The sequence below is a fragment of the Polaromonas sp. A23 genome, from assembly GCF_002001015.1.
Lineage (GTDB): Bacteria > Pseudomonadota > Gammaproteobacteria > Burkholderiales > Burkholderiaceae_C > Polaromonas.
This window is the reverse complement of sequence record NZ_MUNO01000005.1, coordinates 1-56,756: the sequence shown is the minus strand read 5'-3', so window position 1 is coordinate 56,756 and position 56,756 is coordinate 1. Positions and strand designations below refer to the sequence as shown.

Here is a 56,756-nt window from a genome sequence, read left to right as displayed (position 1 = left end):
GAGGTGGCCCAGGCCCGCGGCCAGATCGGACGGGCCGACAAACATGCAGTCCACACCCGGGGTGGCGGCGATCTCGTCCGCAGCGGCCGTGCCGGCGATGCTTTCGATTTGCACCATCACGCAGATGTGGTCGTTGATGTGCTTGAGGTAATCAGGCACGGTGCCGTATTTGTTGCTGCGCTGGGACACCGACACACCGCGAATGCCCTGCGGCGGGTAACGCGTGGCAGACACTGCGCTGGCCGCCTGCTCGGCGCTTTCAACAAAGGGAATCAGGAAGTTGTAGAAACCGGCGTCAAGCAGGCGCTTGAGCTCGACCGAGTTGTTGCTGGTGGGGCGCACCACAGGCGCACTCTTGCTGTCCTTGAGCGCCATCAGCTGCGGAATGTAGGTGGCCATGTCGTTGGGCGAATGTTCGCCGTCGAGCAGGATCCAGTCGAAGCCGGCCACGCCCAGCACTTCGGTGGTGATGGCGTTGGAGAGCGAAGACCAGCAGCCGATCAGCTTCTTGCCTGCCAGCAGGTCACGCTTGAAGCTGTTGGGAAAAGATTGGTAAGGAGTGGCTTGTGTCATGGGGTGTCGCTTGTAAAAAAGAAGAATGAGGTCAGCAGGCGTCAGCAGGCGAATAGGGGTCAGGTGATCGGTGCGGGGTTGAACAGCACCAGCGCGTTGTGCAGCTTCCAGTGTTCAGCCCAGGTTTTTTTGCGGCCGCTGGCTACTTCCAGCATCAGGTGAAACAGTTCCCAGCCCACGTCGGAAATACTCGCTTCGCCGTCGGCAATGCGGCCGGCGTTGATGTCCATCAGGTCGTGCCAGCGGCGGGCCAGGTCGCTGCGGGTGGCAACCTTGATGACGGGGCATTCGGCCAGGCCGTAGGGTGTGCCGCGGCCGGTGGTGAAAATGTGCAGGTTCATGCCGGCGGCGAGTTGCAGCGTGCCGCAGATAAAGTCGCTGGCCGGGGTGGCGGCGTAGATCAAGCCTTTTTGCCGCACCTTCTCGCCGGGTGCCAACACGCCGCTGATGGGCGAGCTGCCCGACTTGACGATGGAGCCCATGGCTTTTTCGACAATGTTGGAAAGGCCGCCCTTTTTGTTGCCGGGCGTGGTGTTGGCACTGCGGTCAACCTGCCCTTTTTTCAGGTAGGCGTCGTACCAGGCCATCTCGCGAATCATTTCCTCGGCAACCTCGGGTGTGCTGGCGCGGGAGGTGAGCTGGTCGATGCCGTCGCGCACCTCGGTGGTTTCAGAAAACATGACTGTGGCGCCGGCCCGCACCAGCAGGTCGGTCGCAAAACCCACAGCCGGGTTGGCGGTGACGCCGGAAAAAGCATCGCTGCCGCCGCACTGCACACCCACCACCAGCTCGCTGGCGGGCACGGTCTCTCGGCGGCGCGCATTGAGCCGCTCCAGGTGCAGCTCGGCGGTTTTCATGATGGAGTCGATCATCGACATGAAGCCGACATGGTTCTCTGATTGCAGGCACACCACGTCCAGAACGGCGTCCGCATTGCCGCCCACGTCGGCCACGCTGCGTTCATCAACAATCGCAAACGTGCCCGGGGGCAGCAAACGCTCGGGCTGCAGTTTTTCGCAGCCCAGGCTCACCACCATGACCTCACCGCCGAAATTGGGGTTCAGGCTGATGTTGCGCAGCGTGCGTATCGGGATGATGGCGTCAGGCGCGTCAATGGCAACGCCGCAGCCGTAGGTGTGCTCGAGGCCCACCACGTCGTCGACATTGGGAAAGCGCGGCAGCAGCTCGCTCTTGATGCGTTTGACGGCGAAATCAACCACGCCGGCCACACACTGCACGGTGGTAGTGATGGCCAGGATGTTCCGCGTGCCCACAGAGCCGTCGGCGTTGCGGTAGCCCTCGAAGGTGTAGCCTTCCAGCGGCGCAGGCACGGGTGGTTTGACGGTAGCCATAGGCAGCTTGTCCAGCCCGCGCGCGGACGGCATCTCCAGCAGCCGCTCATGCACCCAGCTTCCGGCGCGAATGTTCCGCAGCGCAAAACCAATCGGCACGTTGTAGCGCAGCACCGCACTGCCCTGCGGCAAGTCGACCAACGCCACCTTGTGGCCTTGCGGAACGCGCTCGACCAGCGTCAACCCACCGGCAAACACTGCGCCCGCCGGCAGGCCGCCGTCGTTGGCAACAATGGCGACGTTGTCCGCATCGTGCATGCGGATAAATAGTGGGGTGACGTTGGTGGGTTCCATCAGAAGTCGACGATTTCGACCCAGTTCGGATTTTTACCGGCGGGCTGGCTCTTGCCGGCACCTGGCATGCCGGTGGCACTGTCGATGGCATGCAGCGAGACGCTGTGCGAGTCCTGGCCTGCAGCAACGAGGAAACGACTGGTCGAATCGACGGCAAAGCCGCGCGGCGTTTTTTCGGTCGGCGTCTGGCCGACAACCTGCAACTGCCCGGTGGCGGCATCGACCTTGAAGGTGGTCAGCGTGCTGGAGGTGCGCTCCGAGCCATAGAGGAATTTGCCGTCGGGCGATATCTGCAGGTCGGCCGCCCAGACCTTGCCGGTAAAGCCCGGGGGTACCACCGTGCTGCGCTGCAGGTGGCGCATGGCGCCTTTGGCGGCGTCGTAGGCGAACACATCCACACCGCCATCAAGCTCGTTGAGCAGGTACATGTATTTCTGCGCCTTGTCCCAGAGGAAATGGCGCGGCCCGGTTTTGGCGGGCGACACATTGACCAGCGGGGGATCATTGGCAGTCAGCACGCCGCTGGCCGCGTCGAAGCGCCAGCTCGAGAGGTTGTCGCCGCCCAGGCTGGTGGCAAACACATAACGGCCGGATGCGTCGGCATGAATGGCATGGGCATTCGGCGAAGTGCGGATCACCTGCTGCACCGCGCCCACCAGGCCGTCGTTGCCGATGCTGTTCACGGTGATCTTGTTGCCGCCGTAGGATGCGCCAAACAGCCACTTGCCCGTCGGGTCGAGGTCAATGCTGGGCACGCTGTCGGCCAGTGCGGATTCGCCCAGTTTCTTCAGGCCGCCGGTGTTGCCGTCGATGGCAAAAGTGACCACACGGAAGGGCTGCGAGCGCAGCGCCACGTACAGAAATTTTTTGTCTTTGCTCACCACCATGGGCATGGCCGTGCCGCCCACCGGCACGGTAGCCACCGGTTTGAGCTGGCCCGCCGCGCGATCCAGCTGCATCACCGAGATGTCCTGGCTGTCGGCGTTGGAGATATACACCCAGGTGGCGGACGACGCCGCGCCGGAGGCAGCCATCATGCCCGCCCCCGCGAGCAGGAGCAGGTACTTTCGAAGGCGAATGAGAGAAGACATGAAGCGCTCCTTGAGATGAATGACAACAGGTTCATGGGAAATACGTGGGCGAAAAAAAGTGGGAATCTGGCAGAGCCCGGTTATTTCAGCAGCAGATTGGGCAGCCACAGGGACAGCGCCGGCACGTAGGTGACCAGGAACAACACGAAAAGCAGCGCGCCGAAGAAGGGATACAGCGCTCGCACCACTTTCTCGATGGGAAGTTTGGCCACCGCCGCGCCGACAAACAGCACCCCGCCAACCGGCGGTGTGATCAGGCCCATGCCGAGGTTGACCATCATGATCATGCCGAAGTGCACCGGGTCCACGCCCAGCTGTGTGACCACCGGCAGCAGGATGGGCGTCATGATCAGGATCAGCGGCGCCATGTCCATCAGCGTGCCCAGGATCAGCAGCAGCACGTTGATCATCAGCAGCACCACGTACTTGTTGCTGGATACGCTGGTGAACATGCCGGTGATCTGCTGCGGGATTTGCATCAGCGTCATGATGTAGCCGAAGCTCGCAGCAAACGCGATCAGGATCATCACGATGGACAGGGTCTTGACCGTGCGGTGCACCAGCTTGGGCAGCTCGCGCCACTTGTAGTCGCGGTAGATGCACATGGTGACAAAGAAGGCCCAGATCACGGCGATGGCCGCAGACTCGGTGGCGGTGAAGATGCCCGACAGAATGCCGCCCAGAATGATGACCATGGTCATCAGGCCCCACAGTGCATCGACACAGATCTTCAGCGCCTGCCGCATGGGAATGACTTCACCCTTGGGGAAATCACGCTTCTTTGCAATGAACAGGCACATGATGGCCAGCGTCAAACCCAGCAACAGGCCCGGCAGAACACCCGCGAGGAACAGTGCCGCAATCGACACACCACCACCGGCGGCCAGCGAATAGATCACTGCGTTGTGGCTGGGCGGAATCAGGATGGCCTGCACCGAACCACTGACGGTAACGGCCGTGGCGAAGTCGCGCGGGTAGCCTTTTTTCTCCATCTCGGGAATCAGCACCGAGCCGATCGAAGCGGTATCAGCCATCGACGAGCCGGAAATGGCGCCGAAGAAAGTGGAGGCCAGGATGTTGACCAGCGACAGCCCGCCGCGCACAAAACCCACCAGCACACCGGCAAAAGCCACCAGCCGGCGGGACATGCCGCCCTCGGCCATGATGGCGCCGGCCAGCACAAAGAAGGGAATGGCGAGCAAGGAGAACTTGTTGACGCCGCTGGAAATGGCGATCATCACCGCGTCGAGCGGGATGTCTATCCACCAGGCGCCGACCAGCGCGGACAGGCCCAGGGCGTAGGCCACCGGCAGGCCGAGAATCATGAGCAGGAGGAAAGACCCCAGCAGAACAAACGCATCCATCAGAGAGCCTCGCCTTCAAATTTCTCGTGGTCGTAGGTGACAACTTCGCGGCCGCCCTGGTGACCCAGTGCCATGCGTTCAAGCACGAAGATGAGTGTGATCACGCCGCCTATCGGCAGCGGAAGATAGGTGGCACCCACCGGCATCCACGGGATTTCGCCGATGTTCTGGCCCCAGGTCTGGATACAGAGCTTGGTGCCGTAATACGCCATAAAGACGGACACCACGGCCATCAGGATGTCCATCATCCAGGCGACGGCGCTGCGCATTTGTTCGGGCATGCGGTCGGTGACCATGGCAACGGAAATATGCGCATTGGCCCGGTAACCGGCAGCGGCGCCGAAGAAGGTGAAGATCACCATCAGCAAAATGGAGATGGGCTCGGGCCACTGCGAACCGGTGCCCAGCACGTAACGCGTGAAGATGCCCCAGGGAATGATTAGCGACATGGCAAAAATCGACAGGCCCGAGATCCAGATGCACGCAAGGTACAGCCAGTCGTTGAAGCGAAGGGTGTGGTGTTTCATGGGAATTCCGCAATACAGCAAGATGGCCCAGGCGCGCTGCGTCGGCAGCGTGCCTGGGCCCGGGAGCAACGCTTACTTGGTCGCGTCGATGCGCTTCATCAGGTCAGCAAACTTCACGCCGTACTTGGCACGCACAGGCGCCGTGGCGTCAAAGAACAGTTTCTGGTCGACCGGCACAAACTCGACACCGGCGGCCTTGAGCTTGGCCGAATAGTCTTCCACGCTCTTGTCCCACAAGACGCGCTGGTCCAGCTGCGCTTCGCGGCCGAGTTTCTTGACCAGGGCCTGGTCGGCCGGCGTGAGCTTGTCCCATGCCACCTTGGACATCACCAGCAGTTCGGGAATGATCAGGTGGTTGGTCTGCGCGTAATACTTGGCGCCAGCGGAATAGTGGTTGGAGGTGAACATGCTGGGCGGGTTGTTTTCCGCACCGTCGATCACGCCGGTTTGCAGTGCGCTGAACACTTCACCGTAGGCCATGGAAATGCCGTTGCCGCCCATGGCGTTCATGGTGTCGACAAACAGCGGGTTGCCCATCATGCGGACCTTCACGCCCTTGAGGTCGGCGGGGGACTTGACCAGCTTCTTGGTGTACAGGCTGCGCGCGCCGCCGTCCATCCAGCCCAGGGCCACCAGACGAGCCGGGCTGGCCGTGACCTTGGCCAGCAGTTCGTCGCCGATCGGGCCGTCAATGACCTTGCGCATGTGCGCAATGTCGCGGAAGACGAAGGGCATGTTGAACACGTCAACGTCCGGCACGATGGGGCCGATCACGCCGAGCGAAATGCGGTTGATCTGCAGCGCGCCGATCTGGGTCTGCTCGACGGTTTCTTTTTCCTGGCCCAGCACGGCACCGGGGAACATCTGCATCTTGATGCGGCCACTGGTCTGGGCTTCGAGCTTCTTGCCCATGTTCTCGACGGCCACAACCGTCGGATAACCTGCCGGGTGTGTGTCAGATGCCTTGAGCACGGTTTGCGCCTGCGCCGCCATGGGCAGGGCAAAAGCGAAGGAAGCCAGCGCGGCGGCGGCAATGAGGTGGCGGCGGAAAGTCATGGTTTGTCTCCTTGTTGGATGGTTTTAAAAGCTACTGACGGAAAACTGAAAAAGGCGGGTGTGCGCTCATGCCCATCACCTCAACCGGTAAAAGGGCCGGCTTTGACAAAGCCGCCGCCCTGAAACTGCACAGCAGGGTCGGTGAGGTCAGGCTCGGGGGTGCGGGCGTACACCGCGTCACGGAAAATGTCCGAGCTGTCTTGGGGCGCATAACCAATGTGACGTGCCTTGCTGTTGTCCCACCAAGTGACGGCGTTGTCGGACATGCCGAAAACAATGCTGTGCCCCAGCACCGGCGTGGTCAGGCAGGCGGTGATCAGGCGGTGCAGGTCGTCAAAGCTCAACCACGTTGCCAGCATGCGCCGGTCTTTGGGTTCAGGAAAAGAAGAGCCAATACGCACGCAAGCGGTCTCAATGCCATAACGGTCAAAGTAAAAACGGGACAGGTCTTCACCGAAGGCCTTGCTGACGCCGTACAAGCCGTCAGGCCGGGGCGGTGCGTCGGCGTTGATGGTTTCGCTCTGGCGGTAGTAACCGGTCACGTGGTTGGAGCTGGCAAACACCACCCGCTTGACGCCGTGTTTGCGGGCAGCTTCATAAAGGTTGTAGACACCCAGGATGTTGGCTTGCAGGATGGGGCCGAAAGGCCCCTCGACCGACACGCCGCCCAGATGGACGATGGCCTGGACGCCTTTCACCATGGCGTCGACAGCCACAGGGTCGGCCAGGTCACCGAGCACAACCTCTTCGCCTGGACCAGCCGCACCAACGTCGGCCCTGTCTGACAGTCGCAATACCTTGCAATTGGCCTTGAGGCGCTCGCGCAGCGCGCGGCCCAGGCCACCGGCTGCGCCGGTTAAAAGCAGTTTTTCGTGAACCCGGATGGTCATTCTTGTCTCTGGTTGAAATGGGGCGGGACAAACGCTGGACTTTTGCATCAGGTTTGCTAAAGTAGCCTGAACCCAATAAGATATCAGTTATACGTTGTCTGATGACATGGAATTCTAGTGAGGCGACTTCTGCTGTCAAGCAATTTCTGGCGATATCAAGGCAAACCCCTATCCGAGCGAACCGATGGAATCCAACTTAACCACCACCCCCGCTGACGAGGCACCGCGTGTGCGCAGGCCGCGTGGGCTGGTCACTGAAATCGTTGAAAGCCTGGCAAACAGCATTCGCGAAGGCCAGCTCCAGCCGGGCCACAAATTACCGACCGAAGCCGAAATCATGGCCCGCTTCGATGTGAGCCGCACGGTGGTGCGTGAGTCCATTTCCAAGCTGCAGGCTTCCGGGCTGGTGGAAACCAGGCACGGCATTGGTACCTTTGTGATCCAGAACCGGGATGCCGGTAATTTCAAAATCGCCGCGACCGACTTCGCGACGGTGGCCGACGTTATTTCGGTGCTGGAGTTGCGCATCAGCCTGGAAACAGAGGCCGCGGGCCTCGCGGCACAGAGGAGAACCACCGAAAACCTGGAGGCCATGGCCACTGCCCTTCGCGCGTTTCAGGACTCGATTCACGCCGATTCCGATGCGGTTCCGCCCGACTTCCAGTTCCATATGGAGGTGGCCCGCGCCACGGGTAACCGGCACTTCGAGGACCTGATGACTTACCTGGGCACCATGATCATTCCCCGAACCCGGGTCAACACGCCTCAAAGCGCACCCGAAGGCCGGCTGAGCTACCTGCAGCGCGTCAACGGTGAGCACGAAAGCATTTACAACGCCATCCGCAGCCAGGACGCCGAGGCGGCACGGGCCGCCATGCGAACACATTTGTCCAACAGCCGCGAGCGGCTTCGCAAAGGCCAGACTTCCGAGTCTGTGAGCACGCCCTCGGTCTGAGAGCCCAGGGGCGGCGCCATCGCGCGTCGGGGAATTCCCTGACGCTTTTTTTCATTTCAAGTTGTACGATGACTGATCTTTAAACAGTCTTTTAGGTCTTTTTACTCCCCTCCTCTTTAATTAGTCCTCGCGGCTGAAGAGGAGGCGACTGCCACAGAACACTTACCCACCACAACGAAGGAGACAACTCATGAAACGCCGCATATTGCTTCAAGCGACCCTGGCTTCGGCCGCCCTCTCGTCCGTTCTCGGCACCAGCATGGCCTGGGCGCAGGACAAATGGCCGTCGAAGAACATCGCCTACGTTGTGCCTTTTCCGGCGGGCGGCACCACTGACATTCTTGGTCGGCTGATCGGCCAGAAACTTGGCACGGCGCTGGGCACCACCATCGTGATTGAAAACAAGGGTGGCGCCGGTGGCAGTGTCGGCTCGGAAGCCGCATCACGCGCGCCCGCTGACGGCTACACCATGCTGGGCGGCACCATCAGCTCGCACGCGATCAACGTGAGCCTGTACCCCAAGCTCGGCTATGACCCGATCAAGTCTTTCTCGCCTGTGGTGCTCATCGGCTCGAACCCGGTGGTGCTGGTGGTCAAGGCGGACAGCCCCTACAAGACATTGCAGGACGTGCTGGCTGCGGCGAAGGCCAAGCCGAAAACCATTTCGTCGGCATCGGCCGGCAACGGCACCTCGCAGCACATGACGCTTGAACTGCTGGGCTTCAAGACGGGCACACAGTTCGTCCATGTTCCCTACAAAGGCAGCGGGCCGGCGATTCAGGACGTGATCGGCGGGCAGGTCGACATGATGTTTGACACCACCGTGGTGGCCGGCCCCCACATCCAGAGCGGCAAGCTGCGCGCCATTGCCGTGAGCTCGGCCAAACGCCTGGAGTCCATGCCGAACGTGCCAACGATTGCGGAGTCGGGTGTGCCCGACTTTGAAGTGGTGTCCTGGCAGGGCATTTTTGTGCCCGCCGGCGTGCCCAAACCCATCATTGACCGGCTGCACGAAGAGATCATGAAGATCCTGCAGACCACCGAAATGCAGGACCGGCTCAAGAGCCTAGGCATGCAGCCTTCCAACAGGACGCCCGAGCAGGTGGCGGCCTTCCAGAAGGCGGAAGTCGAGAAATGGGCGCAAGTCATCAAGGCGGCCGGCATCAAGCTTGAGTAAAGAGCCAGTCCCCAAAATGCGTGTGGCGGTGGTTGGCGCGGGCCTGGCCAGCGCACCGCATTTTCAAAGCTTGCGTGATCTGCAGAACGAGCTGGAACTGGCATGGGTCATAGGGCGCAGCAACGAACGGCTGGCAGCGCTCAAGTTGCCGGCAAGCGCACAGGTCAGCACCCGCCTGGAAGACTTGCTGGAAGATCAGTCGGTTGAAGCCGTACTGGTGCTGACGCCGCCCAACACCCATCTGGAAATCATTCAGCGGGTGGCTTTGGCCGGCAAACACGTGCTGGTGGAAAAACCGCTTGAAGTCAGCCTGGAGAAGGCGCAGCAGATGGTGGACATCTGCCACAACAGCGGCGTCAAGCTGGCCGTGATGCTGCAGCACAGAATGCGCGATGCGGCCCGCGCACTGATGCAGCTGGTGCACGGCGGTGAGATGGGCAGCCTGGTGGGCGCCTCCGCCAGCATCCGCTGGTGGCGCCCGCAAAGTTATTACGATGAACCAGGCCGCGGCACCCTGGCGCGTGACGGCGGCGGCGTGCTGATGACGCAGGCCATCCATACGCTGGACCTGCTGCTCTGCCTGACGGGCCTGCCCGACAAAGTAAGCGCCATGGCGAGTACCAGTGCGGTGCACCGCATGGAATGTGAAGACACCGTTGCCGCAGCGCTGCACTACCCGAATGGAGCCATTGGCAGCATCGACGCCACTACCGCGGCTTACCCTGGGTTTCCCGAACGTATTTCGCTTCAGTTCACGAAGGGTTCAGCCACGCTGGAGGCCGGTGAGCTCCACGCAGAATTCATGGACGGCCGAAAGATCAGCGCGGGGCAGAAACAGACATCAGGGTCGGGCGCGAACATGATGGCGTTTGACCACCATGCCCACCGCGCCGTGCTGCAGGACTTTGTGGCCGCCATCCGCAACGGCGGCGAGCCCGCCGTGTTAGGGCGCTCTGCCCTGCAGGTGCACCAGCTGATTGCCGCGCTAATGACATCAGCAACCAGCGGCGCTGCAGTCTTAACTCTGGCCTAAGCCCAACAGACGCATCGCATTGCCCTTGAGGATGCCGGGCATCACCTCGGGCTTGAAGCCGGCGTCTTCAAAATCCTTCATCCAGCGATCGGGCGTGATCAGCGGGTAGTCGCTGCCGAACAGAATACGGTCTTTCAGCAATGTGTTGGCGTACTGCACGAGCTGCTTGGGAAAGTACTTGGGGCTCCAGCCGGAAAGGTCGATCCAGACATTGGGCTTGTGGGTGGCCACGCTGAGCGCCTCGTCCTGCCACGGGAAGCTGGGGTGGGCCATGACGATCTGCATGTCGGGGAAATCGATGGCGACATCGTCCAGGTGCATGGGGTTGGAGTACTCAAGGCGCAAACCGCCGCCGCAGCGCATGCCGCTGCCGATGCCGCTGTGCCCGGTGTGAAAAATTGCCGGGAGCTTGTAGGCGTTGATGACTTCGTAAATCGGCCAGGCCATCTTGTCGTAGGGATGGTAGCCCTGCACTGTGGGGTGAAACTTGAAGCCCTTGATGCCGTGCTCTTCGATCAACCGGCGCGCCTCGCGGGCGCCCATTTTTCCCTTGTGCGGGTCAATGCTGGCGAAGGCCATCATCATGTCGCTGTTGTTCTTTGCCGCTTCGGCAATTTCCTCATTCGGAATGCGGCGCCGGCCCATCTGGGTCTCGGCATCAACGGTGAACATGATCAGCCCGATCTTTCGCTCCCGGTAGTAGGCAATGGTTTCTTCAATGGTCGGGCGCCGGCTGTTCTTGAAATACTTGTCGGCTGCGCGGTCGTACTCCTCGCCATAGTTGTCAAAGGGGTTCCAGCAGCTCACTTCGGCGTGGGTGTGGATGTCAATGGCAATGAGGTTTTGGTAGTCCATGCTGTCTCCTGATAGTTCTGATTTTCCGTCGATCAAGGGTTAACACCAATAAAACAGGCCGGGAAATCGATTGAATTAGTTATTGTTTATAACAATAATTCATTCACTTTGCAAATATGACCATGACATACAAACCTACTTCGACCGACGTTCAGCTCGACTTTCACGGTGACAACCGGGAAGTTGCCGTTATCCGCCTGAGCCGGGGCGCCAAACGCAATGCGCTCAACGACGCACTCATTCTGGCCCTGCGCGACATTTTTGAAAACCTGCCCTCGACTGTCGGTGCGGCCGTGATCCATGGCGAAGGCGCACATTTCTGTGCCGGCCTGGACCTCGGTGAACTGCAGGAACGCGACGCTGGCCAGGGCATGCATCATTCGCGCATGTGGCACGCCGCGCTGGAGCGGGTGCAGTATGGCCCCGTGCCGGTGATTGCTGCGCTGCACGGCGCAGTGGTTGGCGGCGGGCTGGAGTTGGCAAGCGCCTGCCATATCCGGGTGGCGGACGAGTCCGCCTTTTATGCGTTGCCTGAAGGCTCACGCGGCATTTTTGTCGGCGGCGGCGGATCGGTTCGCATCCCCAAACTGGTCGGCGTCGCGCGCATGACGGACATGATGCTCACCGGCCGCGTTTACAACGCGCAAGACGGTGAACGCGCTGGTTTTGCGCAGTACCTGGTTCCCGAAGGCGAGGCGTTTACCAAAGCCCTGGAGCTCGCCGTGCGTGTGGCGCAGAACGCCCCCCTGACGAACTATGCGCTGATGCATGCCCTGCCCCGCATTGCAGAGCAGCCAGCCGACCAGGGCTACCTGACAGAAGCCCTGATGGCTGCCATTGCGCAAAGCGCACCGGAAGCCAAGCAGCGCGTCAAGGCATTCCTCGACGGCAAAGCCAACAAGGTCGCGAAGAGCTGACCCAAGCAACACACCCTGAACAAAATGAGCGAGACAAAAACCTCCCCCCAAGCGCCGAGTTATCGGCCACTGACCTTTGGCGTCACACGTGTGGTGCTGAACGAAGGCGCCAACGGCGTGCAATACCTGAAGGCCGACCAGGCGCTGAGCGACCACGCAATGCGCATCACCGACCGGCTGATTCACTGGGCGCAGACACAGCCGGAGCAAACCTTCATGGCGCGGCGCCTCAAAAAAACTGATGGCAGTTCGGGTGAGTGGCGCCACATCAGTTATGCCCAGGCGCTGACCAGCGCACGCAACATCGCGCAGGCGCTGCTGGACCGCGGCCTGAACGCGGAACGGCCGGTCGTCATCCTCAGCGAAAACGACCTGGAGCATGCGCTGCTGGCCCTGGGCTGCATCTACGCCGGTGTGCCCTACTGCCCGGTGTCGCCCGCCTACTCCACCGTCAGCCAGGACTACGACAAGCTTCGCCATGTATTGACGACGCTGACGCCCGGCCTGGTGTTTGCCAGCGACGCTGCGCGTTACGGCAAGGCGATTGCCGCCACCGTTGCTGATGACGTCGAAATTGCTACGAATTCAGTAGCTGCTGGCACAGCGCTGACGAGGGCCACAACCTCATTTGATCAACTTCTTGCGACACCGGCGACAGCAGCGGTCGATGCAGCCATGCAGGCCACCGGGCCGGACACCATCGTCAAGTTCCTGTTCACCTCGGGCTCGACCAAGCTGCCCAAGGCCGTGATCAACACGCAGCGCATGTGGTGCGCCAACCAGCAGCAGATGCGCCAGTCCATGCCCGTGCTGGCCGACGAGCCGCCGGTTCTTGTCGACTGGCTGCCATGGAACCATACGTTTGGCGGCAACCACAATTTCGGCATGACGGTCTACAACGGCGGCACGCTGTACATCGACGACGGCAAGCCGACCCCTGCGCTGATGGAGGAAACGCTGCGCAACCTGCGCGAAATCGCGCCGACGGTGTACTTCAACGTGCCCACCGGCTTCGAGGCAATTGCGCACGCCATGAAAAGCGACGCGCAGCTGCGCAAGAACCTGCTGTCACGGGTGAAGATGTTTTTCTATGCCGGCGCCGCGCTGGCCCAGCCGGTCTGGGACAGCCTCCACCAGACGCAGGAAGCAGAAATTGGCGAGCGCATCGTGATGGGTACCGGCCTGGGCATGACCGAGTCTGGCCCCTTCGGCATTTTTGTCACCAGCCCGGACGTGCGCGCCGGCGACCTGGGCGTGCCGACGCCCGGCCTGGAGCTCAAGCTGGTGCCTGTGGACGGCAAGATCGAAGTGCGTTACCGCGGCCCCAACATCACGCCCGGTTACTGGCGTGCGCCGGAAGCCACGCGGGAGTCATTCGACGAGGAAGGATTCTTCTCCACCGGCGATGCGGTCGCCTGGATAGACCCTGCCAACATCCACAAGGGCCTGAAGTTCGACGGCCGCATTGCCGAAGACTTCAAACTCGCCACCGGCACCTTTGTCAGCGTAGGGCCGCTGCGCGCCAAGATCATTGCGGCCGGCGCGCCTTATGTGCAAGACGCCGTCCTGACGGGCATCAACCTGAAGGAAGTCGGTGCGCTGATTTTCCCGACGGGAGCTGTCCGCCAGCTGGCGGGGTTGCCCGCCAACGCGCCACTGCAGCAAGCTCTCGAAAGCGCACCCGTTCAAGCGCACTTCCAGAAAGTGGCAGACGAGCTGGCCAAGTCCGGTACCGGCAGCGCCAACCGCATCGCACGCATGCACCTGATGCATGAGCCGCCTTCCATTGACAAAGGTGAAGTAACCGACAAGGGCTCCATCAACCAGCGCGCCGTGCTCAAACACCGTGACGCGATGGTCAACGCCTTGCACGGCGGCACCCTGCCCTTCACCATCTTGCCGAAAGTAAAAGCATGAATATTCAGGGACACGCAGCGCTGGTCACAGGTGGCGCCTCGGGCCTGGGCGAAGCCGTCGCGCGCGAACTGGCTCGCCTGGGTGCCAAGGTTGCCGTGCTTGACGTCAACATGGCGCTGGCCGAGAAGGTCGCTGCCGACATAGGCGGCATCGCCTGCCAATGCGACATCACCAACACCGACAGCGTGACGGCAGCGCTCGCCAAAGCCACGGCGGCCCACGGCCCGGCACGCATCCTGATGAACATTGCCGGCATCGGAACCGCCAAACGCATCGTCGGCAAGGACGGCAACGCAGCACCGCTGGAAGACTTTGCCAGGGTCATCAACGTGAATCTGATCGGCAGCTACAACATCAGCCGCCTGTTTGCCGCCGCGTGCACCAAGTTGGACCCACTGGAAGGCGGCGAGCGCGGCGTCATGATGTTCACGGCTTCAGTCGCCGCCTTTGATGGCCAGGTTGGCCAGCAGGCCTACAGCGCGTCCAAGGGTGGGCTGGTGGGCATGACCCTGCCGATGGCGCGCGATCTGGCGCAACACGGCATTCGCGTGTGCACCATCGCGCCTGGGCTGTTCGCCACGCCTCTCATGATGCAGTTGCCCGAGCCGGTTCAGCAATCGCTTGCTGCGTCGATTCCTTTTCCGCCACGCCTGGGCAAACCCGAAGAGTTTGCACAGCTGGCATGTCATATCGTCACCAACGCGCATCTCAACGGCGAAGTGATCCGTCTGGATGGCGCGCTGCGCATGGCGCCGCGCTGAGCCCCCGGAACCCTGATCCTGATACAGGCAATACCGCACCCTTTCACGACACTAACCACAAGCAGGAGACTCAACATGACTTTCACCAAAACCCTTATCGCCATTGCAGTGGCCGCCTCGGCCACAAGCGCCGCCCTCGCTGACGTCACCATTGGTATCAGTCTGCCGCTGACAGGCCCGACCTCTGCACTGGGCATTCCGATCAAGAACTCGATTGCCATGTGGCCCACGAGCATAGGCGGTGAAAAACTCAACGTGATCATTCTTGACGATGCCACCGATCCCACCAACGCCACCAAGAATGCCCGCCGCCTGGTAGCGGAAGACAAGGTAGACATCCTCCTCGGATCGGCCGCTACGCCGACGGCCAACGCGGTGGCGGCAGTGGCTGCGGAAACCGGCACCATGCACCTGACCTTTGCGCCCATTGATGTTGCCACCACCAAAGCCCCCTGGTCTTACAACACGCCGCAGTCCACCCTCGTCATGTCTCACGCCATCGTGGCCCACATGAAGAAAACCGGCGTCAAGACTGTCGGGTTCCTCGGCTATGCCGACGCTTTCGGTGAACTCTTTCTGCGCGACATGAAAGTCAAGATGACGGGAAGCGATATGAAGTTTGTGTCGGAAGAGCGTTTTGCCCGCACCGACACCAGCGTGACAGGCCAGGCTCTCAAGGTGACGGCCGGCAACCCTAACGCCATCCTGATCGTCGCCTCCGGCAGCGGCGCTGCCATGCCGCACAAGGCGCTGATCGAGCGCGGCTACAAAGGAAAGATTTACCAAACCCATGGCGCGGCTTCGCGCGACCTGATGCGCGTCGGCGGCAAGGACGTGGAAGGTGCGTTTGTGGTCGCCGGCCCGGGCGTGGTGGCAGAACAGCTGCCCGCCAACCACCCGAGCAAAAAAGTTGCGCTGGCTCACGTGACCGCCTGGGAAAAGGTCTACGGCCCCAACAGCCGCAATCCGTTTGCCGGCCATGCCTATGACGCATCCGTGATCCTGCAGAAGATCATTCCTGTCGCGCTGAAAACCGCCAAACCCGGCACCAAGGAATTCCGCGGCGCGCTGAAGGCAGCCCTGGAAAACGCCGGCCCGATTCCGCTGTTCCACGGCACGGTGAACTACACCGCGACCAACCATGCGGGCTATACCGACGACACGGGTGTGATCATGAAAATCGTGGGCGGCGACTGGAAGCTGCAACCCTGATCCACCGGCACGGCATCGCGCGACCGAACGAGCGGGCTGATGCCTGATGCCCGCCTGTCCGGCGCCGGCCTCTCACAGGTTCCCTTAAGGTTATTTATGGATTTTTCAATTGCCAGCATCCTGCTGGTCGACGGCCTGACCAACGGCGCCATTTACGCGCTGCTGGGCCTGGCCACCGTACTGGTGTTTGCTGTCACCCGGGTGATCTTCATTCCCCAGGGTGAGTTCGTGACCTATGGCGCGCTCACCCTGGCCATCTTGCAAACCGGCAAGGTGCCTGGAACCATCTGGCTGCTGTTGTTGCTCGCCGGCCTGGCAGCCCTGGCGGAGGCCTGGCAGACCTGGAAGCGCCACCGACAGCCAGCAGGCGCGCTGCTGGCCGGGTTCAAAGTGCTGGCGGCGCCGGCAGTGGTGTCGCTGCTCACCCTCTGGGCCGCGCCCCAGCAGTTTTCATTGCTGGTGCAGGCCCTGTTGTCGGTCTGCATCGTGACCTGTTTCGGTCCGCTGGTGTACCGCCTGGCCTACCAGTCGCTGGCCGACGCCAGTTCACTGGTCCTGCTGATCGTGTCGGTCGGCGTGCATTTTGCGTTGACCGGGCTGGGGCTGCTGTTCTTCGGCGCTGAAGGGTATCGCAACCCGCCGTTCTGGGATGAACGCTTCAGCCTGGGTGCCGTGAACCTGTCCGGGCAGGCCGTGATCATTGCATTGGCCTCCACGGCACTGATCGTTTTGCTGTGGCTGTTTTTTGAGCGCACCCTGTATGGCAAGGCACTGCGTGCCACCGCGGTGAACCGCCTGGGCGCGCGCCTCATGGGCATCTCGTCCCAGACCGCCGGGCAGCTGACGCTGGCGATGGCGGCGCTGATAGGTGCACTCTCGGGCCTGCTCATCGGCCCGACCACCACGGTGTTTTACGACTCCGGTTTTCTCATCGGACTGAAGGGTTTCGTCGCCGCGGTCATCGGCGGCCTGGCGAGTTACCCCGGTGCGGCCGTGGGTGCGCTGCTCGTGGGCATCATCGAGGCCTTTGGTTCTTTCTGGGCGAGTGCGTTCAAGGAAGTGATCGTCTTCACGCTGATCCTGCCCGTGCTGTTCTGGCGCTCGCTCAAGGGCGGCCATTCGGACGAGGAGCACTGAAATGAAATTCCCCCACGTTCACTTCGTTCACTGCCCCCTGAGGGGGCGCTCAGTGCCCTTCGGGCGGCCGGGCGGACACTGACATGGCATCCATTCGAAAATGGGGGCCATGGGCCCTGGTTGCCGCACTGGTGCTGGTCTGTGTCTTGCCCGTGCCCGAGTTCTGGATCACCCAGCTCAACTACATCGGCATCTCCAGCCTGACCGTGCTGGGCCTGATCCTGCTGACCGGCGTTGGCGGCCTGACCTCCTTCGGGCAGGCGGCCTTTGTGGGCATAGGCGCCTACACCAGCGCCTACCTGACGGTGAACGCCGGGCTCTCGCCATGGGTCACGCTGCTCGTCGGCCTGGGCCTGACTGCGGCCTGCGCCGTGGTGCTGGGCTGGATCACGCTGCGCATGTCGGGTCATTACCTGCCACTGGCCACGCTGGCCTGGGGACTCTCGCTGTACTACACCATGGGCAACCTGGACGCGCTGGGCAAATACGACGGCATCCTCGGTGTCACCGGCCTGTCTTTGTTCGGCTGGGAGCTGGGCCAGGGGCGGGTCTATCTGCTGCTGACATGGTCACTTGTGCTGCTGGGCACGCTGGCGCTGATTCACCTGCTCGATTCACGGGTGGGTCGCGCTATCCGGTCCCTCAAGACGGGCTCGCAAATGGCCGAGTCCATGGGCATCGACACCCTGCGCTTCAAGATCGGCATCTTCCTGATTGCGGCGCTGTTTGCCTCAGTGTCCGGCTGGCTGTACGCGCACTTCCAGCGCTCGGTCAACCCCTCCCCGTTTGGCGTGCATGTGGGCATCGAGTACCTGTTCATGGCGGTGCTCGGTGGCGCAGGCCATGTCTGGGGTGCCATCACCGGCGTGGCCATCACCAAACTCATGGCCGACCAGTTGCAGGTGCTGTTGCCGCGGCTCATCGGCACCAGCGGCAGCTACGAAATCATCGTGTTCGGCGTGTTACTGGTGCTGACGCTCAAGTACGCGCCCGACGGCATCTGGGCCTTTGTCGACCGCAAGCTGCCCAAGCCACCGCGCAAGGTGGACTGGCAGGACGCCGACCCGTTGCCGCACCGTGCCAAACCCGCCACCGGAGAAATCGTGCTGCAGGCCACCGACATCCGCAAGGAGTTCGGCGGGCTGGTCGCGGTCAACGACATCAACTTCTCGGTGGCCTCCGGCCAGATCGTCGGGCTGATCGGGCCCAACGGGGCCGGCAAGTCGACCACGTTCAACCTGATCACCGGCGTGTTGTCACTGACACGCGGCAGCGTGACCTTCCGCGGCGAAACCATCAGCAGCCTGCCCTCGCGCGAGATTGCCAAGCGCGGCATTTCGCGGACCTTCCAGCACGTCAAGATGATTGCCGACATGACGGTGCTCGAGAACGTTGCGCTGGGTGCGCATCTGCGCGGCAGCAAGGGCGCCACGGCGGCCATGCTGGGCCTGGACCGCGCCGAAGAGCAACGCCTGTTGCGCGAGGCCGAACACCAGCTGCGCCGCGTTGGCATGGGCAGCCATCTGCATGAACTGGCGGGCAACCTGGCCATGGGCCAACAGCGGCTGCTGGAAATTGCGCGCGCGCTGTGCAACGACCCTGCCCTGCTGCTGCTGGACGAGCCCGCAGCCGGTTTGCGTTACCTGGAAAAACAGGCGCTGATCGACGTGCTGCGCCAGCTCAAGGCCGAGGGCATGAGCATCCTGCTGGTCGAACACGACATGGACCTCGTCATGCAGGTCACCGACCGCATTGTGGTCATGGAGTTCGGCACCCGCCTGATCGAGGGCACCCCTGAAGAGATCCAGGCCAGCCCGGCGGTGCGCGCGGCTTACCTTGGCACAGAACATTAGTAGGCTGAATCAATGAAATTCACTGTCACTCGACCGCCCCTCGCCGCGCCATGCGGCGTTGCAAATGCGCGCCGGGCCTGCGGGCCCGCCTGTGCTTTGCGCCTTGCCTGGCACACCGCTGGACAGCCGCTTGCTAGCGATTTCACTTATTCAGCCTACTAGAGGCCTGGCACGCATGAGCACCCCCCTTCTTACAGTAAAAAAACTCCATGCCGGTTATGGCAAGGCCGAAGTCCTGCGCGGCATCGAGCTGCAGGCCGAAGCCGGCAGCATCATCACGGTCATCGGCCCCAACGGCGCGGGCAAGTCCACCTTGCTCAATGCCCTCATGGGCATCCTGCCCGCGACCGGCAGCATTGACTATGCGGGGCAGTCCATCATTGGTCTGCCGCTGGAAGAACGCGTCATGCTGGGCATCGCGCTGGTGCCGGAAAAGCGCGAGCTGTTTGGCAGCATGTCGGTGGAAGACAACCTCGTGCTCGGCGCCTTCCGCCAGGTGCGCTTGCGCAACAAAGCCTGGCGCGACCAGATGGAAGTGGTGTTCGACCTGTTTCCACGCCTCAAGGAGCGCCGCGCCCAGGAAGCCGGCACGCTGTCGGGCGGTGAACGGCAGATGCTGGCCCTCGGACGGGCCCTGATGTCGCGGCCATCGCTGCTGATGCTCGACGAACCCAGCCTGGGCCTGGCGCCGCTGATCGTGCGGGAAATCTTCCACACCATCGAAGCGCTGCGCAAAACCGGCGTCACCACCTTGTTGGTCGAGCAGAACGCGCGCGCTGCATTGGAAGCCGCCGACCACGGCTACGTTCTGGAGATGGGAGAGATTGGATTGAGCGGCCCGGCAGCCGAACTGGCAAGCGATCCGCGCGTGGTGGACACCTACCTGGGTGCAGCACGGAAAAAAGCGTGACCTTTGAACGAAATACGCATTTTTTCCTTGTCGTTATTAACTAGTTTGCTATAGATTTTGAAGCATTCATCCAACTCCCAGCAAAACTGAAATCAAGGAGAACCCATGCCAACCGCCATTCACCGTCTCATAGCATGTTCCCGCAAGCTAAAGGTCGCAGCCGCGTCGGCTTGTGTTCTGACGCTGACCGCCTGCGTCAGCACGCCGACAACGCCCGTGCGGCCCGCCAGCGGTGCCAATGCGGCCATTTCCTGTGACGCGCTGACAGCCCGTTTCAGCTTTGCCGGTACCCGGCTTCTGTCGGCCCAGCGCGTGGAAGCCGGTCAGCTCAAGTTGCCGGGCATAGCCCAAGCCATGCCCGAGCACTGCGTAATCAAGGGCGCAATGAACGAGCGCACCGGCCCGATCGACGGCAAGCCCTATGCGATCGGGTTCGAGATGCGGCTGCCCACGGCCTGGAACGGTCGCTTCTTTTACCAGGCCAACGGCGGGCTGGATGGCTTTCAGACGCCGGCGTATGGAGACATCCTCGGGGGTGGTCCGGCCAGCAACGGTTTGCTCAAGGGGTTCGCCGTCATCAGCTCGGACGCCGGCCACGCTTTTGACCGCAGCTCGGCCATAGGCGGTGCCACCTTCGCGCTGGACCCCCAGGCGCGGCTGGACTATGGCTACAACACCGTGGCGCAACTCACGCCCATGGCCAAGGCGCTGATTCAAACCTACTACGGCAAGCCGCCTGACACCTCCTACCTGGTCGGCACCTCGAACGGCGGACGCCACGGTTTTGTGGCCGCTTCGCGCCTGCCGCGCGACTACAACGGCATCCTGGTGAGCACACCGGGCTATCGTTTGCCTCTGGCAGCGGTGGCGCAGGTGTGGGACGCCCAGCAGTTTGCATCCATCGCCCGCCCCAACCCCGCCACCGGCCGGCCCGACCTGCGCACGGCCTTCCCGCCCGCCGATATGGCACTGGTGGCGCGCAGCATCCTCACCCGCTGCGATGCGCTGGATGGCGTGGCAGACGGCATGGTGGCCGACCTGCAGGCCTGCCAGGCGGCCTTCAATGTAGAACGCGATATCGTGTCTTGCGCGCCCGGCGCGCCGGTTGCCGGAACCTGCCTGAGCGCAGCGCAAAAATCCGTAATGGCCAAGGTGCTGGCGGGCCCCAAAGACAAGGCAGGCGCCGCGGTCTACGCCGGCCTGCCCGCAGATCCGGGTATCGCCGGCAGTGACTGGGCCAACTGGAAATTTGTCAACAGCGTCGGGCCGCGCGATGCGATTGCGCTGGCTTTCGTTTTCACCACGCCGCCATCATCACCCACCGTCATGACCGGGCAAGGCAACACACTGATTGACTACGCCCTGAGCTTCAATCTTGAAACCGACCTTCCCAAACTCCGGGCCACCAGTGGCGCTTACCGGGAGTCGGCCATGAGTTTCATGACGCCTCCGGATACCGGCATGCGCCAGTTCGTTGCCCACGGTGGCAAGCTGCTCGTGTTCCATGGCACGGCAGACCCGGTGTTCTCAGCCCTCGATACCATCGCGTGGCATGACGCCTTCCGCGGCATTCATGGCGCCGCCGCCGACCGCCATGCCCGCCTGTTTCTGGTGCCCGGCATGACCCACAGCCGGGGCGGGCCGGCCACCGATCAGATGGACATGGTGGATGCGCTGGTGGCGTGGGTAGAGCGCGGGCAAGCGCCCAACGCCGTGGTGGCCCAGGCGCGCGGGCCGGGATCGGCCGTGCCCAACCCGGAGGTGCCTGCAAACTGGAGCCCCACGCGCAGCCGCCTTCTCTGCCCCTATCCACAGGTGTCCCGTTACGCGGGCCGTGGTGATACGGAAAGTGCCGCCAGTTTTACCTGCACGGTGCGCTGATATATTTTTAACCGCACAATCTGCCACCCACAGCCCCCACAGCCCATGAGTGCCCGCGACCTTCCCAAACCTTCCCGCCCTGCAGCCACAACCGCCACGGTGGAGCAAGTCGATACCAGCTACCTCGAGGGCCTGCTCGGTTACAACGCCCGCCGCGCGGCACTGGCGGTGATCGAAGTGTTCATGGTGCGCATGGCCCCCTACGCCCTGCGCCCCGTGGATTTTTCGGTGCTGTCCCTGATCACGCACAACCCCGGCATCACCTCACGTCAGCTCTGCACGGCGCTGGGCATCCAGCCGCCCAACCTGGTGGCCATGGTCAATGCCCTGGAGAAACGCGAGTTGATCGCACGCAAACCGCATCCGCGCGATGGCCGGGCCATGGGCCTGCACCTGACCGCCAGCGGCAAGAAACTCATGCGCGAGGCCGAAACCACGGCCGTCGGGTTGGAAGCCGATGTCGCTTCCCGCCTGTCGGCCACCGAAGCCAAAACACTGATCCGCTTACTGCAAAAAGTCTATTTGTGACGCGTCAACGGCGGTATAACCGGTCCGGCGTTTCACGCAGGGTGCTCCCGACGGCCAGCACAGCACTAGCGCATCCGGCGTGATTTTTCAAGCCTTTTTGGCTCTCAGCCTACATCCTGCGGGCGCGGGCAGCTATAAAACCAGTAGCAGTCAGAAATTTGCGCTATATTCCGCTTCAAGCGCGTGCTTACCGATTAACTGTGACAAAACCGTGACCAGGAGATGCCCCCCATGAGTGCCAAAGAAAATGCCGCCGTCGGACAACTGTTTGAATTGCTTGAATCGCGTTACGCCCTTCGCGTACTGTGGGCACTCAAAGACGGCCACCCGCAAACTTTCCGGCTGCTCCAGGACAGCATTGGCAACATCACTCCCAACACGCTGAACACCCGCATCAAGGAACTGCGCGCCGCTGGCCTGATGGGCCATGGCAATGACGGCTACATCGTCACCGCCCTCGGTACCGACTTGCTCAAGCGCCTGAACGACGTGCAGGCATTCGCCGCCAAGTGGTCGGCCAGCCAGACCAAGGTAGCGGCCGTCAAGAAGAAATAAGCGCTACAGCGCCAAGCAAAAAGACAGGCCCTGCGCCTGTCTTTTTCTTTGGGCCCGGCCATGCCCAGCCGGTTTTCATGCCTAAAATCGGCGCTCGCCCTTTTTTGATGTGTGCGGTCAGCTATGTATTTCATAGCAGAACGCCGCTACCGGCAAAAAGTGGTCCTCGCACCGCTTTCGCACACCAGGGCCCAAATCCTTGTCTTGAAAAGGGCTTTGCTGCCCCAAGCTAGGCCTTTGTCCTTCTGAACAACTTGTCTCCGACCATGTCCGACAACAATCAATCCGAACAAAATCAAGAACTTAGCGGTGCCCCGAGCCCGGAAGAGCTGGAAGCAGCGCAAGCCGCCAACGAAGCCGACGCACTGTCGGCCGCCCAGTCAGAACTGGCGGCCCTGCAAGCCAAAAACACGGAGCTGGCCGACAGCTACCTGCGCGCCAAGGCCGAGGCTGAAAATGCCCGCCGCCGCGCTGACGAGGAAATCGCCAAGGCGCGCAAGTTCGCCGTGGAAAGTTTTGCCGAAAGCCTGCTGCCGGTGACCGACAGCCTGGAAGCCGGACTGCAACAACCCGACGCCACCGCCGCGCAGATCCGCGAAGGCACCGAGGCCACGCTCAAACAGCTTAAAAGCGCGCTTGAACGCAACCGGGTGGTCGAGATCAACCCGGCTTCCGGCGAGAAGTTTGATCCTCATCAACATCAGGCCATCAGCATGGTGCCGGCTGAACAGGACGCCAACACCGTGGTCGGCGTGCTGCAAAAGGGCTATCTGATTGCCGACCGGGTATTGCGCCCCGCCCTGGTGACGGTAGCCGCCCCCAAATAAGCGCAACAAATGAAGCCGATGCACTTGAAAGATCACAAGTTATCCACAAGTCATCAACACAGTCATTCACAACGGCTGATCCAACAGTCAGACAGATTTAATCAATCAGAAAATCAGGAGTAGAACCATGGGCAGAATCATTGGCATCGACTTGGGCACCACCAACAGCTGCGTAGCTGTGATGGAGGGCAACGTTCCGCGCGTCATCGAAAACTCGGAAGGCGCACGCACCACCCCGTCGGTGGTGGCTTATCTCGAAAACGGTGAAGTGCTGGTCGGCGCCTCGGCCAAGCGCCAGGCCGTGACCAACCCTAAAAACACGCTGTACGCCGTCAAGCGCCTGATCGGCCGCAAGTTCACCGAAAAAGAAGTCCAGAAGGACATCGACCTGATGCCCTACAAGATCGTGGCGGCCGACAACGGCGACGCCTGGATTGAAGTGCACGGCAAGAAGATGTCGCCGCAACAAGTCAGCGCCGACATCCTGCGCAAGATGAAGAAAACCGCCGAAGACTACCTCGGCGAGCCGGTCACCGAAGCCGTGATCACCGTGCCTGCCTACTTCAACGACGCACAGCGCCAGGCCACCAAAGACGCCGGCCGCATTGCGGGCCTGGACGTCAAGCGCATCATCAACGAGCCTACCGCTGCGGCGCTGGCCTTCGGCATGGACAAGCAGGAAAAGGGCGATCGCAAGCTCGGGGTCTATGACCTGGGCGGCGGCACCTTCGACATCTCCATCATCGAGATTGCCGATGTCGACGGCGAAAAGCAGTTCGAAGTGCTCTCCACCAACGGCGACACCTTCCTAGGCGGCGAAGACTTCGACCAGCGCATCATCGACTTCATCATTGATGAGTTCAAGAAAGAATCGGGTGTCAACCTCAAGAACGACGTGCTGGCCCTGCAGCGCCTGAAAGAAGCCGCTGAAAAAGCCAAGATCGAGCTGTCCAGCAGCGCCCAGACAGACATCAACCTGCCTTACATCACCGCTGACGCGTCGGGTCCGAAACACCTGAACATCAAGATGACCCGCTCCAAGCTGGAGCAACTGGTCGAAGAGCTGGTTGAGCGCACGATTGCGCCCTGCCGCGTGGCCATGAAAGACGCCAGCGTCAGCGGCAACGACATCCATGACGTGATCCTGGTCGGTGGCCAGACGCGCATGCCCAAGGTGCAGGACAAGGTCAAGGAATTCTTCGGCAAGGACCCGCGCAAGGACGTGAACCCCGACGAAGCCGTGGCTGTTGGCGCGGCCATCCAGGGCCAGGTTCTGTCGGGCGACCGTACCGACGTGCTGCTGCTCGACGTCACACCGCTGTCCCTCGGTATTGAAACCATGGGCGGCGTGATGACCAAGATGATCAAGAAGAACACGACCATCCCGACCAAGTTTGCGCAGACTTTCTCGACCGCTGAAGACAACCAGCCGGCCGTGACCATCAAGGTCTACCAGGGCGAGCGCGAGCTGGCCTCCGGCAACAAGGCGCTGGGCGAGTTCAACCTGGAAGGCATTCCCCCTGCCGCCCGCGGTACGCCGCAGATTGAAGTGTCGTTTGACATCGACGCCAACGGCATCCTGCACGTTGGAGCGAAGGACAAGGGCACCGGCAAGGAAAACAAGATCACGATCAAGGCCAACTCCGGTTTGTCTGAAGCCGAGATTCAGCAGATGGTGAAAGACGCCGAACTCCACGCAGCCGATGACAAGCAGCGCGTTGAATTTGTGCAGGCCAAGAACAATGCCGAAGCCATGGTGCATAGCGTGAAAAAATCGCTGACCGAATACGGCGACAAGCTGGACGCCGGCGAGAAGGAAAAGATCGAGGCCGCCATCAAGGACATGGAAGAAGCGCTCAAGGGTGAAAGCAAGGACGCCATTGACGCGAAAAATGCCGCCCTGATGGATGCCAGCCAGAAACTCGGCGAAAAAATGTATGCCGACATGCAGGCCTCCCAGGCTGCGCAAGCCGGCGGGGCAGCTGGCGCGGAAGATGCTTCGGCAAAACCTGCAGAAGACGACAATGTGGTGGACGCCGAAGTCAAGGAAGTCAAAAAGGGCTGATTCTTTTTTGATGCCCCGGGCAGCGAAGCGGAATCGGGGGCTCTCCCCGCATTCCGCTTTGCCACATCCGGAGCCCAGGAATCTTTTCCACTGAACACGCAATTCCCATGGCCATAAAAAAAGATTATTACGACACGCTGGGCGTTCCCAAAAATGCCAGCGATGAAGACATCAAGAAAGCCTATCGCAAGCTTGCGATGAAGCACCACCCCGACCGCAACCAGGGTGATACCAGCAAGGCGGCCGAGGAAAAATTCAAGGACGCCAAAGAGGCCTACGAAATGTTGTCCGACGCGCAGAAACGCGCGGCCTACGACCAGTACGGCCACGCCGGCGTGGACCCGAACCGCGGTGGCGGCCCGGGTGCAGAAGGCTTCGGCGGTTTTGCCGAAGCGTTTGGCGATATTTTTGGCGACGTGTTCGGCGCCCAGCAGGGCCGCGGCGGCCAGCGCGGTGGACGCCAGGTTTACCGCGGTGGCGATCTCAGCTACGCGATGGAGGTCACGCTGGAAGAAGCGGCTACCGGCAAAGACGCGCAGATCCGCATCCCGAGCTGGGACGACTGCAACACCTGCCACGGCAGCGGCGCCAAGCCCGGCACCAAGGTCGTCACCTGCACAACCTGCCACGGCCATGGCGTGGTTCAGATGCGCCAGGGCTTTTTCAGCGTGCAACAGACCTGCCCGCAGTGCAAAGGCACCGGCAAACTGATCCCCGAGCCTTGCGTCACCTGTCACGGCGTCGGCAAGACCAAGAACAACAAAACGCTGGAAGTCAAAATTCCGGCCGGCATCGACGACGGCATGCGTATCCGCTCGACCGGCAATGGCGAGCCCGGCACCAACGGCGGCCCGCCGGGCGACCTGTACATCGAGATCAGGCTGAAGAAGCACGAGATTTTCGAGCGTGACGGAGACGACCTGCACTGCGTGGTGCCTATCGGCATGGCCGCGGCTGCGCTGGGCGGCGAGATCGAAGTGCCGACGCTGGCCGGCAAGGCCGCCATCGATATCCCTGAAGGCACGCAGACCGGCAAGCAGTTCCGCCTGCGCGGCAAGGGCATCAAGGGTGTGCGCTCGAGCTATCCGGGTGACCTGTACTGCCACATCACCGTGGAAACACCGGTCAAGCTGACCGAGCACCAGCGCAAACTGTTCAAGGAACTCGACGAGTCCCTGAAAAAAGGCGGCGCCAAACATTCGCCCACCGAAGAAACCTGGACAGACAAGCTCAAGGGTTTCTTCAGCGCCTGAGGCAACTGCACCCAGCTTCGACCAGCTATCAATTTGGTAGCTTGTCACGCCCGAATCGCTTGGGCAAATGGCCAATTTGATGTCAACTTCTGCCTTGAGCGCGGTTGACGGGCAAGGTTGTTGCTCTTGGTCGCAGCAGACAGAGCCGGGCTCCGATAAAGTCGGGGGCCGACTTTCCTGCTGTTCTTGATGACCACTTCCCTTTCCCCCAAACGCGAACTCTGGCTTCTCATCACGCTGGCCGGCATCCAGTTCACCCATATCGTGGACTTCATGGTCATGATGCCGCTGGGCCCGCAGTTCACCCAGATCTTCGGGATCAGCGATGCGAAGTTCGGCCTGCTGGTTTCGGCCTACACCTTCGCTGCCGGGGCGTCCGGCCTGTTCGCCTCGCTCTACGTCGACCGCTTCGGTCGGAAAAACCTGCTGCTGGTGCTGTACGTGCTGTTTGCGCTCGCAACGCTGGCCTGCGGCATTGCGCCCAGCTACGACAGCCTGTTGCTGGCACGTGTGGCCGCAGGCACCTTTGGCGGTGTGCTGACGGCCCTGTCGCAAACCATCATTGCCGATGTGATTCCGTTCGAACGGCGTGGCCGCGCGATGGGCATCGTGATGTCCTCGTTTTCCGTGGCATCCGTGGCCGGTGTTCCGCTCAGCCTGTTTCTGGCCGCGCAGTTTGGCTGGCACGCGCCGTTTTTCGCCATCGCCGCCACCTGCGGTGTGCTGGCACTCGGAGCGTGGCTGACCTTGCCGGCGCTGGCTGGCCACCTGGAGCACCAACGCAGCTCACCTATCGCCGGCATCGTGCAGGTTCTGCGGGATCCCAACCACCTGAAAGCTTTTGTGTTCACCGCATTGCTGATGTTCGGCGGCTTCGCGATGATTCCCTACATCACCATTTTCATCACGGCCAACGGTGGATTCACGGTGCAGCAGGTACCGTATCTTTACCTGTGCGGCGGTGCGGCCACACTGGTCACCGCCCGCTTCATCGGACGTTTGAGCGACTCGGTCGGCAAGGCAAAGGTGTTCAGCTACATGGCCATTGCCGCCGTCATTCCCATGCTGCTACTGAGCCAGTCCGCCGGCTTCGGCGTGTGGGGCATCCTGCTGGTGACGACTGCACTTTTTATCGGCATGAACGGCCGCATGGTGCCGGGCATGGCACTGGTGGCCAGCGCCGCCAACCCGCAGTTGCGCGGGACCTTCATGGCACTCAACTCTTCGGTGCAATCGGCCGCCATGGGTGCGGCGGCCTTTGTCGGCGGCCTCATCATCAGCCGTGACGCGCAAGGGCTGGTCCAGCACTACTGGGGCAATGCGCTGGTGGGCGTGGTGGCCACAGTGTTCAGCCTCATGCTGGTGCGCAAGCTGCATCTGTACGGCGCGCCCTCCTCGCCATCCGCGATAAAGTAAGCTCAACTTCAACCAACCTCATCCGGACTTTCATGAAAACCAAAGCAGCCGTCACGTGGAAATCCGGTCAACCCTTGACCATTGAAACCGTAGACCTCGAGGGCCCGAAGTTCGGCGAGGTGCTGGTCGAGATCAAGGCCACCGGCATCTGCCACACCGACTATTTACACGCTGTCGGGCGCCAACCCGGAAGGCATCTTCCCGGCCATCCTCGGCCATGAAGGTGCCGGCATTGTGGTGGATGTCGGCCCCGGCGTAACCACACTCAAAAAAGGCGACCACGTCATTCCGCTGTATACACCGGAATGCCGCTAGTGCAAGTTCTGCCTGTCGCGCAAGACCAACCTGTGCCAGCTGATACGCGGCACGCGGGGCAAGGCCGGCTGCTTGCTTACGTCGTTTTATGTCCGCAAGGCTAAGGCACGGGAGATCGTTCTGATTCCCTAGGCTATTTCTCGCGCGTCGAAATGTACCCTGCGATCTATCGTGGGTTATGTCAGTGAAAACTATGACGCGATGTTCGGAGGTGAGCCCCGATCCCTTCCAACTGGTCAAGAAAGTCGCAGGCCGGCTCACGCGCTACGACCACCTTTGCGCGCTGCTTATAACCGCAGAATCAACTTATTGGTGTTTCTACTAGTTGATATATCAACCACTTCGAACAGAATCTGAATTCTAAAAACCACTTTTGGAGACAAACATGCAAGATTTGCGAAGTACCGTTCTCGCCATCGGGCTGGCCACCGTCGCCTTCGGGGCCGTGGCTCAGGTGAAGGTGGGCATCATTGCCCCGTTCTCTGGTCCGTTCGCCCACTACGGAGTGCTAATGAAAGCCGGCGCTGAAGCCTATGTCGCCAGCCAAGGCGGTAAGCTGGGGGGGCAGACGGTGGAGCTGATCTTCCGCGACGAAGGCGCTCCCAATCCCGCGAACGCGCGTAACCTGGCGCAGGAACTGGTGGTGAAGGACAAGGTGGACTACATCGGCGGCTTCGTGTTCACGCCCAATGCCGCAGCCATCGCGCCGGTGATCCAGGAATCGAAGACACCCGCCGTGATCTTCAACGCTGCCACATCCGACATCACCACCAAGTCCGATTTTTACGTGCGCACCAGCTACACCCTGTGGCAGGTGACGGTGCCATTGGCCCAGCACGTGGCCAAGAAAGGCGTCAAGAAGGCTATCACGGCCGTCACCGACTACGGTCCGGGCATTGACGCTGAGAATGCGTTCAAGACGGAATTCGCCAAACAGGGCGGTCAAGTGGTGGAGAGCATCCGCATGCCTCTGTCCACCACCGACTTCGGCCCGTTCGCGCAGCGCATCAAGGCCAGCGGAGCACAGGCGGTTTACGTCTTCCTGCCCGGCGGCCCGCCGAACCTCGGCTTCGTGCGTGCCTATCAGCAGAACGGACTGCGCCAAACCGGCATCGAGTTCTTCGGCACTGCCGAGACCGACGAATTTGACCTCCAAAAGTTCGGTGATACGGCCTTGGGGCTGACCACCGCCTTCCACTACTCGGCGGCGCATGATTCGCCGGCCAATAAGGCCTTCGTTGCCGCCGTCGCAAAGCAAAACAAGGATGCGGTGGCCAACTACGCGACCGTCGGCGCATGGGACGGCATGTATGTGATCCACAAGATGATCGAGGCGACCGGCGGCAAGCGTGACGGCGACAAAGCGATCACCGCTGCCAAGGCGCTGAAGTGGGAAAGCCCGCGCGGTCCCGTCTCCATTGATCCCGCAACACGGCACATCACCCAGAACGTGTACCTGCGCACAGTGGAAAAGGGCGCCGGCGGCGCTATGGTCAACAAGGAAGTGCAGAACTTCGGCGCGCACGTCGACCACGGCTTGGTGAAGTAAGCCCACGCAAACACATCAGATTCCAGGAGACCACTTGACCCTGTTGATCAACATTTTGATGGATGGCATCGCCTATGGCATGGTGCTGTTCATCATCTCAGTCGGCCTGACGATCACGCTGGGTCTGATGCGTTTCGTCAACCTCGCTCATGGTGCCTTCGCCATGACTGGCGGGTACGTAGCAGCTTGGCTAATGGGCAAGCAGGGCTGGGGGCTATTGCCAGCTATCCTGGCTGCGATCGCGACCACCGGCGCAATCGGGGCGCTGCTCGAAGCGCTGGTGTTGCGCCGACTCTACCGCCGGCCGGAGCTGCAGCAGGTACTGTTCACCATCGGCCTTACTTTCCTGTTCGTCGCGACGATCAATTTGGTGTTCGGGCCGCAGGTGCAGATGATCCCGCTGCCCGCCTGGCTCGCCTCGTCAGTGGACTTGGGCTTCCGGACAATTCCTGCACAGCGTCTGCTTGTGATTGCGGTCGGCGTTGCCGTTCTCCTTGGCGTGTACTGGGTTATGAACACGACGCGCTTTGGCGTTTGGCTTCGCGCGACGGTCGACAACACGGCGGCCGCTGAATCGCTGGGCATTCCGGTGCAGTGGGTCTATGCGATCACGTTCGCCGCCGGCGCGGGCCTGGCCGCGCTGGGGGGGATCCTGGGCGCCGAACTCATGCCACTCGAACCCTTCTATCCGATCAAGTATCTGGTGCTGGTGCTGGTTGTCGTTGCCGTTGGGGGCATGGGCAACATCGCGGGATCCGCTGCAGCGGCGGTTGGGCTTGGCATCGTGGAAACCGCGAGTAAGTATCTGGCGTCGGACTGGGGCAGTCTGTTCTTTTTCGCAGCGGTGGCGATCCTGCTGGGATGGCGGCCAAACGGCATCCTGGTGCCGCGGAGCGCACGAACATGATGAGCCGGCCCTCCATCGCCGTTCGCGGCACTCCTTACATCGTCCTGGTAGCCGCCGGCGCCGCAGTCTATTTTCTGCTGCCGGACCAGCTCGGACTAGCTGCTCGGATCGTGACAATGGCCATTCTGGTGATGTCGCTGGATCTGGTCGTCGGGATCGGCGGCCTGGCAACGCTGGGCCACGCAGCCTTCTTCGGGATCGGCGCATACGCGACGGGAATCACGGCAGCGCACCTCACTGGCAATCCGCTGCTCGGCCTGGCGGTCGGTGCCGCGTCCGGGGCCGCACTGGCGGCGCTATCGGGCCTTTTCCTCCTGCGTTATCACGGTCTCACGTTCCTGATGCTGACCATTGCGATCGCTGAGATCGTGCTCAACCTCGCCAAAAAGCTGCGCACCTGGACTGGCGGCGACGATGGGCTGAGCGGCTTCCCGGTCGGCAAGTTACTTGGCGTGTTTTCTTTCGATTTGTATGGCAAGGTTGCTTTTATCTACTGCTCGGTGGTACTCCTCCTGTCCTTCTGGATCATGCGGCGTCTCATCGGTTCACCCTTCGGGCTGGCCTGCTTGGGCATTCACCAAAACCGTATGCGGATGTCGGCCATGGGCGACGGCATTCGTCCTACGCTACTCAAACTATACGTATGGGCGGGTGCTTTCGCCGGGATCGCGGGTGCACTGTCCGCCCAGGTGAACCAGATTGTCGGACTGGACTCGTTGGGCTTCACACTGTCGGCGGAATCGCTAGTGATGCTGGTGCTTGGCGGCACGGGAACGCTGTATGGCGCGATTGCCGGAACAGCGATATTCATGAGCGTGCACCATGCAGCTGCGGCGATCAATCCCTACCACTGGCTGTTCATCATCGGCGGCATGCTTGTAGTGCTGGTGCTCGTGCCGCGCGAGCGATGGGCGGCAGCCTTGCGGGCGCAGCTGATGCCGAAGGAGAAATCATGACCGCGGCTCGGGCATTGCTGCAGATCGAGGGATTGAACAAGTCCTTTGGCGGACTGCACGTCACGCGTGGCGTGGCCCTCACGCTCAACCCGGGCGACCGCGTCGGCCTGATCGGGCCAAACGGAGCCGGTAAAAGCACGCTCGTGAATCTGATCACCGGCGTGCTCGCGCCGTCCTCCGGTTCTGTGCACCTCGAAGGTACCAACGTCACAACAATGAGCCAGGCCGCCCGCGTCAAGCGAGGCCTGGTCCGCACCTTCCAGATCACCCAGCTTGCACCGACGCTAAGCGTGCGCAGCCAGGTAGAACTGGCGATCCACGAGCGCGATGGTTCCGTTCGTAACCAATGGCGCTCGGTTGACGCGTACCCCGCCGTACGTGATGAAACGCAGCAGATCCTGCGCCATCTTCACCTGTCCGAGCTCGCGGACAGGCGACCGGTAGACCTCGCTTACGGTCAACAGCGGCTGGTAGAAATTGCGATCGCCATGGCGCTCAGCCCCAAGGTGCTGCTGCTCGACGAACCCATGGCTGGCGTGCCCAGCGGCGAACGTGACATCGTACTAAAAGCGCTGGACACCTTGCCGCCGACCTTGGCGCTTCTGATGATCGAGCACGATATGGATCTGATCTTCAGTTTCGCGGATCGGATTGTCGTGCTGGCCGAAGGCGCTGTTCTGGCGGAAGGCCCCCCGGCCGAGATCCGGCGACACCCAGCGGTCCTCCAAGCCTATCTCGGAACGGAGGCTGTATGACTATCCAAGCCATTCACGTCGACAAAGTTACGGCCGGTTTCGGCCCTGTGAATATCCTGCATGAGGTCGATCTGCAGTTCCCCGCGGGGGGGCGTATCGCCGTGATCGGTCGCAACGGGGTCGGTAAGACGACACTTCTGAAGGCGATCATGGGCTTGGCGGACATCCACTCAGGTCGGATTCGTCTGTTCGGGCAAGACATTACGCGGCTGTCCGCGCGCGAACGTGCGCATGCCGGCATCGGCTATGTACCACAGACACGCGACATCTTCCCTTCACTCACCGTTGAGGAAAACCTGGTCACCGGACTGAAGGGCAGGCCCAGGAGCGACATCGCCGAGGCCTACGACATGTTTCCCAGGTTGGCCGAACGTCGCCGGAACGGCGGAGCGCAACTGTCGGGCGGTGAGCAGCAGATGCTGACGGTAGCCCGGACGCTGCTCGGAAAGCCCAGGGTGCTGTTGCTGGACGAGCCGCTCGAAGGACTGGCACCCATCATCTGCCACGAGCTGATGCGTACATTCGACACGATGGCGCGCGCGACCGGCGTCACCGTCGTGTTGGTGGAACAAAAGGTCGATGACGCGCTGCGCTTTACCACTGACGCGGTCGTCCTGGAGCGCGGCGAAGTGGTCTATCGCAGCGACAGCGGCGAGCTCGCACAACGGCAAGACCTGCTTGAACGATACGTCGGTGTGGCCGGAGATGCCCACGCCTGACCCAATGGAGAACTGGATAAGCCATGAACGATTTCAATCCCCCGGCCGGCGTCCCTGTCGTGGACATCGATCCCTACAGCGACGAATTTCTGCTGGACCCATATCCCGGCCATGAGCTGATGCGCGAAGCGGGGCCCGTGGTCTGGATACCAAAGTACCGCATGTATGCCGCGGCCAGGCATGCCGAGGTCCGGGCGGTGATGAACGACCACGTGACCTTTATCTCGTCGGCCGGTGCTGGCCTGACGAACTTTCTGCGTGAAAAGCCGTTCCGCCCCAAGAGCATCATCCTTGAAGCGGATCCGCCGGACCATACCAAGGTGCGCGCGGTGCTGGCGCGCATCCTGTCGCCCAAGGCGGTGACCCAGATCCGCCTGACCTTCCAGCAGGAGGCCGACGCCCTGTTCGACCGCGTAATGGAAAAAGCCGCGAGGCAGGGCACTGTTGACGGTGTCGTGGATCTCGCCGAACTCTATCCGCTCAAGGTTTTCCCCGACGCAGTGGGATTGGGTGCGGAAGGCCGGGAAAACCTCCTGTTGTACGGCAACATGATCTTCAACTCGTTCGGCCCGCGGAACGAGCGGCTGGCGAAATCGGCGGAACTGGTGCAGCCAGTGACCGAATGGATCATGTCCCACTGCAACCGGGAAAAGCTCAGTCCCGATGGATTCGGTGCGCAGATCTACGAAGCAGCCGACCGCGGAGAGATCACGCAAGCCGAGGCACCAATGCTAGTTCGCTCCTTTCTGTCTGCCGGAGTGGATACGACGATCAACGGGATCGGCAACGCCTTGCTGTGCCTGGCGAACCATCCTGCGGAATTCGAGAAGCTGCGCGAGAACGTTACCTTGGCGCGGCCTGCTTTCGAAGAGGCCTTGCGCTACGAATCCACAGTCCAGACCTTCTTCCGGACCACGTCAAAGGAAACGGAGCTGGCAGGAGTACGGATTCCCGCCGACGAGAAGATCGTCACCTTCCTGTCGTCAGCCAATCGCGACCCCCGGCAGTGGCCGGACCCGGACCGCTACGACATCAACCGCAAGCCGGCGGGGCACATGGCATTTGGTTCGGGTATCCACGGCTGCGTCGGCCAGGTGGTGGCTCGCCTTGAAGGCGAGCTGATCCTCACCGCTCTCGCCAAGCGAGTGAAAAGGATCGAACTGTCCGGGGCACCGACACGCCGGCTCAATAACACTTTGCGCGCACTGGCCACCTTGCCGCTGCGCCTCACCCCAGCTTGAGGAGCGACGCGTGCCCAAAGTCCACCTGATCCAACACGACGGAACACAACTTACTTTGGAGGCCGACGACGGCAAGAGCCTGATGCAGACCGCGGTCGCCGCTGGCGTGCACGGAATCGTCGGCGAATGCGGCGGATCCGCGATGTGCGCCACCTGTCATGTGTACGTGCAGGAGCCTTGGCTCCAGAAGCTGCCTGAGCCGCTCGCGACCGAACTTGAGATGCTTGAGTGCACCGCCGACGAACGCCGCCCGGAGAGCCGCCTGAGTTGCCAGATCAAGCTGTCACCGCAGCTCGATGGACTGACGGTGCGCCTTCCGAGCACGCAATAATAAGCGGATCAACCATCCCCCCGAATCAACATGCCGCGCACCACCACCTTCAAGGTCTCAAGCTCTTCCGTTTCCGCGAAACAGGCCTCAACTCCCCAACGCAGGCAGCCCACACGCAAAGCCGTGGATCTGGAGCACTACGCCCCTGCCTATTTCACCTGGATCGCCAACAAGCTGTCTAGCGGCGCCTCGCAGGCTTACTTGGCCGCGTTTGATGTGGGCATCGAGACATGGCGGGTGCTGGTCTTGCTCGCAATTGAACCCTCCCTGTCCGCGCAGCGGATTTGCAAGGTTATCGGCATGGACAAGGCATCGGTCAGCCGCACCTTCAAGAGCATGCAGGCCCGCGGCTTCATCACTATTGGCCTGGACTCCGAAGATGGGCGACTGCGTGTCGCCAGCATTACCGACGCCGGACGTGAAATACACGACCGGATCCTGGATATCGCGCTGGTCCGCGACCGCGCGCTGATGTCGGTTCTGGCGCCAGAAGAGCGCGAGCAGCTGCTGTCGTTGCTACGGCGCTTGCACGACAACTTGCCCGCAGTAGAAAGCTCAACGTCCAAATTTCTGGCACTGCATTACCCCCACGCGGCTCGCGGCCGCAAGAAGACAACAGAAGAATGAGCGACGCCATCATCATCATCGGTGGGGGCCACGCCGCCGCACAGCTGTGCGCAGCGCTGGTGGACGCTGGGCAGGGCGAACGCACTCACCTCATCTGCGAGGAAGCTGCACATCCCTACCAGCGCCCGCCGCTGTCCAAGGGCTTCCTTAAGAATCGCGATGAGTCCCTGCAGCTGCATCGGGACCCGGACTGGTATACGTTACACAAGGTGCAGGTGCATCTGCGAGATGCAGCGGTCGGTATTGATGCCTCTCAGCGCAACGTCCGGCTTGCGTCGGGGGAGGAACTTACCTACTCAAAACTCGTCCTGGCGACTGGAACCCTAGCTCGTACCTTGCCCTGGTTGGACCGCCCGCTCGACAATGTGCTGTCGCTGCGCCACGTCGCCGATGCCCAGGCCATGAGGGAACGGCTGCAGCGCGAAGGAGGCGGCAGTCTCACGGTCCTTGGCGGCGGATTTATCGGCTTGGAGGTGGCATCTAGCGCAAAGCATCTCGGGTGGGACGTGCGGGTGATCGAGGTCGCCCCCAGGCTGCTGCAACGCTCGACGTCGCCGGAACTGTCGGCCTACGTCCTCGAGCACCACCGCCAAATGGGCACGCGGGTCGACTTGGGCGCCCTCATCGGCGAGCCGGAGATCCGCGGCGAACGGCTGGCTTATCTCCATGTCGATGGCGAGCCGCTCGCTATCGACGAGATGCTGCTTGGCATTGGAGCGATGCCCGAAGTCGGGCTGGCGCGAACGGCTGGCCTCCAAATTGACAACGGCATTTGCGTGGACGCCGCAATGGTCACGTCGGACCCGGACATCCTCGCGATCGGCGACTGCACGAGTTTCGACTACCAAGGGCGGCGAATCCGTCTCGAGTCGGTGCAGAACGCGAATGATCAGGCAAAGATTGCCGCGGCAACCTTGCTCGGTCGTGCAGCGTCTTACCGGCCGACGCCGCATTTCTGGTCGGACCAGGGCGGAGCAAAGCTGCAGATGGCCGGCCTGTGGCATCCGCAACTAAGCGCTGTCCGCCGGCCGGGTGCGGCCCCGGCGAGCTTCAGTTTGTTCCACTACGAAGGCTCCCACCTAATCGCGGTTGAGTCGGTGAACGCACCGGTTGACCAGATGTGGAGCCGCAAACTCCTCGAACGCGGCATCTCGCCTACGCCCGATCAGGCGTCGGATCCTGCTTTTGCACTCAAGACCCTTATGTGAGAAACATCAATGAAACTACTTGAAACTTCGATCGCCATCAATGCCCCGGCTGAGACCGTATGGGCGGTACTGGACGAACTGGCCAGCTACCCGGACTGGAACCAGATGCTGCCTGATATTGCTGGCCGCACCACTGTTGGAGGCCAGCTCACGACGACCTTCGTGCGCCCGAACACGCCGGTGATGAAGATCTCTCCGAAGATCACGCGCATTGTCGCGGCGCGAGAACTACGCTGGATGACACAGGCGCCCGACCCCACCACCTTCAGCGGCGAGCACATCTTCCGCATTGAGCCGCGTGACGGCGGCGGCGTCACTTTCCATAACGACGAGATTTTCCGCGGCTCTGCGGTCGAGGAGCGTTGGCCCGCTCTCAACACCAACACACGCGCCGCTTACGAAGAGGTGAACCGGCGATTGAAGGAAAGAGCGGAGCAAATTGCAGGGACGAAGGTCAGCTTGCATCCCGCGGTCAACGGCCCGTCCCGGGCTGTATCCCTCGCCGGCGCGACGCTGCGCTGCCAGTGCGCTGATCCGGTGGAGGTGAAGCTGGCGGAGGACATTGCCCACAACCACCTATGCGGCTGCAGCAAATGCTGGAAACCGGAAGGCGCATTGCTGGCCCAGACCGCGGTGGTTCCCACCGGTACGCTCGAGATCCTGAAGGGGGAGGAGAGGCTGCGGGTGGTAGACGAGACGCAGAAGGTGCAGCGCTACGCCTGCAAGACATGCGGGGTTCATCTGTTCGGGCGCGTGAGTGATCCGGACCATCACTTCTACGGAATCGACTTCGTCCATCCGGAACTGGCTCAGGGTGGCCAAGCCGCAAAGCCGGAGTTCGCCGGCTTCCTGTCCTCGCTGATCGAAACCGGCACCCAGCCCAGCCAGATGCACGCCGTGCGTGGGCAGTTGGCGGCGGCGGGCATCTCTGCCTACGACGCCTTTTCGCCCGAACTCATGGCCATCATCGCCTGGCACAAGGTAAAGCTGCACGCAGCGGCCTGAACAACAACAGCAGACCCAAAGATCATGAAAACCAAAGCAGCCGTCGCGTGGAAATCCGGCGAGCCCCTGACCATTGAAACCGTAGACCTCCAGGGCCCGAAGTTCGGCGAAGTGCTGGTGGAAATCAAGGCCACCGGCATCTGCCACACCGATTACTACACGCTGTCGGGCGCCGACCCAGAAGGCATCTTTCCGGCCATCCTCGGCCATGAGGGCGCAGGCATTGTGGTGGATGTCGGCCCCGGCGTAACCACGCTCAAAAAGGGCGACCACGTTATTCCGCTGTACACACCGGAATGCCGCCAGTGCAAGTTCTGCCTGTCGCGCAAGACCAACCTGTGCCAGCTGATACGCGGCACGCAGGGTAAGGGCCTGATGCCCGATGCCACCAGCCGCTTCAGCCTGGACGGCAAACCCATCTTTCACTACATGGGCACCAGCACCTTCAGCAACTACACGGTTGCGCCGGAAATCTCGCTGGCCAAAATCCGTGAGGACGCGCCGTTTGACAAGGTCTGCTACATCGGCTGCGGTGTGACCACCGGCATAGGCGCGGTGCTGTTCACAGCCAAGGTCGAGGCCGGCGCCAATGTGGTGGTTTTCGGCCTGGGCGGCATTGGCCTGAACGTGATCCAGGGCGCGAAGATGGTGGGCGCCGACAAGATCATTGGTGTGGATATCAACCCTGCGCGCCAGGAGATGGCGCGCAAGTTCGGCATGACGCATTTCATCAACCCCAAGGAAACTGAAAACGTCGTCGACGCCATCGTGCAGCTGACTGACGGCGGCGCCGACTACAGCTTCGAATGCATAGGCAACACCAAGGTAATGCGCCAGGCACTGGAATGTACGCACAAGGGTTGGGGCCGCAGCATCATCATCGGTGTGGCCGAGGCCGGCGCCGAAATCAGCACGCGGCCTTTCCAGCTGGTCACCGGCCGCAAATGGGAAGGCTCGGCTTTCGGCGGCGCACGCGGGCGCACCGACGTGCCGAAAATCGTCGACTGGTACATGGAAGGCAAGATCAACATCGACGACCTGATCACCCACACCATGCCGCTCGAAGACATCAACAAGGGCTTCGACCTGATGAAACGCGGCGAGTCGATTCGCGGCGTGGTTCTGTACTGAGCGGCGCGGCATGAATACGCTCGAACCTCTGCGCCAGATAAAGGCAGGCGTGCTTGACGTGGCCTTGTACGAAGCCGGGCCCGCCGATGGCCCGCCGGTGTTCCTTATGCACGGTTTTCCCTACGACATCCATGCCTATGCCGAAGTAGCGCCGCTGCTGGCAGCGCAGGGCTGCCGTGTTTACGTGCCCTACCTGCGCGGCTACGGTGCCACACGCTTCCTGAGCGATACCACGCCGCGTTCAGGCGAGCAGGCGGCCCTGGGCGCTGACCTGCTGGCCCTGATGGATGCGCTGGCAGTTCCGCGTGCCGTGCTGGCCGGTTATGACTGGGGTGGCCGTGCGGCCTGTGTTGTGGCGGCCCTTTGGCCTGAGCGCTGCGCCGGCCTGGTTTCACTGAACAGCTACAACATACAGAACATCGCCAAGGCCATGGTGCCCGATACGCCCGAGAACGAGCGCAGCCTCTGGTACCAGTATTACTTTCACAGCCAGCGCGGGCGCGCGGGCCTCACAGCCGACCGCCGTGCCTTGTGCCGCTTGTTGTGGAAGTTGTGGTCACCCACCTGGCAGTTCGATGCGGCCACCTTCGAGCGCAGCGCTGCCGCTTTCGATCACCCGGACTTTGTCGAGGTAGTCATCCATTCCTACCGCCACCGCTTCGGGCTGGTCCCGGGTGACCCGGCATTGGCCTCCATAGAACAGCGTCTGGCAACGCAACCGGCCATCACTGTGCCAAGCATCACCTTCGACGGCGTCGACGACGGCGTTCGCCCCCCGGCCGCTGCCGCGCAACACGCTCACCTCTTCACCGGCCCGCGCTCTCACCGCATCATTCCCGGTGCAGGCCACAACCTGCCCCAGGAAAAACCGCAACTGTTTGCGGATGCTGTGCTTGAGCTCGTGCAAAAGCGCCTCACTGCATGAGCACGCCGTTCGAGCTTCTCAGCGAACACGCTTGCTTCGGCGGCGCGCAGCGCTTTTACCAGCACGCCTCCAGTGTCATCGGCTTGCCAATGAAGTTTTCGGTGTTCATGCCGCCCCAAACAGTAATCGAGAAAGCCGGCGGCAAAGTGCCCGCGCTGATCTACCTGGCAGGCCTCACTTGCAATGAAGAAACCTTCATGACCAAGGCAGGCGCCCAGCGGCTGGCCGCCACACTCGGCCTGGCTTTGATCGCCCCGGACACCAGCCCGCGCGGAGCGAACATTCCCGGTGAAACCGAGAGCTGGGATTTCGGTGCCGGTGCGGGCTTTTACCTCGACGCCACAGAGGCCCCGTGGTCGCGGCACTACCGCATGGAGAGCTACATCACGACGGAGCTGATCGCGCTCGTGACCGGCGTCCTGCCCATCGATGCCGGCCGCGTGGGCATCTTCGGTCATTCAATGGGTGGTCATGGCGCGCTGACGCTGGCGCTCCGTCACCCCGGCCTTTTCAAGTCGGTCTCGGCTTTTGCGCCCATCTGCGCGCCCAGCCAGTGCCCGTGGGGCCACAAGGCCTTCACCGGCTATCTGGGCACCGACACCGCCACTTGGTCCGCACACGATGCCTCGGCCCTGATGGCTGCGCTGCACGCCGCACCCTACCCGGACGGCATCCTGATCGACCAGGGCCTGGCCGACAAATTCCTCGCCGAGCAACTGCACCCGCAGCTGTTCGAAGCCGCTTGCGCCCAGGCCGGGCAGGCCCTTCAGCTGCGCCGGCATGCGGGTTACGACCACGGTTATTACTTTATCGCCACCTTCATCGCCGACCACCTGAACCACCACGCGCGTCAGCTGTCGGAGTGACGGCTAAAAGAGGCTGCCCTGCGCGGAAGGCCGCACCGGCGGCGTGAACCGGCTGAAGTCAAGCTCGGTGCGCTGGCGGTTCAGGCCCAGCCGATGGCAGGTTTTCTCAAAACGCTGCTTGATCAGGTCGGCCCACAGACCGCTGCCTTTCATGCGCGAGGCGAAGTCACTGTCATAGTCCTTGCCGCCGCGCATCTCCTGGATGCGCGCCATGATGCGGTCCGCACGCTGGGGGTAATGCAGCGCCAGCCACTGTCTGAACAGCGGCGCCACTTCCCAGGGCAGGCGGACCACGGTGTAAAACGCCGTGCGTGCGCCGGCCTCAAAGGCGGCCTGCAGCACCTGCTCCATGTCGTCGTTCACAAACGGAATCTGCGGGGCCACACTCACACCCACGGGAATACCGGCGTCGGCCATCGCCCGGATGGTGCGCAGGCGCCGGTGCGGCGCGGCCGCGCGCGGCTCCAGCTTGCGGGCGAGTTCGCCGTCCAGCGTGGTGATGGTCACGTATACCGCGGCCAGCTTGTCCGCGGCCATGGGCGCCAGCAGGTCCAGGTCGCGCTCCACACCGCTGGACTTGGTGACCAATGCCAGCGGGTGCCGCACTTCCTGCATCAGTTCGATCAGGCCGCGCGTCAGACGCAATTCACGTTCGATCGGCTGATAACAATCGGTGGCCGAGCCGATGTTGATCAGCTTGGGCAGGTAGCTGCTTTTGGCCAGGTCGGCACGCAGCACCGCAGCGATGTTGCGCTTGGCGATGAGCCTTGTTTCAAAGTCCAACCCTGGCGAGAGATTGAGGTAGCTGTGCGTCGGCCGCGCGTAACAGTAGATACAGCCGTGCTCGCAACCGCGGTAGGGGTTGACTGAGTAGTCGAAATAAATGTCGGGCGAATCGTTGCGGGCGATGGCGCTGCGGGCATCCTCGAACGTCACTTCGGTCTCGGGCGGTTTTTCGTCCAGGGCTGCGTCCTCCAGCGTCCCCCATCCGTCGTCCCAGGCATCGCGCACATCCTTGGTAAAGCGGTGGGCCAGTCGCGTGGCCGTTCCACGGCCCTTGATGGCGTGCAGCGGAATGAAGGCCTCGGACATGGGTTTCTCGAATACTGTATGAATAAACAGTATACACCTGCGCCACGGCAACGCAAGGCTGCATCTCTAAACTGTCGAATGCATTGCTACCATATCAGTAGCAAACATCGCCCGCAGAACAAGGGGAAAAGGCACATTTCGGCCTGAGAAACTATCCTGACGCTCAGGAACGAAGAAATGCAGGAGGCCGCACGCGGCGCCAGGGCGCGCCGGGTGATTCGACACCCCGGTACAGGCCCCAACCAGCCAGCAAGGACAACAGGAAAGCAGCGACGAGTCCAAGGCTGTTGGCCGCGAGTTGTACCGGCCACAAGTGAGTCACCACAGCATTGACCAGCAGGCAAACCGGAAAGTGGATCAGGAAGACCGAATAGGAAATCTGTCCCAGCCCGAGCAGCCACGGTGTCTGCAGCCAGCGCCTGGCCGCACCATGGCCACTGCGCTGCAGCCAGACGAGGGCCAGCGCCACCAGCAGCGCTACCAGCAAACGGCCGCGAAAATCCAGCGCCAATGCCATCCCGGCGAGCCCGAGCATGGCCAGCAGCCAGCGTGACGGCTGCGCACTGCGCGAGGCCCACCAGGCCAGCATGCCCAGCGCATAGGACCCGAAGAAATACAGCCCGGTCATGTCCATCCCTGGGTGGCGGTTGAAGACCAGCAGCGACGCTGCCGCCAGGACCAGCACAGCCCAGCGGTGGCGTGTGCCGGGCCAAAGCGTGAGAAGCACGACGCTGATCACGAACAGCTGAAAGTCAATCGCCACGTACCAGATGCCAGCCGAGAGCGCCTCCTGGCCGAGTAGGTCCTGCAGCAAGAACAGGTGCGCCAGCAGTTGCCAGAAGCTTGGCGCATCGGGAACGGAGGGGTGTTGCAGCCAGGGCCGCACGCTTGCGGCCACAACGACGGTGACGGCTACTGCCACCATCAGCGGCAGCGCCAGCCGGCGATAGCGGCGCAGGATGAGTGAAAGCGGATTGCGAACCACGCTCCTGCCCTGCGGCGCCAGTGACGCAGCGGCGAGAAAGCCACCCACCACCAGAAAGATCTGCACCGCCATGCGGCCGTAGTCATACAGCCAGTTCACCAGTCCCGGTGCCGCGGTGTGGACCACGTCACTCATGGGGCCGTAAAAAGCCAGGTGGTGCCAGACGATCAGCACGCACCCCATCGCCTTCAGGGCATCAATGCCCGGCAGGCGCTGCGCCGACAGCGTCCGTTCAGCGGCAGTCGGCTCCATGCAGCGAAAAGCTCAGGCGCTTAAGCGCAGACCCTTTGGCGCGCTTCCTGGTACTCGCGCTTGAGTTGCGCGACATAGTCAGCGGTGCTCTGCACTTTGGTCACCGCGCCAATGCCCTGGCCGCAGCCCCAGATGTCTTTCCAGGCCTTGGACTTGCTGCCCTCGCCGCTGGCAAAGTTCATGGTCTTCAGGTCGCCATCGGGCAGGTTGTCGGGGTCCATGCCCGCCGCAACAATGGAAGGCCGGAGGTAGTTGCCATGTACACCGGTGAACAGGCTGGAGTAAACAATGTCGTCGCTGTTGCTGTCGACGATGGACTGTTTGTAGGCGTCCGAGGCGCGCGCCTCTTCGGTGGCAATGAAGGCCGAGCCGATATAGGCAAAATCGGCACCCATGGCCTGCGCGGCCAGCACCGCGCCGCCGGTAGAAATGGCACCGGACAGCGCCAGAGGGCCGTCAAACCACTGGCGGATTTCCTGGATCAGCGCGAACGGGCTCTTGACGCCGGCATGGCCGCCGGCACCGGCGGCCACAGCCACCAGGCCGTCGGCGCCCTTTTCAATCGCCTTGCGGGCAAACCTGTTGTTAATGATGTCGTGCAGCACAACACCGCCGTAGCTGTGCGCTGCGGCGTTGATGTCTTCGCGCGCACCCAGGCTGGTGATATAGATAGGCACCTTGTACTTCACGCACATTTCCATGTCATGTTCCAACCGCTCGTTGGACTTGTGCACGATCTGATTGATCGCGAACGGAGCAGCGGGCTTGTCGGGATTGGCCTTGTTGTAGGCCGACAGCGTCTCGGTGATCTCGGCCAGCCATTCGTCAAGCTGCGATGCAGGCCGGGCATTCAAGGCAGGCATGGCGCCCACGACCCCGGCGATGCACTGGGCAATCACCAGCTTGGGATTGCTGATGATGAACAACGGTGAACCGATGATGGGCAATGGCAGGCTGTTCAGGGGCGCGGGAAGTCTGGACATGGTGTCTCCGGTGTGGTTTCAGCAGAATTTATAGTTAAAAGTGAGCCCGGCCCTTGTCAATCGGGCGACAGCAGCTATAAAAAATATAGCAAACAGGCAGATCAGAAGGCCTCGAGCGCCAGCGCGGTCACGCTGTCGGCACCTTCAACAATGCTGTCGCGCATGCCCGGCACTTTGCTGAGCAGATGGTCGGCGTAGAAAACAGCGGTGGTGACCTTGGCCTGCATGAAGGCGGCGTCTTCGCCGCGGGCCAGATGCTCCTCGGCTATCAGCAGCGAGCGCGCCATCTGCCAGCCAGCTACCACGTTGCCGGCCAGCATCAGGTAAGGCACGCTGCCAGCAAACACCGCATTCGGGCTGGCCTTGGTGTTGCCGGCGACAAAGTTCACCACATCGACAAAAGCCTCGCGCGCGGCCTTGAGGCGTTTGGCGACGGCTTTCGCCGCCGCACTACCCTGCTTGGCAAGTTCGGCTTCCGTCTTTTCAATCTGCGCAGCAATCGCCTTGGCCGTTTGGCCGCCATCACGTGCTGTCTTGCGGCCCACCAGGTCATTCGCCTGGATGGCGGTGGTGCCTTCGTAAATCGTCAGGATTTTTGCGTCGCGGTAATACTGCGCCGCACCGGTTTCCTCGATGAAGCCCATGCCGCCGTGCACCTGCACGCCCAACGATGTGACTTCCAGGCTCATCTCTGTGCTGTAGCCCTTGACGAGAGGCACCATGTATTCATAGAAGGTCTGGTTCTGCTTGCGCACGTCCGCGTCGGGGTGGTGATGCGAAGCGTCGTAGGCGGCGGCTGCCACCGAAGCCATCGCACGGCAGCCTTCGGTGTAAGCGCGCATGGTCATCAACATGCGCTTGACGTCGGGGTGGTGAATGATGGGTGCGCTCGCGGCGATGGAGCCATCAACGGGCCGGCTCTGCACGCGGTCCTTCGCGAAGGCCACGGCCTTCTGGTAAGCGCGCTCGGCAATCGCAATGCCCTGCATGCCGACGGCGTAACGCGCCGAGTTCATCATGATGAACATGTACTCGAGGCCGCGATTCTCCTGGCCAACGATGTAGCCGACGGCACCGCCGTGGTCGCCGAACTGCAGTACGGCCGTCGGGCTGGCCTTGATACCCAGCTTGTGTTCGATGCTGACACAGTGCACGTCGTTGCGCGCACCCAGCGCGCCGTCCTTGCCGACCATGAACTTGGGCACGACGAACAGGCTGATGCCCTTGACGCCTTCCGGCGCGCCAGTAACCCGAGCCAGCACCAGGTGCACGATGTTCCCGGCCATGTCGTGTTCACCGTAGGTGATGAAAATCTTGGTGCCGAAGATTTTGTAAGTGCCATCGGGCTGCGGCTCGGCGCGGCTGCGCACCATGGCCAGGTCCGAGCCGGCCTGCGGCTCGGTCAGGTTCATGGTGCCGGTCCATTGGCCGCTAACCAGTTTTTCCAGATAGGTGGCCTTGAGCTCGTCCGAACCGGCAGTCAACAGCGCCTCGATCGCGCCGTCGCTCAGCAGCGGGCACAGCGCAAAACTCATGTTGGCCGAATTCAGCATTTCACCGCAGGCCGCACCTATGGTTTTGGGCAGGCCCTGTCCACCGAAGTCCAGCGGATGCTGCAAGCCCTGCCAGCCGCCTTCGGCGTATTGTTTGTAGGCTTCCTTGAAGCCGGGTGTCGTCGTGACCGCGCCGTTTTTCCAGCTTGACGGATTGATATCGCCCTCGCGGTTCAGTGGCGCGAGCACACCCTCGTTGAACTTGGCGCACTCTTCGAGCACGGCTTGAGCGGTGTCAAAACCAGCCTCCTCAAAACCCGGCATCTGTGCCACCGCGTCGATGTTGGCGAGATGTTTGATGTCAAACAGCATGTCCTTGAGGGGGGCTTTGTAGCTCATGTCTTGTCTCCAGTGTCCAGATGTCAATCAATCCGCCGGCGGATCGGCGCAAAAAAAGGCACCGCGAACGATGCCTTTTCTATTGGCAGAAATTAAAGTGCCGCGACCAGTTCCGGCACCGCCGTAAACAGGTCGGCTTCTAGCCCGTAATCCGCGACGCTGAAAATCGGAGCTTCAGCATCCTTGTTGATTGCCACGATGACCTTGCTGTCTTTCATGCCGGCCAGATGCTGAATCGCGCCGCTGATACCGGCCGCAATGTAGAGCTGCGGCGCAACGATCTTGCCGGTCTGGCCGACCTGCCAGTCATTGGGCGCGTAGCCGGCATCGACCGCGGCACGCGAAGCACCGAGTGCCGCACCGAGCTTGTCGGCCAGCGGCGTCATGACTTCATTGAACTTCTCGGCACTGCCCAGCGCACGGCCACCGCTGACGATGATCTTCGCCGCTGTCAGTTCGGGGCGGTCGCTCTTGGCGATTTCGCTGCCGACAAAAGTGGACTTGCCGCTGTCGGCGACACCGGTCACAGTTTCTACTACCGCTGAGCCGCCCGTGGCAGCTGCCGCGTCAAACCCGGTGGTGCGCACGGTAATGACTTTGGTCGCGTCCAGGCTTTGCACGATGGCAATCGCGTTGCCGGCATAAATCGGGCGCTCGAAGGTATCGACTGCATCGACCTTGGTGATGTCGGAGATCTGGCCGACGTCGAGCAAGGCAGCGACGCGCGGCGCAATGTTCTTGCCCGAAGCGGTAGCCGGAAAAAGGATGTGCGAATAGCTGCTGGCTAGCGCAATGACTTGCGCCGCCATGTTTTCGGCCAGGCCGTGTTCGAAATGCGCGCCATCCACGTGGATGACCTTGGCGACGCCGGCGATCTGGCTGGCAGCCTGGGCGGCTGCGCCGGCATTCAGTCCGGCCACCAGCACATGCACGTCGCCGCCGCACTGGGCGGCGGCTGTCACGGTGTTGAGGGTCGCGGGGCGGATGGTTGCGTTGTCGTGTTCTGCTACGACGAGTGATGCGAGTGCGGTCATGTCATCAGTCCTTAAATTACTTTGGCTTCGTTGCGGAGCTTGTCCACCAGCGTGGCGACGTCGGGCACCTTGATGCCGGCGCTGCGCTTGGGTGGCTCGCTGACCTTGAGCGTCTTGATGCGCGGTTTGACATCGACACCCAGGTCTTCCGGTTTGAAGTTGTCCAGCTGCTTTTTCTTAGCCTTCATGATGTTGGGCAAGGTCACATAACGCGGCTCGTTCAGGCGCAAGTCGGTGGTGATGATGGCGGGCAGCGTCAGCGACAGGGTTTCCATGCCACCGTCGACTTCGCGCATGACAACCGCTTTGCCGTCGGCCACATCGACCTTGGAGGCAAAGGTTGCCTGGGGCCAGCCCAGCAACGCGGCCAGCATCTGGCCGGTCTGGTTGCAGTCGTCATCAATCGCCTGCTTGCCCAGGATCACCAGTTGCGGCTGCTCTTTATCGACCAGGGCCTTGAGCAGCTTGGCCACCGCCAGCGGCTGCAGCTCTTCGGCGGTCTCGACCAGGATGGCACGGTCAGCACCGATGGCCATGGCCGTACGCAGGGTTTCCTGGCATTGCGCGACGCCGCAGCTCACGGCGATCACTTCGGTCACGACACCCTTTTCCTTCAACCGTGTGGCCTCCTCGACGGCTATCTCGTCAAACGGGTTCATGCTCATTTTGACGTTGGCGATATCGACACCGGTGCCATCGGATTTGACGCGGACTTTGACGTTGTAATCCACAACGCGTTTGACGGGTACCAAGACCTTCATTTGCAGGGCTCCAGAGTTGATTGAGTTGACGTGCACGTAAAGCTTTTGATTCTATGCTGTGGTCAATGACCTTCCCGGAAAAACAACCCCGGGCAGAGGATTCACTTCGAGAGCAAGAGAAAAAAGAACGGTCGTTCTATTTCATTATAAGGACCTGTTCTGCCGGAATTAGACGCACAGCCCCAAAGCACTGTAGCCAGGGCGACAATTGCAATGGCAATTAACAGACCGTTTGGTCGGTTAATTGGGGTAACTAAGGACAGACCGGTGCCAGCGACTGATTTACAGTGGGTTTTCCGAATGAATCAGGCCTTCCAGGGTACTGAATCAGTCCTCAATCACGTCACCAGGTCAGCCCACTGACCATCCCGGAGTGTTCATGAAAATCAAACCAATTGCCGCCGCCGCCCTGCTCGCTCTTTGCAGCAGTTTTGCTTCTGCCCAAACCGTCTTGACGGTTTCCAGCTGGCTGCCTCCCAGCCACACCCTGAGCACGGCCCAGAAGGAATGGTGCGACCTGCTTGAAAAGAACACGGCCGGCAAGATGAAATGCAACATCCTGCCGCGTGGCGTCACAGCGCCCCCGGGCACGCTGGACGCCGTCAAGAACGGGCTGGCCGACGTTTCCTATACCGTGCATGGCTATACCCCCGGCCGTTTCCTCTATACGCAGATGGCCGAGTTCTCTTTCCTGGGCAACACGTCTGAACCCATCTCCGTCGCCTTCAACAAGGTGGCCATGAAAAATCCGCAGTTCCAGGGCGAACACCAGGGCGTGAAGGTCATATCTTTCTTCACCCACGGCCCCGGCATGGTGTTCAACACCAAGCGGCCGGTCACCAATGTGGCGGAGCTGGGCGGCCTGAAATGGCGCGTCGGCGGGGGCATGGTTAACGAGATTGCGAAAACATTGGGCATGAATGTGACGCTCAAGCCCGCACCCGACTCGTATGAGCTGCTCTCAGGCGGCGTGATGGACGGTACGCTGTTTCCGGCTGAGTCCACCGAATCGTTCCGGATCGACAAGCTGATCAAGCATGCCACTACCTTCCCCGGTGGCCTGTACAACACCAGCTTCGTTTTCATAATGAACCAGGCCAAATACGACAAACTTTCGGCTGAGGAAAAGAAAGCCGTCGATGCCATCTCAGGTGAAGTGGCTGCGCGCATGTTCGGCCGCGGCTGGGACCGCGTGGATCGCCGCGCCATGGGCTTGATGCAGGCCAACAATGTGCAGATCGTCAAGGCCGACGCCAAATTTGTGGCCGACGTGAAAGCCAAGACTGCACCCCTTGAGAAGAAGTGGATCCAGGATGCTGAAGCCAAAGGCTTGAAGGATGCTGCCAAGGTGTTGGCAGAATTCCGCGCCGAAATCGCCAAGCAGGAAAAGTAAGCCCCCGGCGGACAGCGCACTCGTAGCGCGGCCTCATGGACAATGAGGACCGCGCTTTTTTTTGATTGAGGCACACGGATTGAACAAACTCATCGAGAGGGTCTGCGGCCTGCTGGCTGCCCTTGCCCTGTTTGCCATCATGGCGCTGACTTTTTTTGACGTCGGGGGCCGCAAGCTTCTGTCGAACTCCATCCCCGGCTCCCTGGAGCTCACAGAGCTGCTGATGGTGGTTGTGATTTTTGCAGCCTTGCCACTGGTGTCATTGCGCGGCGAGCATGTCGTGTTCGATTCATTGGACCATTACCTGCCTGAAGTGGTTCGCAAAGCGCAGCGCGCAATCATGCAAGTGCTGTGCGGCGCTGCATTGCTGGGCCTGGCCTGGCTGATGTGGCAAACCGGCGGCCAGTATCTGGAGACCGGCGAAACCACGGCGCAGCTGAAAATCCTCAAGGCGCCCTTCATCTACGGAATGGCGGTCATGTGTGCGGTCGCCGGTTTGATTCACCTCGGCATGGCCCTGCACCCCACGCGCGAAGCCGAAACGGGCGAAGGAGTCACGCTGTGACCGAAGCCCTGCTTGGTTTTGCCGCAATCTTCGTGCTGGCGTTGTTGCGTCTGCCACTGGCTTTTGCCATGGGCTTTGTCGGCATTGTCGGCATGGGCCTGACGCGCGGCTGGATTCCAGCACTCGCAAGCACGGCGCAAGTCGTGCACGAAACTGGCTTTGCCTACACCCTGTCGGTCATCCCGCTTTTCATCCTGATGGGCAACTTTGTGGCCCGCGCCGGACTGGCCCACGAACTCTTTCATGCGGCCTATGCGTTCATTGGCCACCTGCGCGGCGGTTTGGCGCATGCCACCATCGCTGCCTGCGCCGGCTTTGGCGCCATCTGCGGCTCCTCGATTGCGACGGCAGCCACCATGAGCAAAGTCGCCTATCCGTCGATGAAAAGACTGGGCTACAGCGACTCGCTGTCCACCGGCGTGATTGCAGCGGGCGGCACGCTGGGCATCATGATTCCGCCATCGACCATCATGGTGATCTACGGCATCGTGACTGAAACCAACATTGGCAAGTTGTTTGCTGCCGGCGTGATCCCCGGCATCCTGATCGCCCTGCTGCTGATGGTGGCTGTGCTCTTCATGACCTTCATGGACCCGGAGCATGCACCGGCCGGTGAAAAAACGAGCTGGCCCGAGCGGTGGAAGGCCCTGCGCGGCATCTGGGGAGTGTTGTTGCTGGTGGTGCTGGTGCTGGGTGGCATCTATGGCGGCGTCTTCACCGCCACCGAAGGCGCGGGCATAGGCGCCGCAGGTGCGTTCCTGTTTGCGCTGGCGCGGCGCCGGCTGACCGTGAAGGCCACGCTTGAGGTGCTGGTGGAGTCGGCCCGCACCACGGCGATGCTGTTCACGCTGCTGATCGCGGCGACCATTTTTGCCAATTTCGTGAACTTCACCGCCATGCCCGGCGAGCTGAAAGAGTGGATCACCCACCTCGGACTATCGCCAGTGATGGTGGTAGCCGCGATGATGCTGATTTACGTGGTACTGGGCACGGTCATGGAAGAACTCACCATGGTGCTGCTGACCATCCCGCTGTTTTTCCCGATTGTGGTTTCGCTGGGGTTCGACCCGGTCTGGTTCGGCGTACTGATCGTCATGGTGATCCAGATCGGCCTGATTTCCCCACCTGTGGGCATGAACCTGTTTGTGCTCAACACCCTGCTGCCCAAAGTGGGCCTGGGCAACATCTTCCGCGGCGTCTGGCCCTTCGTCTTCATGCAGGTGGTAGCTCTCGGAATTCTGCTGGCCTTTCCGTCACTCAGCCTTTGGCTGCCTTCCTTCATGAAGTAATTCCATTTCTAAATCATCCTTGCACTTTGTCGGCTTCGCTAGCCGTACGTTTGTACTGTCGTCGCTTCGCCTTCGCGTTCACGAATGATTTAGAAGCGGAATAAGGCGGTCAGGCAGATCAGGAAGGCCTGTTTTCCGGCACGGCCTGGGGTCGGGTATGGATGACCCGCTGCGGGTAGGGAATCTCAATGCCGTTCTCGCGCAGGGCCTGGAGGATGGCCAGGTTGATGAGCGAGCGCAGGTTCTGCTGGCCGTTCTCCGGATCCGCCATCCAGTAATTGAGCGTGAACTCCAGGCCGTCGGCACCGAAATTGGTCAGATTCACACCTGGAAGAGGGTCGCGCAACACCCTCTCCTGCTTGAGCGCCGCCTCGATCAGCAGGCGTATTACCAACTCGGAATCGCTGTCATACGCCACCGACACCACGGTGGACTGCAACACACGAGGGTCGGCCAGCGACAGGTTTTCAATGCGGTTGCTGATGAACATCTCGTTGGGCACGATGGACTCGCGGCCGTTCGTCGCACGCACCACGGTGTAGCGGGCATTGATGTCGGTGATGCGGCCCTCGAAGTTGTCGACGCGCACGTTGTCACCGATGCGCACACTGCGTTCGGCCAGCATCACAAAACCACTGACATAGTTGGCGGCGAGCTTTTGGAGGCCAAAGCCGATGCCGACACCAATCGCGCCACCCAGCACTGACAACGCCGTCAGATCGATCCCAACGGCCGACAGCGCCATGAGAAGGCCCACAAACATCAGCACCGCGCGCGTGGCATTGCTCGCGGCCTTGCGCAGTGACAGCTCGTTCCCGGTGGCTGCCCGCAACAATCGCGTTTCAATGGCCGCTGATATCCAGAGGGCAATCAGCAACACCACGCCGGCCGTCACCGCGCCTTCGAGCATGGTGCGAATCGACAGGGTTGAATTGCCGACCTTCCATTTGATGCCGTCCAGCTCTTCGAGAATCACAGGCAACAAACCGCTCAGCCACAGCACAACCGCTAGCCAGACCAGCCAGGAAATGGTGCGTTCGAGCGCCCGTACCAGAGGTGCGTCCTTGAAAGCCACCTGCAACACCTTGACCCCCATGCGAATCAAGGCCAGGGACAGCAAAACCGGAATGGCCACCTTGAACACGGCTAACGGAAACAACCGGGCAAGCAGCGCCTGCACGGCATAGGCAAAAAGCAGGAGAAGCAGGGGAAACAACACACCATCGATCACGCGACGGCCAAAAAGAATCGAATTTCCATCGGCCACAAGATGGGCACGGCTGGCCACACGCACCAGCAACCAGGCCAGCAGCACACAAGCCACCAGCGCGGCCAGCTCGGTCAACGCTGTCGGCTGGGTCAATGCCGAAAACCACGCTTCGAGGTTGTCAAAACGGGCAGGCGCATCAGCGCGGGACGTCACAGCACCGGCCATTGCGGTTTCCTCTTCTCAATAAAAGCCTGAACACCTTCCTGGGCTACAGGGTGAACCATGTTGCAGGCCATGGTCTGGCCCGCCAGCTGATAGGCCGACTCGATGCCGGTCTCGCGCTGCCGGTAGAACAAGGCTTTGCCCATGGCCACGGCTTCACGCGGTTTCGCGAGAATGGCTTGCAGCATCTGCTCGATCTCCACATCCAGAGCTTCCGGCGTTACCACCCGGTTGACCAGTCCGCGAGCCTGCGCTTCTTCGGCGCTGATAAAGCCGCCGGTCAACAGCATTTCCATGGCCTGCTTGGCGGGTATGTTGCGCACCAGCGGCACGCTGGGTGTGGCGCAGAACAGGCCGACATCGATGCCGTTGACGCCAAAGCTCGCCGCAGTGCTGGCCACCGCCAGGTCGCATTGCGCCACCAGCTGGCAGCCGGCGGCTGTGGCCAGGCCCTGCACCCGCGCCAGCACAGGCACCGGCAGGTTCTGGATGCTCAGCATCATGCGCGTGCATTGCGCAAACAGCTTCTGGTAGTAAGCCAACTCGGGTTGCGCGCGCATTTCCGTGAGGTTGTGGCCGGCACAAAAGGCCTTGCCCTGCGCGGCCAACACCACCATGCGCGCGTTCGGATCCCCCGCTACGGCATCCAGCGCGGTCTGCAGGGCAGCCAACATCTCTTCGCTGAGGGTATTGAACGCAGCGGGACGGTTCAAGGTCAGCCAGTTCACACCACGCTCATCGCGGGTATGCAGCACGGGGGCCGAAACATCATTCATGGCGGGACTCTACAGCGTCGACAGGTTTACAGATCGGCCAGCACGCGAATGTGCGCCTCCACGCTGCGGGCCAGCGCACTGAGGTTGTAGCCGCCCTCGAGCGATGACACGATGCGGCCATGGGCATGGCGTTTGGCCACATCCTTGATGCGCTGGGTGATCCACGCATAGTCCTGCTCCACCAGGCCCAGCTGGCCCAGGTCATCGTCGCGGTGCGCGTCAAAACCGGCACTGATGAAAATCATCTCTGGTTTGAACTCCTCAAGCCGCGGGATCCACAGCGACTCGATCAGCTCGCGCACGACGGCGCCCTTGGTGTAGGCCGGCACCGGAATGTTCACCATGTTCTGCGCCCGGCCTTCGGTGCCGCTGTGCGGGTAAAACGGGTGCTGGAAGAAACTGGCCATCAGGATGCGTTCATCGCCGCTGATGATGTCTTCCGTGCCGTTGCCGTGGTGCACATCGAAGTCGATGATCGCAACCCGTTTCAGGCCGTGGCGCTCCAGCGCGTACTTGGCCGCGATGGCCACATTGTTGAAGAAGCAAAAACCCATGGCCCGGTCGTGGCAGGCGTGGTGGCCGGGCGGCCGCACCGCGCAAAAGGCGTTTTCGATTTCGCCGGCCATCACGGCATCGGTGGCGGCAAGTACCGCGCCGGCGCCGCGCAAGACCGCGTTCCAGGTATGCACATTCATCGCGGTATCCGGGTCCAGCTGGGCATACCGGGGCCCGCCCGCCTCCACGTCGTCGGAAAGCTGGTCACCCAGACCGCGGATGGCGGCGATCATCATGCGGTCGTGGCCCAGTTCCAGGTCGCCCAGCGACGCCAGCGGCGCCTCGCGCCGATCCAGCGCATCGCCCACGCCGGTTGTGAGCAACCAGTCTTCAATAGCATCGAGCCGCTCCGGACACTCGGGATGCCCCGGACCCATTTCATGTTTGCGGCAATCCGGATGGGTGAAATAGGCAGTGGCAGGCATAACGGAAATTTTGCGGTAAGGTTGATGGCATGAACGCGAAACAAAAAATTCAGACGCTTTTAAATCAGCTTAACACGGTCATTGTGGGCAAACCTGCCCAGGTCCAGGACTGTGTGGCCTGCCTGCTGGCCGGCGGGCATTTGCTGATTGAAGACGTGCCAGGCGTTGGCAAAACCACACTGGCGCATGCGCTGTCGCGGTCCTTCGGGTTGCAATTCTCACGGGTGCAATTCACCGCCGATTTGATGCCCAGTGACCTGTCGGGAGTGTCGATTTACGAGCGCCAGAAAGAAAGTTTCATTTTCCATCCCGGGCCGATTTTTGCCCAGGTTCTGCTGGCCGACGAAATCAACCGAGCCAGCCCGCGCACGCAAAGTGCCCTGCTGGAAGCCATGGAGGAAAAGCAGGTCACGGTCGAGGGCGAAACACGCCCCCTGCCGGTACCCTTTTTTGTGATTGCCACGCAAAACCCGCACGACCAGCTGGGCACCTATGCGCTGCCCGAGTCGCAGCTGGACCGTTTTCATATGCGAATCTCGCTGGGTTATCCCGACCGAGCCGCCGAACGCGAGCTGCTGAGCGGCGGCGATCGTCGCGAGATGGTGGAAAAACTCGTCACCGTGATGACACCCCATGACTTGATGGAGTTGCAGCAGCAGGTGCTGCAGGTTCATGCATCGGAGCCCTTGCTCAATTATTTGCAGGACCTGGTGGCGGCCACCCGTTCCGGGCGCTGGTTCCTGCAGGGCCTGAGCCCGCGTGCCGGCATTGCTTTGGTACGTGCCGCGCGCGCCCAGGCTTTCCTGAGCGGGCGCGACTATGTGGCGCCGGACGACATCGTGGCGGTGCTGCCGCAAACCGTGGCGCACCGGCTGATTCCGGTCAGCGACGCCGGACGTGGCTCGGTCGAGCAGGTGCGTGCCATGGTCGAGGCCGTGCCTTTGCCATGAAAGCCTCTGGCTATCGCAATGCGGCCAGCCACAGTTTCCCCGGCCTGGCTTTCGCGGCAAAGTAGATCATGAATGCCGCAACGCTCAATCCTGTCAAATTCGTGCGCGGACGCTTCCAGCACTGGTGGCAAAGCCGGCTGCCGCTGACCGACAGCGTGCTGTTGACCCAGCGCAATGTCTACATCCTGCCAACCCGCCCAGGATGGATGCTTGCCCTCACCCTGATGGTGTTGCTGGTGGCGTCCATCAACTACCAGCTCAACCTGGGCTATCTGTTGACCTTTTTACTGGCGGGCAGCGCCGTAACAGGCATGCATGTCTGCCATGGCACCCTGCGCGGCCTTGCCATGAATTTGATAGCACCTCCTGCACATTTCACGGGGACTGCGGCCATATTTGACGTCAAGCTCACGAACAACCGGCGTTCCGTGCGTTACGGCATCGGGGTCAGCGTGCTGGCCTCGCCGGACGGGCCGGACCAGCCGCGCTGGGCCTGGACCGATGTGCCGGCACAAGCCAGCGCCACGGTGCAGATAGCCTTCACACCCAAACAGCGCGGCCTGCACCGCCTGCCCACGCTGACCGCCGAAACCCGGTTTCCACTCGGCACTTTTCGCGTCTGGACCATCTGGCGTCCCGCCGCGCAAATGCTGGTCTATCCGGCACCGGAGGTGTACGCGCCACCGCTCCCCCCCGGCGAGCCGCGTTCAGGTGGAGCCGACGCGGCCGCCCGCTGGCAAAGCGCCGGCGAGTTCGACGGCATACGCGGCTACCGGCGCGGCGACCCGCTCAAACTCGTCATGTGGAAAAAGGCAGCCAAGGCCGACGACCAGGGCAACGGTCTGGTGGTGCGCGACACGCAGCAAGCCCAGCGGCATGAACTCTGGCTCGACTTTTTGCAAGCCGGCTCGCTGGGGACCGAAGCGCGGCTATCGCGGCTGTGTGCGTGGATTCTGCAGGCCGACAAACTGGGCTTGCGTTATGGTTTGCGGCTGCCTGGGCTGCAGATCAAGCCTGGTAGTGGGGAGGTGCACAAGCGGCAATGTCTGGAGGCCTTGGCGTTATGTTGAATTTTCTGGACTTGCCGGCGGGTCTGTCCGGGACGCTGGCGTTGTCCGTTCGGGCTGAGCTTGTCGAAGCCAGTGCAAGCTTTCGCGGTTGTGGGTCTTCCAGCCAGCCGGGTCTCGCCCCGGCGGGCGACTCACTTTCTCTTGCGTCGCCAAGAGAAAGTAAGCAAAGAGAAGGCGACCCGATGGTCCGGGTCCCTGCGCTTCGCTGCGGGCAACCTGCGGTGCTCGCCGAAAGCGGGGTCGAGCTCGAACTCGCTACGCTCAGACAATCGCTCGCCCTGATCCGCTTTCGGCTGCGCTCCTCGGCCCAGCCCGACGGGTGGGGGGAATACCGAATACCAATACCCAATCCGGAGTCCTTGAAGCGC

At 61.7% G+C, this 56,756-nt stretch carries 53 protein-coding genes and 1 pseudogene (1 of these 54 running past the window's edge); 37 read left to right on the top strand and 17 right to left on the bottom strand.

Translation table 11 applies throughout. The features are described from left to right. The 7 genes from garL to B0B52_RS01720 all read right to left on the bottom strand — a co-directional run. On the bottom strand, nt 1–573 hold the 5' portion of the coding sequence (gene garL / locus B0B52_RS01750; protein ID WP_077591889.1) for a 2-dehydro-3-deoxyglucarate aldolase. The gene continues 210 nt to the left of window position 1, outside the view; only the first 573 of its 783 coding nucleotides appear in the window; it begins with the start codon at nt 571–573; the stop codon falls past the left edge of the window. Nucleotides 574–632: 59 nt separating this feature from the next. Next, nucleotides 633–2,219: a galactarate dehydratase gene (garD, locus tag B0B52_RS01745; RefSeq protein ID WP_077591888.1), complete on the bottom strand. Its 1,587-nt coding sequence runs from the start codon at nt 2,217–2,219 to the stop codon at nt 633–635. Then, a complete protein-coding gene (locus tag B0B52_RS01740) occupies nt 2,219–3,310 on the bottom strand; it encodes a lactonase family protein (protein ID WP_077591887.1) in 1,092 nt (363 codons plus the stop codon). Before B0B52_RS01740 ends, garD begins: the two co-directional genes overlap by 1 nt. Before the next feature lie 80 nt (nt 3,311–3,390). Then, nucleotides 3,391–4,674: a TRAP transporter large permease gene (locus tag B0B52_RS01735; RefSeq protein WP_077591886.1), complete on the bottom strand. Its 1,284-nt coding sequence runs from the start codon at nt 4,672–4,674 to the stop codon at nt 3,391–3,393. After that, the gene (locus B0B52_RS01730) at nt 4,674–5,201 is read right to left on the bottom strand and encodes a TRAP transporter small permease (protein WP_077591979.1); all 528 of its coding nucleotides are present in this window, start codon (nt 5,199–5,201) and stop codon (nt 4,674–4,676) included. Before B0B52_RS01730 ends, B0B52_RS01735 begins: the two co-directional genes overlap by 1 nt. Nucleotides 5,202–5,273: 72 nt before the next feature. Further along, the gene (locus B0B52_RS01725) at nt 5,274–6,257 is read right to left on the bottom strand and encodes a TRAP transporter substrate-binding protein (RefSeq protein WP_077591885.1); all 984 of its coding nucleotides are present in this window, start codon (nt 6,255–6,257) and stop codon (nt 5,274–5,276) included. Between the two features lie 80 nt (nt 6,258–6,337). Next, on the bottom strand, nt 6,338–7,147 hold the full coding sequence (locus tag B0B52_RS01720) for an NAD(P)-dependent oxidoreductase (protein ID WP_077591884.1): 810 nt from the start codon (nt 7,145–7,147) through the stop codon (nt 6,338–6,340). Nucleotides 7,148–7,331: 184 nt separating this feature from the next. Between B0B52_RS01720 and B0B52_RS01715 the strand changes: the two genes are divergently transcribed. The 3 genes from B0B52_RS01715 to B0B52_RS01705 all read left to right on the top strand — a co-directional run bounded on the left by B0B52_RS01715 (nt 7,332) and on the right by B0B52_RS01705 (nt 10,312). Next, nucleotides 7,332–8,102: a FadR/GntR family transcriptional regulator gene (locus B0B52_RS01715; protein ID WP_077591883.1), complete on the top strand. Its 771-nt coding sequence runs from the start codon at nt 7,332–7,334 to the stop codon at nt 8,100–8,102. 190 nt (nt 8,103–8,292) lie between these two features. Then, nucleotides 8,293–9,279, top strand: a complete 987-nt coding sequence (locus B0B52_RS01710; protein ID WP_077591882.1) for a tripartite tricarboxylate transporter substrate binding protein — start codon at nt 8,293–8,295, stop codon at nt 9,277–9,279. Next, nucleotides 9,272–10,312 (top strand): Gfo/Idh/MocA family protein, encoded by a 1,041-nt coding sequence (locus B0B52_RS01705; protein ID WP_254425605.1) that lies wholly within the window; start codon nt 9,272–9,274, stop codon nt 10,310–10,312. Before B0B52_RS01710 ends, B0B52_RS01705 begins: the two co-directional genes overlap by 8 nt. Here the strand turns inward: B0B52_RS01705 and B0B52_RS01700 are convergent. Next, complete coding sequence (locus B0B52_RS01700; RefSeq protein ID WP_077591880.1) at nt 10,298–11,167, bottom strand: amidohydrolase family protein; 870 nt, start codon at nt 11,165–11,167, stop codon at nt 10,298–10,300. The two genes, B0B52_RS01705 and B0B52_RS01700, sit on opposite strands and share 15 nt — an antisense overlap. Before the next feature lie 122 nt (nt 11,168–11,289). On the opposite strand from B0B52_RS01700, the gene B0B52_RS01695 reads away from it, so the two are divergent. The 28 genes and pseudogenes from B0B52_RS01695 to fghA all read left to right on the top strand — a co-directional run bounded on the left by B0B52_RS01695 (nt 11,290) and on the right by fghA (nt 40,934). Next, the gene (locus B0B52_RS01695; protein ID WP_077591978.1) at nt 11,290–12,084 is read left to right on the top strand and encodes a crotonase/enoyl-CoA hydratase family protein; all 795 of its coding nucleotides are present in this window, start codon (nt 11,290–11,292) and stop codon (nt 12,082–12,084) included. A 24-nt stretch (nt 12,085–12,108) separates the two neighbouring features. Next, a complete protein-coding gene (locus B0B52_RS01690) occupies nt 12,109–14,001 on the top strand; it encodes a feruloyl-CoA synthase (RefSeq protein WP_077591879.1) in 1,893 nt (630 codons plus the stop codon). Then, entirely contained in the window at nt 13,998–14,762 is a 765-nt protein-coding gene (locus B0B52_RS01685; protein WP_077591878.1) for an SDR family NAD(P)-dependent oxidoreductase, read from the top strand. The genes B0B52_RS01690 and B0B52_RS01685 overlap by 4 nt, the downstream gene beginning before the upstream one ends. 75 nt (nt 14,763–14,837) lie before the next feature. Beyond that, a complete protein-coding gene (locus B0B52_RS01680) occupies nt 14,838–15,974 on the top strand; it encodes an ABC transporter substrate-binding protein (protein WP_077591877.1) in 1,137 nt (378 codons plus the stop codon). A gap of 96 nt (nt 15,975–16,070) precedes the next feature. After that, a complete protein-coding gene (locus B0B52_RS01675) occupies nt 16,071–17,111 on the top strand; it encodes a branched-chain amino acid ABC transporter permease (protein WP_077591876.1) in 1,041 nt (346 codons plus the stop codon). An 83-nt stretch (nt 17,112–17,194) separates the two neighbouring features. Further along, complete coding sequence (locus B0B52_RS01670) at nt 17,195–18,964, top strand: ATP-binding cassette domain-containing protein (RefSeq protein ID WP_077591875.1); 1,770 nt, start codon at nt 17,195–17,197, stop codon at nt 18,962–18,964. A gap of 175 nt (nt 18,965–19,139) precedes the next feature. Further along, entirely contained in the window at nt 19,140–19,874 is a 735-nt protein-coding gene (locus B0B52_RS01665; RefSeq protein ID WP_077591874.1) for an ABC transporter ATP-binding protein, read from the top strand. 105 nt (nt 19,875–19,979) lie between these two features. Beyond that, nucleotides 19,980–21,755 carry a tannase/feruloyl esterase family alpha/beta hydrolase gene (locus B0B52_RS01660; protein ID WP_077591873.1) on the top strand — a complete coding sequence of 592 codons (1,776 nt, stop codon included), beginning with the start codon at nt 19,980–19,982 and terminating at the stop codon, nt 21,753–21,755. A 45-nt stretch (nt 21,756–21,800) separates the two neighbouring features. After that, the gene (locus B0B52_RS01655) at nt 21,801–22,283 is read left to right on the top strand and encodes a MarR family winged helix-turn-helix transcriptional regulator (RefSeq protein WP_077591872.1); all 483 of its coding nucleotides are present in this window, start codon (nt 21,801–21,803) and stop codon (nt 22,281–22,283) included. Nucleotides 22,284–22,514: 231 nt separating this feature from the next. After that, entirely contained in the window at nt 22,515–22,838 is a 324-nt protein-coding gene (locus tag B0B52_RS01650) for a helix-turn-helix domain-containing protein (RefSeq protein ID WP_077591871.1), read from the top strand. A 266-nt stretch (nt 22,839–23,104) separates the two neighbouring features. After that, nucleotides 23,105–23,665: a nucleotide exchange factor GrpE gene (gene grpE / locus B0B52_RS01645; RefSeq protein WP_077591870.1), complete on the top strand. Its 561-nt coding sequence runs from the start codon at nt 23,105–23,107 to the stop codon at nt 23,663–23,665. Between the two features lie 127 nt (nt 23,666–23,792). Beyond that, entirely contained in the window at nt 23,793–25,730 is a 1,938-nt protein-coding gene (dnaK, locus tag B0B52_RS01640; RefSeq protein WP_077591869.1) for a molecular chaperone DnaK, read from the top strand. Nucleotides 25,731–25,837: 107 nt separating this feature from the next. Then, a complete protein-coding gene (dnaJ, locus tag B0B52_RS01635; protein WP_077591868.1) occupies nt 25,838–26,983 on the top strand; it encodes a molecular chaperone DnaJ in 1,146 nt (381 codons plus the stop codon). A gap of 189 nt (nt 26,984–27,172) precedes the next feature. Continuing rightward, nucleotides 27,173–28,399, top strand: coding sequence for an MFS transporter (locus tag B0B52_RS01630; RefSeq protein ID WP_077591867.1), 1,227 nt, complete (start codon nt 27,173–27,175; stop codon nt 28,397–28,399). A 32-nt stretch (nt 28,400–28,431) separates the two neighbouring features. Further along, a pseudogene (locus B0B52_RS01625) lies at nt 28,432–28,777 on the top strand (alcohol dehydrogenase catalytic domain-containing protein); the annotation flags it as partial. A 322-nt stretch (nt 28,778–29,099) separates the two neighbouring features. Next, complete coding sequence (locus B0B52_RS01620) at nt 29,100–30,263, top strand: ABC transporter substrate-binding protein (protein WP_077591866.1); 1,164 nt, start codon at nt 29,100–29,102, stop codon at nt 30,261–30,263. Between the two features lie 34 nt (nt 30,264–30,297). Continuing rightward, entirely contained in the window at nt 30,298–31,170 is an 873-nt protein-coding gene (locus tag B0B52_RS01615; RefSeq protein ID WP_139351780.1) for a branched-chain amino acid ABC transporter permease, read from the top strand. Next, a complete protein-coding gene (locus B0B52_RS01610; protein WP_077591976.1) occupies nt 31,167–32,126 on the top strand; it encodes a branched-chain amino acid ABC transporter permease in 960 nt (319 codons plus the stop codon). Before B0B52_RS01615 ends, B0B52_RS01610 begins: the two co-directional genes overlap by 4 nt. Beyond that, nucleotides 32,123–32,881 carry an ABC transporter ATP-binding protein gene (locus B0B52_RS01605; protein WP_077591865.1) on the top strand — a complete coding sequence of 253 codons (759 nt, stop codon included), beginning with the start codon at nt 32,123–32,125 and terminating at the stop codon, nt 32,879–32,881. The genes B0B52_RS01610 and B0B52_RS01605 overlap by 4 nt, the downstream gene beginning before the upstream one ends. Beyond that, the gene (locus tag B0B52_RS01600) at nt 32,878–33,600 is read left to right on the top strand and encodes an ABC transporter ATP-binding protein (RefSeq protein ID WP_077591864.1); all 723 of its coding nucleotides are present in this window, start codon (nt 32,878–32,880) and stop codon (nt 33,598–33,600) included. The genes B0B52_RS01605 and B0B52_RS01600 overlap by 4 nt, the downstream gene beginning before the upstream one ends. 23 nt (nt 33,601–33,623) lie before the next feature. Further along, complete coding sequence (locus B0B52_RS01595; RefSeq protein ID WP_077591863.1) at nt 33,624–34,841, top strand: cytochrome P450; 1,218 nt, start codon at nt 33,624–33,626, stop codon at nt 34,839–34,841. Nucleotides 34,842–34,851: 10 nt separating this feature from the next. Beyond that, nucleotides 34,852–35,172, top strand: a complete 321-nt coding sequence (locus B0B52_RS01590; protein WP_077591862.1) for a 2Fe-2S iron-sulfur cluster-binding protein — start codon at nt 34,852–34,854, stop codon at nt 35,170–35,172. A gap of 30 nt (nt 35,173–35,202) precedes the next feature. Next, nucleotides 35,203–35,799, top strand: coding sequence for a MarR family winged helix-turn-helix transcriptional regulator (locus B0B52_RS01585; RefSeq protein ID WP_077591861.1), 597 nt, complete (start codon nt 35,203–35,205; stop codon nt 35,797–35,799). After that, entirely contained in the window at nt 35,796–37,007 is a 1,212-nt protein-coding gene (locus B0B52_RS01580; protein WP_077591860.1) for an NAD(P)/FAD-dependent oxidoreductase, read from the top strand. Before B0B52_RS01585 ends, B0B52_RS01580 begins: the two co-directional genes overlap by 4 nt. Before the next feature lie 9 nt (nt 37,008–37,016). After that, complete coding sequence (locus tag B0B52_RS01575) at nt 37,017–38,012, top strand: SRPBCC family protein (RefSeq protein WP_077591859.1); 996 nt, start codon at nt 37,017–37,019, stop codon at nt 38,010–38,012. Nucleotides 38,013–38,036: 24 nt separating this feature from the next. After that, nucleotides 38,037–39,143, top strand: a complete 1,107-nt coding sequence (locus tag B0B52_RS01570) for an S-(hydroxymethyl)glutathione dehydrogenase/class III alcohol dehydrogenase (protein WP_077591858.1) — start codon at nt 38,037–38,039, stop codon at nt 39,141–39,143. Nucleotides 39,144–39,153: 10 nt separating this feature from the next. After that, nucleotides 39,154–40,068, top strand: coding sequence for an alpha/beta fold hydrolase (locus tag B0B52_RS01565; RefSeq protein WP_077591857.1), 915 nt, complete (start codon nt 39,154–39,156; stop codon nt 40,066–40,068). Further along, nucleotides 40,065–40,934, top strand: coding sequence for an S-formylglutathione hydrolase (gene fghA, locus B0B52_RS01560; protein ID WP_077591856.1), 870 nt, complete (start codon nt 40,065–40,067; stop codon nt 40,932–40,934). The genes B0B52_RS01565 and fghA overlap by 4 nt, the downstream gene beginning before the upstream one ends. A 3-nt stretch (nt 40,935–40,937) precedes the next feature. Here the strand turns inward: fghA and B0B52_RS01555 are convergent, their stop codons facing one another. The 6 genes from B0B52_RS01555 to B0B52_RS01530 form a co-directional block, all read right to left on the bottom strand. Next, entirely contained in the window at nt 40,938–42,026 is a 1,089-nt protein-coding gene (locus B0B52_RS01555) for a PA0069 family radical SAM protein (RefSeq protein ID WP_077591855.1), read from the bottom strand. Nucleotides 42,027–42,189: 163 nt separating this feature from the next. After that, entirely contained in the window at nt 42,190–43,263 is a 1,074-nt protein-coding gene (locus B0B52_RS01550) for an acyltransferase (protein ID WP_077591854.1), read from the bottom strand. Nucleotides 43,264–43,283: 20 nt separating this feature from the next. Then, a complete protein-coding gene (locus tag B0B52_RS01545) occupies nt 43,284–44,246 on the bottom strand; it encodes a nitronate monooxygenase family protein (RefSeq protein ID WP_077591853.1) in 963 nt (320 codons plus the stop codon). A gap of 101 nt (nt 44,247–44,347) precedes the next feature. Beyond that, a complete protein-coding gene (locus B0B52_RS01540) occupies nt 44,348–46,138 on the bottom strand; it encodes an acyl-CoA dehydrogenase (protein WP_077591852.1) in 1,791 nt (596 codons plus the stop codon). A gap of 92 nt (nt 46,139–46,230) precedes the next feature. Continuing rightward, nucleotides 46,231–47,172 carry an electron transfer flavoprotein subunit alpha/FixB family protein gene (locus B0B52_RS01535; protein WP_077591851.1) on the bottom strand — a complete coding sequence of 314 codons (942 nt, stop codon included), beginning with the start codon at nt 47,170–47,172 and terminating at the stop codon, nt 46,231–46,233. An 11-nt stretch (nt 47,173–47,183) separates the two neighbouring features. After that, entirely contained in the window at nt 47,184–47,933 is a 750-nt protein-coding gene (locus B0B52_RS01530; protein ID WP_077591850.1) for an electron transfer flavoprotein subunit beta/FixA family protein, read from the bottom strand. 379 nt (nt 47,934–48,312) lie between these two features. Between B0B52_RS01530 and B0B52_RS01525 the strand changes: the two genes are divergently transcribed. The 3 genes from B0B52_RS01525 to B0B52_RS01515 all read left to right on the top strand — a co-directional run bounded on the left by B0B52_RS01525 (nt 48,313) and on the right by B0B52_RS01515 (nt 51,180). Next, complete coding sequence (locus B0B52_RS01525) at nt 48,313–49,326, top strand: TRAP transporter substrate-binding protein (protein WP_077591849.1); 1,014 nt, start codon at nt 48,313–48,315, stop codon at nt 49,324–49,326. Between the two features lie 79 nt (nt 49,327–49,405). Next, nucleotides 49,406–49,891, top strand: coding sequence for a TRAP transporter small permease (locus B0B52_RS01520; protein WP_254425604.1), 486 nt, complete (start codon nt 49,406–49,408; stop codon nt 49,889–49,891). Then, nucleotides 49,888–51,180: a TRAP transporter large permease gene (locus B0B52_RS01515; protein WP_077591848.1), complete on the top strand. Its 1,293-nt coding sequence runs from the start codon at nt 49,888–49,890 to the stop codon at nt 51,178–51,180. Before B0B52_RS01520 ends, B0B52_RS01515 begins: the two co-directional genes overlap by 4 nt. 118 nt (nt 51,181–51,298) lie before the next feature. Here the strand turns inward: B0B52_RS01515 and B0B52_RS01510 are convergent, their stop codons facing one another. Genes B0B52_RS01510 through B0B52_RS01500 form a run of 3 tightly spaced genes read right to left on the bottom strand, consistent with a single transcriptional unit; the run spans nt 51,299 to nt 54,368 of the window. Continuing rightward, complete coding sequence (locus tag B0B52_RS01510) at nt 51,299–52,615, bottom strand: mechanosensitive ion channel family protein (protein ID WP_077591847.1); 1,317 nt, start codon at nt 52,613–52,615, stop codon at nt 51,299–51,301. Further along, nucleotides 52,600–53,388, bottom strand: coding sequence for an enoyl-CoA hydratase (locus tag B0B52_RS01505; protein ID WP_077591846.1), 789 nt, complete (start codon nt 53,386–53,388; stop codon nt 52,600–52,602). Before B0B52_RS01505 ends, B0B52_RS01510 begins: the two co-directional genes overlap by 16 nt. Nucleotides 53,389–53,414: 26 nt before the next feature. Beyond that, complete coding sequence (locus B0B52_RS01500; protein WP_077591845.1) at nt 53,415–54,368, bottom strand: histone deacetylase family protein; 954 nt, start codon at nt 54,366–54,368, stop codon at nt 53,415–53,417. 29 nt (nt 54,369–54,397) lie between these two features. Here B0B52_RS01500 and B0B52_RS01495 point away from each other — a divergent pair, with 29 nt between their 5' ends. The 3 genes from B0B52_RS01495 to B0B52_RS22580 form a co-directional block, all read left to right on the top strand. Continuing rightward, nucleotides 54,398–55,318 (top strand): MoxR family ATPase, encoded by a 921-nt coding sequence (locus tag B0B52_RS01495; protein WP_077591844.1) that lies wholly within the window; start codon nt 54,398–54,400, stop codon nt 55,316–55,318. A 68-nt stretch (nt 55,319–55,386) separates the two neighbouring features. Next, the gene (locus tag B0B52_RS01490; RefSeq protein ID WP_077591843.1) at nt 55,387–56,388 is read left to right on the top strand and encodes a DUF58 domain-containing protein; all 1,002 of its coding nucleotides are present in this window, start codon (nt 55,387–55,389) and stop codon (nt 56,386–56,388) included. Continuing rightward, a partial coding sequence (locus B0B52_RS22580) for a hypothetical protein (protein WP_217349765.1) occupies nt 56,382–56,756 on the top strand: 375 nt, incomplete at its 3' end. The genes B0B52_RS01490 and B0B52_RS22580, both read left to right, overlap by 7 nt.

Excerpts from the sequence above, each read along its gene's own strand:
- garD (WP_077591888.1), bottom strand. The coding sequence starts at position 2,219 with ATGGAACCCACCAACGTCACCCCACTATTTATCCGCATGCACGATGCG.
- B0B52_RS01740 (WP_077591887.1), bottom strand. The coding sequence starts at position 3,310 with ATGTCTTCTCTCATTCGCCTTCGAAAGTACCTGCTCCTGCTCGCGGGG.
- B0B52_RS01735 (WP_077591886.1), bottom strand. The coding sequence starts at position 4,674 with ATGGATGCGTTTGTTCTGCTGGGGTCTTTCCTCCTGCTCATGATTCTC.
- B0B52_RS01730 (WP_077591979.1), bottom strand. The coding sequence starts at position 5,201 with ATGAAACACCACACCCTTCGCTTCAACGACTGGCTGTACCTTGCGTGC.
- B0B52_RS01725 (WP_077591885.1), bottom strand. The coding sequence starts at position 6,257 with ATGACTTTCCGCCGCCACCTCATTGCCGCCGCCGCGCTGGCTTCCTTC.
- B0B52_RS01720 (WP_077591884.1), bottom strand. The coding sequence starts at position 7,147 with ATGACCATCCGGGTTCACGAAAAACTGCTTTTAACCGGCGCAGCCGGT.
- B0B52_RS01715 (WP_077591883.1), top strand. The coding sequence starts at position 7,332 with ATGGAATCCAACTTAACCACCACCCCCGCTGACGAGGCACCGCGTGTG.
- B0B52_RS01710 (WP_077591882.1), top strand. The coding sequence starts at position 8,293 with ATGAAACGCCGCATATTGCTTCAAGCGACCCTGGCTTCGGCCGCCCTC.
- B0B52_RS01700 (WP_077591880.1), bottom strand. The coding sequence starts at position 11,167 with ATGGACTACCAAAACCTCATTGCCATTGACATCCACACCCACGCCGAA.
- B0B52_RS01695 (WP_077591978.1), top strand. The coding sequence starts at position 11,290 with ATGACATACAAACCTACTTCGACCGACGTTCAGCTCGACTTTCACGGT.
- B0B52_RS01690 (WP_077591879.1), top strand. The coding sequence starts at position 12,109 with ATGAGCGAGACAAAAACCTCCCCCCAAGCGCCGAGTTATCGGCCACTG.
- B0B52_RS01685 (WP_077591878.1), top strand. The coding sequence starts at position 13,998 with ATGAATATTCAGGGACACGCAGCGCTGGTCACAGGTGGCGCCTCGGGC.
- B0B52_RS01680 (WP_077591877.1), top strand. The coding sequence starts at position 14,838 with ATGACTTTCACCAAAACCCTTATCGCCATTGCAGTGGCCGCCTCGGCC.
- B0B52_RS01675 (WP_077591876.1), top strand. The coding sequence starts at position 16,071 with ATGGATTTTTCAATTGCCAGCATCCTGCTGGTCGACGGCCTGACCAAC.
- B0B52_RS01670 (WP_077591875.1), top strand. The coding sequence starts at position 17,195 with ATGGCATCCATTCGAAAATGGGGGCCATGGGCCCTGGTTGCCGCACTG.
- B0B52_RS01665 (WP_077591874.1), top strand. The coding sequence starts at position 19,140 with ATGAGCACCCCCCTTCTTACAGTAAAAAAACTCCATGCCGGTTATGGC.
- B0B52_RS01660 (WP_077591873.1), top strand. The coding sequence starts at position 19,980 with ATGCCAACCGCCATTCACCGTCTCATAGCATGTTCCCGCAAGCTAAAG.
- B0B52_RS01655 (WP_077591872.1), top strand. The coding sequence starts at position 21,801 with ATGAGTGCCCGCGACCTTCCCAAACCTTCCCGCCCTGCAGCCACAACC.
- B0B52_RS01650 (WP_077591871.1), top strand. The coding sequence starts at position 22,515 with ATGAGTGCCAAAGAAAATGCCGCCGTCGGACAACTGTTTGAATTGCTT.
- grpE (WP_077591870.1), top strand. The coding sequence starts at position 23,105 with ATGTCCGACAACAATCAATCCGAACAAAATCAAGAACTTAGCGGTGCC.
- dnaK (WP_077591869.1), top strand. The coding sequence starts at position 23,793 with ATGGGCAGAATCATTGGCATCGACTTGGGCACCACCAACAGCTGCGTA.
- dnaJ (WP_077591868.1), top strand. The coding sequence starts at position 25,838 with ATGGCCATAAAAAAAGATTATTACGACACGCTGGGCGTTCCCAAAAAT.
- B0B52_RS01630 (WP_077591867.1), top strand. The coding sequence starts at position 27,173 with ATGACCACTTCCCTTTCCCCCAAACGCGAACTCTGGCTTCTCATCACG.
- B0B52_RS01620 (WP_077591866.1), top strand. The coding sequence starts at position 29,100 with ATGCAAGATTTGCGAAGTACCGTTCTCGCCATCGGGCTGGCCACCGTC.
- B0B52_RS01610 (WP_077591976.1), top strand. The coding sequence starts at position 31,167 with ATGATGAGCCGGCCCTCCATCGCCGTTCGCGGCACTCCTTACATCGTC.
- B0B52_RS01605 (WP_077591865.1), top strand. The coding sequence starts at position 32,123 with ATGACCGCGGCTCGGGCATTGCTGCAGATCGAGGGATTGAACAAGTCC.
- B0B52_RS01600 (WP_077591864.1), top strand. The coding sequence starts at position 32,878 with ATGACTATCCAAGCCATTCACGTCGACAAAGTTACGGCCGGTTTCGGC.
- B0B52_RS01595 (WP_077591863.1), top strand. The coding sequence starts at position 33,624 with ATGAACGATTTCAATCCCCCGGCCGGCGTCCCTGTCGTGGACATCGAT.
- B0B52_RS01585 (WP_077591861.1), top strand. The coding sequence starts at position 35,203 with ATGCCGCGCACCACCACCTTCAAGGTCTCAAGCTCTTCCGTTTCCGCG.
- B0B52_RS01580 (WP_077591860.1), top strand. The coding sequence starts at position 35,796 with ATGAGCGACGCCATCATCATCATCGGTGGGGGCCACGCCGCCGCACAG.
- B0B52_RS01575 (WP_077591859.1), top strand. The coding sequence starts at position 37,017 with ATGAAACTACTTGAAACTTCGATCGCCATCAATGCCCCGGCTGAGACC.
- B0B52_RS01570 (WP_077591858.1), top strand. The coding sequence starts at position 38,037 with ATGAAAACCAAAGCAGCCGTCGCGTGGAAATCCGGCGAGCCCCTGACC.
- B0B52_RS01565 (WP_077591857.1), top strand. The coding sequence starts at position 39,154 with ATGAATACGCTCGAACCTCTGCGCCAGATAAAGGCAGGCGTGCTTGAC.
- fghA (WP_077591856.1), top strand. The coding sequence starts at position 40,065 with ATGAGCACGCCGTTCGAGCTTCTCAGCGAACACGCTTGCTTCGGCGGC.
- B0B52_RS01555 (WP_077591855.1), bottom strand. The coding sequence starts at position 42,026 with ATGTCCGAGGCCTTCATTCCGCTGCACGCCATCAAGGGCCGTGGAACG.
- B0B52_RS01550 (WP_077591854.1), bottom strand. The coding sequence starts at position 43,263 with ATGGAGCCGACTGCCGCTGAACGGACGCTGTCGGCGCAGCGCCTGCCG.
- B0B52_RS01545 (WP_077591853.1), bottom strand. The coding sequence starts at position 44,246 with ATGTCCAGACTTCCCGCGCCCCTGAACAGCCTGCCATTGCCCATCATC.
- B0B52_RS01540 (WP_077591852.1), bottom strand. The coding sequence starts at position 46,138 with ATGAGCTACAAAGCCCCCCTCAAGGACATGCTGTTTGACATCAAACAT.
- B0B52_RS01535 (WP_077591851.1), bottom strand. The coding sequence starts at position 47,172 with ATGACCGCACTCGCATCACTCGTCGTAGCAGAACACGACAACGCAACC.
- B0B52_RS01530 (WP_077591850.1), bottom strand. The coding sequence starts at position 47,933 with ATGAAGGTCTTGGTACCCGTCAAACGCGTTGTGGATTACAACGTCAAA.
- B0B52_RS01525 (WP_077591849.1), top strand. The coding sequence starts at position 48,313 with ATGAAAATCAAACCAATTGCCGCCGCCGCCCTGCTCGCTCTTTGCAGC.
- B0B52_RS01510 (WP_077591847.1), bottom strand. The coding sequence starts at position 52,615 with ATGGCCGGTGCTGTGACGTCCCGCGCTGATGCGCCTGCCCGTTTTGAC.
- B0B52_RS01505 (WP_077591846.1), bottom strand. The coding sequence starts at position 53,388 with ATGAATGATGTTTCGGCCCCCGTGCTGCATACCCGCGATGAGCGTGGT.
- B0B52_RS01500 (WP_077591845.1), bottom strand. The coding sequence starts at position 54,368 with ATGCCTGCCACTGCCTATTTCACCCATCCGGATTGCCGCAAACATGAA.
- B0B52_RS01495 (WP_077591844.1), top strand. The coding sequence starts at position 54,398 with ATGAACGCGAAACAAAAAATTCAGACGCTTTTAAATCAGCTTAACACG.
- B0B52_RS01490 (WP_077591843.1), top strand. The coding sequence starts at position 55,387 with ATGAATGCCGCAACGCTCAATCCTGTCAAATTCGTGCGCGGACGCTTC.